Origin of the sequence: Photobacterium proteolyticum, from assembly GCF_001939735.1 — a bacterium.
Taxonomy (GTDB): domain Bacteria; phylum Pseudomonadota; class Gammaproteobacteria; order Enterobacterales; family Vibrionaceae; genus Photobacterium; species Photobacterium proteolyticum.
The window spans coordinates 1-54,552 of sequence record NZ_MJIL01000053.1 but is presented as its reverse complement, the minus strand read 5'-3'; the positions used below and the strand labels follow the sequence as shown (position 1 = coordinate 54,552).

The following is a 54,552-nucleotide window of genomic DNA, read 5'->3' as shown; positions in this document are numbered from 1 at the left end:
CCTGGCTGCGCCGTTTATTGCCATCGGCTATAAACCGTGCGGCAAGTACCATTTCGAGGCAAAGAAGCTCTATGCCGAGCACTTCGAGCACCCGAACCCGCTGGCGCCTAAAGTTTTTATCAGTGAGCTGATGGTAGGGCAGTTCTCGTCGTTGCTGCAGCAGACGGTACGCGACCTGGTTAACCAGGTACCGGAAGAAGCCATGCATGATCCGGCGTTTCTTTACGGCGGGCGGTTATGGGAGCTGGACTATGCGACCTATGAGCTGCTGTCGGCAGAAAGCGAATATGCCGGTTGGTTGGCGGCGCATGGTTTCGGTGCCAACCACTTTACTGTCAGCATCAATCAGCTGGAGCAGTTCACCGAGATACAGGAGGTGAACCACCTGCTACGTCACAACGGTTTTGTGATTAACGAGTCCGGTGGGGAAGTGAAGGGCAGTCCGGAGGTAATGTTGGAGCAGTCTTCAACAATGGCCGATCGGGTTCCTGTCAACTTTACCGATGGCGTACGCGAGGTGCCGGGTGGCTTCTATGAATTTGCCAAGCGCTATCCAACCGCTGATGGTGAATTGTACCGGGGGTTTGTCGAGGCATCGGCCGACAAGATATTCGAAAGTACCAATCAGTAATTACAGTAATTAAGCTAAGCACTAAATCCACGGCTGCCATAGGTAGCCGTGGATTTTTTATATCTTACCCAATATGTTATACCAATCTGGATAAGTAGTTGTTCAGATAGCTGCGCAGGAAAAATCACTTAGAACAAGGCATGAATTGCAGCTAACTAGTTACTCTAATTACAAAATTCATAACGCAGTTAAAAGTGATTTTAACCAGCAAGAATGATCAAATACTTATGTAGATTGGTATTAGTGCTGGCTGTCCAGCGGTGGTACCCATGGGGTCTCATTGCCCTGATGGCGGCTGGTGGAGTCAAACGTTGTCTGCTGTTCCAGATAGTGGCGTGGGCCACTGAAGCCTGTCAGCTCGACCGTCGTTGGCAGTGTCTGGATCACGGCAGGGTGGGTGTTGCCGGCATTCGGTGCAAAGCGTTCAATATCCATATAATTGCGTTCCGTATTTTTTCGATCGCTCTCTGGCACCAATTCCGTTACCGGGCCAGAGTGTTCACAATGCATATATGCACAATGTAGCACTGGTAGTGAGGATCGCAAGAGTAACAAGAGTGAGCGCCGTAGCAAATTATGTCTGAAGCTATTACATTTATGCTTGGTGGGCATGCACCAGACACAAAAAAAGCCGCATGATGCGGCTTTTTATCGTTTTGCTTTCCGGGTACCGGGTTTAGCGAGTACCGTATACTACAATCGTTTTACCGTGTGCAGAAATAAGGTTCTGCTCTTCCAGCATCTTCAGAATACGACCGACAGTTTCACGTGAACAACCGACAATCTGGCCGATTTCCTGACGCGTGATCTTGATCTGCATACCGTCTGGGTGAGTCATCGCATCAGGCTGCTTCGCAAGGTTCAGCAGTGTCTGGGCGATACGACCTGTAACATCCAAGAATGCAAGATCACCTACTTTCTGGCTGGTCACCTGCAGGCGGCTTGCCATCTGAGCAGATAGGCGCATCAGAATATCTGGGTTTACCTGAATTAGCTGGCGGAATTTCTTGAAAGAAATCTCGGCGACTTCACAAGGTGTCTTCGCACGAACCCAAGCTGTACGTTCCTGACCTTCTTCGAACAGGCCTAGTTCACCGATGAAGTCACCCTGGTTTAGGTAAGACAGGATCATTTCCTTGCCTTCTTCATCCTTGATCAATACGGCAACAGAACCTTTGACGATGTAGTAGAGCGTTTCTGCTTTCTCGCCCGCATGAATCAAAGTGCTCTTTGATGGGTACTTATGAATGTGGCAATGGGAAAGAAACCACTCTAGAGTTGGATCTGTTTGAGGTTTACCTGGAACCATATTACTAACTTCCTCTGCGTTTGTTGCCCAACAACGATATCCTTATTACTTGAAGCTGGGCCTAACAATAGAATTGTTCGCCGTCTAGGATATGCAGTCAACCGCTGGGCTGCAAGCTCACGTGAATAATTAGTTCAGAGTTTATCTTTTTTCGGCGCGTATTTCTTGATATTGATCTATCTGAAAAGGGCATTTTGTAGTCATAAGTGTGCACATGATCACACCGTTGTGAGTTAGTGCCAAATACCCCTATTTTAAGTAAGGAGAAAGCAATGCAATCACGCGTGAAATGGGTCGAAGAGATGACCTTTCTGGGCCAGTCAAATTCTGGTCACAGCGTCGTAATGGACGGTAATGGGGGCGAAAAAGCACCAAGTCCGATGGAAATGGTACTCATGGCTGCAGGAGGGTGTAGTTCGGTCGATGTGGTCGACGGATTAAAGTCTGCCGGGCAGAAAATCACGGCCTGTGAAGCGCAGATTTCTTCCGAGCGTCGTGAGCAGGCACCGCGTATTTTTACTTCGGCCAACATTCACTTCGTGGTTACAGGTTATGATTTGGACGAGGCTCTGGTCGGGAAAGTCGTTGCTGATTCGCTACAGAAATATTGCTCGGTTTGCCTGATGCTGGGTGAGGGCGTAGAAATGACCCACTCCTACGAAGTCGTGAAGGCATAAGCGTTACGAGAGGCGAGTATCGAGTAAGAGCGGAAAGTACACCTCTCGCACCTCGTTACTCGACTCTGGTTATTGGCCTTTGTTATTACCCGATTTTACCCGTTTCGATTAATTGCTGGATCAGCGGCCGCATGATCAGCTCCATCGCAAAGCTCATTTTTCCGCCCGGTACCACCAGGGTATTGTGGCGCGACATAAAGGATCCCTGGATCATTGACAGCAGATACGGGAAATCGACATTTTTGATCCCGCGAAAACGGATCACCACGAAGCTCTCATCCAGACTGGGAATCGCCTTGGCACTAAGCGGGTTGGAGGTATCAACAGTCGGTACCCGCTGAAAGTTGATATGCGTACGGGAAAACTGCGGGGTAATGTAGTTGAGGTAGTCGTCCATTGAGCGAACGATCGACTCCATGACGGCTTCGCGGGAGTGTCCGCGATCCCGTGTATCGCGGACGATCTTCTGGATCCACTCCAGGTTCACAATCGGAACCATGCCGATGAGCAGATCGACATGCTGGGCGACATTGACCTCACCGTCGACAACCCCGCCGTGCAGCCCTTCGTAGAACAGGACATCGGTATTTTCTGGCAGATCCTGCCACGGGGTGAAAGAGCCCGGCATCTGGTTGTAGGGAACGGCCTCGTCAAAGGTGTGCAGGTAGCGCCGGAACTGGCCGCTGCCGTCATCGCCGTATTGGCGGAAAAAGGTTTCTAACTGGGCGAAGTCATTGGCCTGGGGACCAAAGTAGCTGATATGGCGCCCTTGTTCTTTGGCCTTGCGAATTTCGACATCCATTTCCGGACGAGTAAAGCGGTGAAAGCTGTCCCCTTCTAGCCAGGCGGCGTTAATGCTCATCATATTGAACATTTTACGAAAAGCTTCAGAGGTGGTGGAGGTGCCAGCACCCGAAGACCCTGTTACTGCAATAATTGGATGTTTTGCAGACATGACAAACCCTGTCGTTAACATTAACGGAAAGAGTTATTAACAGGCTGGAGAGGGAAGGTCAAGCATAACTCGGGCTGCAAGGTGAAAAATGATACCGCGGCCCGGTATGGTTAACGGCTGTTGGTGCGGGTCAGGAGTGCAGATCTCGGCGCAGTTTGATGTCGACTGATTCGTGTAGCTCGGAAAAGACTATCACGGCATCACCTGAGGCTAGCTGCTGGCGAACGTGTTGTACTTTTTGCTCCATGCTCAGTTCACTTTCACCATAGTCGGTACCTTCGCGCAGAACGAAGTGCTCGATGAGGTTTGTCAGGGTCTCCGGATCGATCTCTTGCCAGGGAATAATCATAGCGGTGTTATCTGCATGTAAGACGGATAGCTGATTATATTGTTAATTTCATAAATTGTAGAGCGGTAATATGGCCCCGCAACCGAGCTCTTTGACAGATCTTAGTAACAGAGCCAGAGTACTCCTGCTTTTTCTTGCAACTCTTACCTACTCTTTGATTACTTGCTCAAACCATTCGGGAACGGTTTTCTCCAGCCAGAAGTTCGGATTACGCAGCGAACCGCTGACAAAACCGACGTGGCCACCGTATGGACTAAGATGGTAGTCGATATTCTCGGGCAGTGACTGGGTCGGAATAACGGCCGAGGTCATGAACGGATCATCGGCGGCATGGATGATCCGCAGCCGCGTCTGTATGCGCTGGAGCTTATTGATGCCGCTACAGCGCTGGTAGTAATCGGCGGCGTCTTTGAAGCCGTGCAGCGGTGCGGTCACCTGCTCGTCAAATTGCCACAGTGACCGAATTTCTCCTACCTTGCTGGCCGCTATCGGCATCTTTTCCGGCAGGGCAGCAATTTTACGGCTGAGGTTTTTTTTCATCGAGCCCAGCAGATATTGCTGGTAGACCCGGGAAAAGCCCTGCTGAATCCGCTCCGAGCAGGAAGCCAGGTTCAGGGGCGGAGAGATGACCTGTGCAGCCGCAAGCTCTGACTCATGATTGGTTTCTGCCAGATAGTTCACCAGCATATTGCCGCCAAGCGATACCCCGACGGCAAATAGCGGCGTGTCGGGAAACTGCTGGCGTAACCAACTGATAAAGAATGCTGCATCCGTGATTTCACCGGAGTGGTAGCCGCGAGCCTGGCGATTGATTTCACCGCTGCAGCCGCGAAAATGCATCATAACCCCGAGCCACCCCTGCTGGCCGGCGGCATGCAGCAACCCGTTGGCATAGGGGCTGTGAAAACTCCCTTCCAGGCCATGGAATAAAATCATGATGGGTTTACTGGCCGGGTGCTGTGCTGCCGGGCCTGTCCAGGCCAGGTCGAGAAAGTCGCCGTCAGGGGTTTCTATCCGCTGCTCTACCGGAGTAAATAGCGGCTTGCGGCGAATAAAGCGTGGCAGCAGTGTTTGTAAGTGGGCATTGCGTAACCCGCTAGCGGGTTCAAAGGGCATCATCGGCAACTCCTCTTCCCGGTTACAGGGGAAAGTCATTCATGGGATCTTTTTTTAACAGCTCTGCCAATATAAGCAAGCCCTGTTCCAGTTTGCTATGGGTGACGGGGGCGCTGATTGCAAGCCTGACAGCAGGCGGAATCGTCCCGCCCGGCGGGGTAAACATCTCGGCTGACTTTATGATCACGCCCTGTTGCTCGGCAGCCGAGACAAAGTCACTGAGCCGCCAGTAGTCAGGCAGTGTCAGCCAGACATGAAAACTGTCCTGGGTATGCTGAATGGCAAAATCCCCCAGATACTGCTCCACCAACTGCTGGCGCTGGTTGATATCGTGGTGGATATCCTGCAGCACCCGGTCGGCATCCCCTTTGTGGATGAGTTCGCAGGCCAGCCCGGTGAGCAGGGGGCTGATCATCAGGCTGTGGTTGTGTAGTGCGGTGTTGAGCCGCTGTTGCAGGTTGAGCGGCACCTGGATATATCCCAAACGCAGCCCCGGAGCGAGGCATTTTGACAGCCCGCCGATATGGATGACCTGTTCCGGATCAAGGTTAACCATCGGGGCCGGGCGCTGCTGCGGCAGCAGACCGTTGACATCGTCTTCAACCAACAACAGCTGGTACTGGCGGCAGATAGCGAGGATGTCACGGCGGCGTTGTTCGCTCATGGTGGCGGTTGTCGGGTTTTGCAGCGTCGGTGTGCAATAGAGCATTCTCGGCTGATGCTGGCGGCAGGCCGCTTCGAGACTGGCAGGAATGATCCCCTCGTGATCAAGGGCAACAGGCTTGACGTTGACTTGCTGCTGCCTGGCGAGGCTCAGAAAACCGGGATAGGTGACCTGTTCGACCAGCACGGTGTCTCCCTGGCGGCAGAATGCCGACAGGATCAGCTGGGCGGCATGCTGGCCCCCCGAGGTGAAGTGCATACGCTCGGGGTCGATATTCAGGCTTTTGGCTTGCAGCCAGCGGGCAACGACGTTGCGATGGGCGTCCAGCCCCTGCGGATCATGATACAGCATCATCTGGTTGAGTTGTTCGGGATGGCGGGACAGATTTTCCATGGCTTGCTTCAGCATCCCGGCACGGTCAATACACGGGGGAATATTGTGGCCGAGGTTGCAGGCCTCTTCTTCCTGGGCGGAGTAGCTATAGATCCAGCTCGGTGCATCCTGTTGGCAGACAAATGTACCGGCTCCTACCCGCGCCTCTACCAGCTCTCGTCGTTCTGCCTCGGCATAGGCACGGGTGACGGTGCCTACGGTAACCTTAAGTTGATCGGCGAGGGCGCGGTGGGTCGGTAGTTTGTGCCCCCCCGGTAGCTCTCCTGATGCGATTTGGTGCTCGATGGCATCGGCAATCTGGCGGTAGAGGGGCTCGGCCTTGTGATCCTCCGTCGAGGGTGTCAGTACAATATTCATGATTGTCATGGTGACAATAAACCTTTTGATCTCATTTAATCCCGCTGTTAGGGTTCATTTTGAGCGTTTGAGTCAGTTATTGCAACTTAAACCTCTAATTGTATCGGTACAATTTGTTGGGGAGGATTTCTGACAGTGTGGGAATGGCAATTTATTCTTTCTTTGGCAGCTTTTGCGGCGACGATGACCGGAACGCCTGGACCGAATAATTTAATGGTCACCGCCTCCGGGGCTAACTTTGGTTATTGGCGGACTTTGCCGCATATGATGGGGATAGGGCTGGGGCTGGTATCGATGATTGCTCTGGTAGCGGCAGGACTCGGGGTGGTGTTTACCCGCTTTCCGCTATTGCATGAACTACTGCGTTGGTGCGGCAGTGCGTACCTGCTGTATCTGGCTTGGAAGATTGCTACCGCAGGATCCGCGGTCCGAACGGAACAGCCAGACAGTCGGCCAATGACATTCTGGGCGGCGGCGATGTTCCAGTACGTCAATCCGAAAGCCTGGATGATGTCTGTGACGGCGATCAGCACCTTTACGGTAGCCGGAGAGCTCTATTGGCAATCAGCGACACTTGTTGCAGGGGTATTTTTTCTGGTCTGTTTTCCGAGTGTCTCAGTTTGGGCTGGCTTTGGGTCTATGATTGGACGTTGGCTGCACAGCAGCAGAGCTCGTCGGGTATTCAATGGTGTGATGGGCGCGCTGACGGCAGGTTGCGTGGTAATGATTTGGTAGAAGGTGATGTCCTGAATTGTATTGCCAGAGCAGTACTACTTGCCCTGAAGGTGAGATAGCAGTGAGGTGGCCCCAAGTTGCTGGCAGTAACGGGCCAGATTGTTGCTTGTCACTGTTCCTGCCGCAGGGGCCGGTAAAGGCAATAAAAGGTTAAGTTGCTCGAGCAGCTCATGCTGCTGGCTTTTCTCAAGCTCCAGCTCGAAATCCAGCAACAGCTGGTAGCCCGCAGGGGCTAGCTGGGGTTTTAGCCGCTGGCGCATGGTGCGATATTGTTGCAGTTGCTTGTCGCTGACGACAAGGCTGGCTATCAGGGCATGGATTTGCTGATCGGCCAGCTCAATATGCAGGGTATCCAGCCAATGCAGTAACAGGGCAAGGTTCACATTGCCCTGATAGGTGTTTTGCAGTGTCAGGCAGGCATGTTCGACGCCAGCCCGAGCATAATGATTCAGGCTGAACTGCCAAAAAACCTCTGCCGAGAATACAGCAGGATGAGGCATTATTAGCTGTTACCCTGGAACTGGGCTTCCATTGTTTCCAGCTCTTCCTGCAGCTCCATCCACTCCATCTCGATCTCTTCCAGTGACGACTTGGCATCCCCCTGGCGCTTGAGCTGCTCGTTCAGGCGAACTTTGTTCTCGGCATTGTAAATTGCCGGATCGGACAGTTCGGTTTCTGCCTGCTCGACTTCGGTAGCCAGCTTTTCCATTTGCTTGTCCAGCTTGTCAATTTTCTTGCGCAGTGGTGCCGTTTGTTTGCGGAACTCGGCCTCAAGACGTTTCTGCTCCTTGCGGGAAGCTGCACTGTTGTCTTTGGTGGTTTCTGGCTTTGCAGCCTGTTGTTCCCGACGTTCGTTGCGTTGCTGTTCGGTGAGCCACTTATGGTAATCATTCAGATCACCGTCGAACGGCATCACCTGACGGTCATGGACCAGATATAGATCATCGGTGGTGGCACGCAGCAGGTAGCGGTCGTGGCTGACGATGACCATGGCCCCTTCGTAAGACTGCAGGGCCAGTGTCAGTGCCTGACGCATATCCAAATCCAGGTGGTTGGTCGGTTCATCGAGCAGCAACAGGTTCGGCCGCTGCCATACAATGAGTGCCAGTACCAAGCGGGCTTTTTCGCCGCCCGAGAACGGGCCGACTTTATCGAGGGCTTTGTCACCGACAAAACCGAAGCTGCCGAGATAGTCACGAAGCTGCTGTTCGGTGGCCTGCGGGGCAATACGCGCCAAATGCTGAACCGGTGTGTCATCAAGTCGCAGGGTCTCTAGCTGGTGCTGGGCAAAGTAGCCGATCTTGACGCCTTGCGAATAGGTCAGGTCGCCAGCCTGGGCCGGTAGCTCGCCAGACAGTAGCTTGATTAGGGTCGATTTACCGGCACCGTTCCGCCCTAGCAGGCCGATGCGGCTGCCCGGAACAAGGTTGAGGCGGATTTTTTCCAGGATCAGGTTGTCACCGTAACCGGCCGCGACCTCATCCATCATCATGATCGGGTTGGGCAGGGCAGACGGCTCGCGAAACTCGAAGCTGAACGGGTTATCAAACTGGGCCGGGAGCACCTTCTCCATTCGCTCCAGTGCCTTGATACGGCTCTGTGCCTGACGGGCTTTGCTGGCCTTGTAGCGGAAGCGGTCGATATACGACTGCATGTGCGACATTTGCTTCTGTTGCTTCTGGTACATGGCTTGCTGTAAAACCAGTTTTTCTGCACGCTGGTTTTCAAACGACGAATAGTTACCGGTGTAGCTGTTCAGGGTCTGGTTTTCGATATGGATGATGCGGCCGACGACCGGATCAAGAAAGTCACGGTCATGGGAGATCAGTACCAGGGTGCCTCGATAGTTCTGGAGCCATTTTTCCAGCCACATTACGGCATCCAGATCCAGGTGGTTGGTTGGCTCATCGAGAAGCAGCAGATCGGAGCGGCAAAGCAGTGCCTGCGCAAGGTTCAGGCGCATCCGCCAGCCACCGGAGAACTGGGTCAGGTTCCATTGCATCTGTTCCTGGGAAAAACCCAGGCCATCAAGCAACTCGGCGGCTCGGGCATTGATACTGTAGCCGCCGATGGTATCAAGCTTGCCGTGTAACTCGGCGACTTTATTGCCGTTGTTGGTTTGCTCAGCCGCGGCTAAGTCTTGCTCTAGCTGACGGTATTCGCGGTCTCCGTCGATCACATACTCAATCGCACTACGCTCCAGTGCCGGGGTCTCCTGGGCAACCCAGGCCAGCTCCCAGTTGGCAGGGAATTGGCAGGTGCCGGCATCGACGCTCAATTCACCTTTTAGTAAGGCAAATAAGGTAGATTTACCACAGCCATTTTTTCCGACCAGGCCGACCTTGTCGCCGGGATGGATGGTGGCAGTGGCGTTCTCGAGAAGGGCTTTACCGCCTCGTAGTAGCTGAATGTCCGAAAAGGTAATCATCGACAGTGTCGGGGTAGCCCCGCTCCGCAAAATAAAGTGCACGAAATGAGCGGCAGTCTATACCAAACGGCCTCTGACTGCTAACTCGATGATAATCGCCGAGCTATATTGAGAAAGATGCGGTTATGAATTGAGATTCAGGTGATCCGCTGCCGGTACAATTATGTATGATGTGTATAGAAATCATGATAGACGTTGCGCCTGAGGGAATAATCCGCAGGTTATTGTAAGGGACACTATGACCAAACAAGGACGGCCAAAGATTTTGGTAGTTTATGCCCACCCGGATCCGCAGGAGTCGGTGGCTAACAATGAGATGCTCAAGGGAATAGAGGATCTCGAGCATGTGACGATACATGATCTGTATGCCGCTTACCCTGATTTTTTCATCGATATAAACCATGAACGGGCGCTGATCCGCCGCCATGACATTATTGTTTTTCAGCATCCCCTCTATATGTATTCCTGTCCGGCTTTGCTCAAGGAGTGGATGGATGTGATATTAAGCAAGGGATTTGCGCACGGCGATGGCATCGAGACCAAAGGCAAATACTGGCGCTCGGTGATCACCACCGGCGGAGCGGCAGAGGCCTATACCCCGGACGGCTATAATCGCTGTAGCATCGCGGAGATCCTAAAGCCTTTTGAGCTGTCTGCCGATTTATGTCAGATGACGTGGCTTGAGCCGCTGGTATTGCACTGGGCAAGACGGATCCCGGCGCAAGAGCTTGAGCAACACGTCCAGAGTTATCGTCACTGGCTCAGCGATCCGCTGGCTGACGGCAAGGAGGCTGACTATGGCCAGTGATGTACTTTCTGTCAGTGTTGTCTTCCTGGCGGCGGCCGTTGTGGCTGTACCGATCGCCCAGCGCCTGGGGCTGGGCTCGGTATTGGGCTATTTGCTGGCCGGTATCGCCATAGGTCCGTGGGGGCTGAGGCTGATCTCTGATGTCGATGCCATTTTGCATTTCTCCGAGTTCGGGGTCGTCCTGCTGTTGTTTCTGATCGGTCTCGAACTGAACCCCAAGAAACTGTGGCAGATGCGCAAGCCGATCCTCGGGCTGGGAGGCAGCCAGGTCGTGGTGACCAGCATAGTGATTGCCGCCATTGTAATGGCCTGCCGGCCGTTTCTTCCCGACATCAGCTGGCGAGATGCCGCAGTGGTCGGCATGGGGTTGGCGCTCTCATCCACGGCCATTGCACTACGGGTGATTGAGGAGCAGAACCTCGACGGCAGCGAAACCGGGCAGTCGGGGTTTGCGGTATTGCTATTTCAGGATATCGCGGTGATCCCGATGCTGGCTGTCCTGCCGGTGCTGGCAGGCGGCGGCGGGGGAAGCTGGCTTGACTTCGCCTGGATGATTGGTGGCATATTGGCGCTGCTGGTGGGCGGACACTTTCTGCTGCGTCCGCTGTTTCGCTGGGTGGTGCTAAGTGGTGTTCGCGAGCTGTTTAATGTAGCTGCCTTGCTATTGGTGATCGGCATTGCGCTTGGTATGCAGTCGCTGGGGCTGTCGATGGCGCTGGGAACATTTCTTGCGGGGGTACTGCTGGCCGAGAGCGAGTATCGCCATGAGCTGGAAATTGCTATCGAACCGTTCAAGGGGCTGTTGCTCGGGCTGTTCTTTATCTCGGTCGGCATGGCGGTCAATCTCGGACTGCTGCTGGAGTACCCGTTACAAATTCTGCTGGCCGTTATCGCCCTGATCTGCGTGAAGGGACTGCTGCTGTATGGACTGGCCCGCTTGTTTGGGATCCGTGCCAAGTCACGCAGCCAGATGGCTGCAATCCTTAGCCAGGGCGGTGAGTTTGCCTTCGTACTGTTCACGGCGGCACTGGGTGAGGGACTGCTCGGTAAAGAGCTGTCGGCTTTCCTGCTGGTGGTGGTGAGTATTTCGATGATGACCACCCCGCTGATCCTGTTGCTTCAGGACAAGTGGTTCATCCGGACATTCAAGGCCGAAGAAGAGTCGCTGGAAAGCGATGTGATTGACCGTGAGCCACGGGTGATCATTACCGGTTTTGGCCGCTTCGGCCAGGTCGTCGGGCGGTTGCTGTTTGCCAACAAGATCCGGGTAACGGTGCTTGAGCGGGATCCGAGCCAGATCCAGTTCCTGCGCAAGTTCGGCTACAAGGTGTATTACGGTGATGCCACTCAGCTTGACTTGTTGCGGGCGGCAGGGGCTGACAAGGCCGAGGCGATAATCATCTGTACCGACGAGCCCGATGAAGTGATGGAGGTCGTTACTCTGTGTCAGCAGTATTTCCCCAATCTCAAAGTGCTGGCACGGGCAAGAAGCCGGGTTGAGGCCCATCAGCTACTTAGCCATGGGGTTGAGTGTTTTTCCCGTGAAACTTTTGCCGGTGCCCTTGATTTAGGTCGCCAGGCCCTCATATCTCTGGGTATGCACCCGTACAAAGCTAAGCGGGCCGAGGCACATTTCCGTAAACTGGATACAACAGCGCTACGGGATTTGTTGCCGCAGCATTCCGAGGATGTGCATCTGGCATCGCGGGCCAAAGAGGCCCGGAAAGAGCTGGAAGAGATTTTCGATCGGGAAATGCGCGGTGAACGTGAGCGGCACAATGGTTGGGACTAGTCAGGCTGTTATGAATGTTTGTCATAACAGCCAGTTGTAAGGGAATGGGTAACATGGCAAAAAAACGATTTATTGCCGGAGCGGTGTGTCCTGAGTGCAAAAAACAAGACACCTTGCGCTGGTGGCAAGAGAATGACGTCGAGATGGTCGAGTGCGTGGAGTGCCATCATACCGACCGTCGGGTGCCGCAATCTGTAGCGGAAAGTGAACAGCTTTCCCCGCAGACCAAGCAGCAAGTAATTGGGATCTTTAAACCCGAATAGCGAGCAGATATTGGCATCAAGGTGCCTTTATCCGTTATTATGCGGGTGAGATTTATATTGAGTGCCGTTTCATCGTGATTGTGCGTCTGCAAGATAGTCACAATGAAACGGTACTATTTACCTATCGGAGTAAACATGAAAGTCACTAAAGACATCGTAGTAAGCCTAGCTTATCAAGTGAAAACTGAAGAAGGCGTGGTTGTTGACCAGTCAACAGCGGATGCACCACTGGATTACCTTCACGGCCACAATAACCTGATTGTTGGTCTTGAGAAGGCTCTGGAAGGTCGTGAAGCCGGTGACAAATTTGAAGTGACTGTTGCTCCTGAAGATGCATACGGTGAGCACGTGGCTGAAATGGTTCAGCGTGTACCTGCAGATGTTTTCCAGGGTGTTGACGAGATCACTGTTGGCATGCGCTTCCTGGCGGATACTGACCAGGGTCCAATTCCTGTAGAAGTAACAGAAGTTGATGGCGACCACGTTGTTGTTGACGGTAACCACATGCTAGCGGGCCAGACGCTGACATTTAACGCTGAAGTTGTTGCACTGCGTGCTGCAACAGAAGAAGAGATCGCTCACGGTCATATTCACCAGGGCGGTGGTTGCTGTGGTGGCGGTAGCTGCGGCGACGACCACGGTCACGACCACAAAGAAGAAGGCGGTTGCTGTGGTGGCGAAGAGAAGGGCGGCTGCGGCTGTTCTCACTAAGCCCTGCGCTTAATCAGTAATAGAAAACGGGAAGCTCAGGCTTCCCGTTTTTTTTGAATCATCAATAATGCGGTGGTGGCGTTTCTTCGGATTCGCTGGCCATGTTCGATGGCTCCATGCCTTTCACCTTGCCGACCATATATTTCAGCTGCACCTGCATTTCGTCGATCAAGAACTGCTGCTTGGTCAGTGCCTGGTTCAGATCTTCGATGGTCTGCTCCTGGAAAGCCTGTTTCATTTCCAGCTCGTCAATTTGAGCCTGTAGTTTGTCGATGTCACTCATAGGGCGAATATGTCCGCGGTTAATCTGTGGTCCAGGCCTGGGCAATGCCGGCGGATGTGCCGGATATAACCTGTCCGTCAGGGGTAATGGCCACATCATACACCACTGCCGCCGGTGGTCGAGTGTCTTGTTGCGGTGCGGCTTCCCAGCGGCCGAGGTTCCCGCCTGTCTTGCTGTCCCACAATTCTATGCGTCTCGCCGGGGTGCCTGTTGCGATCTGAGTGCCGTCATCCGAGAACCGGGCGCTGGACAAGTTTTGCTGACGCAGACGAACAGCCAGCTCGGTCTGCTTCACACCGCTGTTAAGATCCCAGATAAACACATCGTTGCCGCCGTCGGCGGTGAGCGCCAGCTTGCCGTCCCGTTGAAGGGCGACCCGGCTGATCCGTGAAGTATGCTCGAACTGATAGATGATTTGACCGTTGCGGGTATCCCAGAGGTAGGCGTAATAGTCATTGCCGCCCGACAGGGCAAACTGTCCGTTGGCCGACAGGGCAACAGAATTAACTTTTTCTCGATGGGCAAGGAACTCTAGCCGCCGTCCGCTGCCCAAGTCGATGTACAGTGCCTTGCCGTTAGAGAGTCCTAGCAGAATGTGCTGACCGTTGCTTGCTATATCGACATCACGGATGATCCCGTCCGATATGGACCAAAGCCCGTCTGAGCGTCCCCATGCCAAGTCCCACACCGCAAAGTTTTGTGCCGTGGCGGTAATAGCGTAGCGGTTGTTGTCGGAAATACGGCTGGTTAGAACGGTATTGTGATGTGGGTCTTGAGAACCAAAGTCGGCTAACTTTTTGTTTTGCTGTAAATCCCATAGCACGATACCTTGTTCCGTTGAGTGCAGAATGGCAAAGCGGCCGTCTCGGCTGAGGCTAAAGCTGGTGGCACCTTCGGGAGCAATAGACCAGCGCTTGACCTCTGAGCCCGAAAAAAAGCAGCCAGTCAGGGTAATCAGTGCCAAAATAATGCTAAAGGCTTGTATTTTTTTATGCATTAAGGTCTGGTTCCGGTTTGTTTTGCTAAGAGATAAAATGTGGCCAAGCGTATTAAGTCACTGATTAAAAATGATAGTTAGGCAGTGACTTAATACGGTTGGTATTAGTATATTGATATAGCGCGCTTTTCACAGCAATGGTGAAAAGCCGATTATAAAAATGAGGCATTCCCTCATCGATTGATGGAGAAATACATGAAACCTGTTCTAAAGATGTCTGTTTTGGCTGCTACGATCCTACTTGCTGTAGGCTGCCAAGATGAAAAAGCGGCTGAAGCAAAACCTGCAGAACCTGCAAAGGTAGAGCAGGTAGCATCTGAGGCAACGCCGGCAGCATTTGCTTCCGAGGATGAGAAAGCCGCCTATGCGATCGGCGCATCACTGGCGCAATATTTGTCGGCAAACCTGGATCAGCAAAAAGAGCTGGGTCTGGAGCTGGACCGCGAGCACGTACTGGCTGGTGTTAGCGATGTATTTGCAGGCAAGAGCCGCATGACACCGGAAGAAACGCAACAGGCGCTTCAGGACCTGGACAAGCGTGTGTCTGAAATCGTGGCAGCAAAAGCGCAGGCAGAATCCGAGAAGAATATTAAGGCCGGTGAAGAGTACCGTTCCGAGTTTGAAAAGCTGGAAGGCGTGATGAAGACAGACTCTGGTCTTCTTTATCAGGTAGAAACACAGGGCGAGGGTGACAAGCCGGCAGCTACCGATACTGTTAAGGTTCACTATAAGGGTACCCTGACTGACGGTACCGAGTTCGACAGCTCTTACAAACGCAACCAGCCGGCGACATTCCCTCTGAACCAGGTGATCCCTGGCTGGACTGAAGGCGTGCAGCTGATGCAGGTTGGCTCTAAGTTCAAGTTTGTTATTCCGCCAGAGCTGGCATATGGTTCTCAGGCTAACCCGAGTATTCCTGCAAACTCAACCTTGGTGTTTGAAGTTGAACTGCTTGATATCGTCAAGGCTGAAAAACCAGCAGCAGTAACACAGTAAGCGATTGTTCGTTAAGGTTAAATATACCAAAATCGAATAATAAGTAGACAAAACCCGGCTTCTGCCGGGTTTTTTGCTTTATACTGCTAGTTGAATATCCAGATAAAAGTTCAGGCTACTTTCAAAATTCTGATAAACTTGCAAGCAAGATTTGAAATTTTATCCGTTCTATTTATTTTCACGATCTTTGAAGACGGTGAAACTAAATAAAATGGTTTGAGCAAGGAAGATATGACAGTGGTATCTACAGATAACTTTGGCTCTGAAGTCATGATCGAGAGTGATTTGATTGAGCCGCGTGCGTTTAGTGAACATGATTATATCATCTTACGCTCTTACGAGGCCGTGGTGGATGGCCTGGCAGCGCTGATCGGACCGTTTTGTGAGATTGTTTTGCACTCACTGGCCGATCTCAATACATCGGCGATCAAAATTGCTAATGGTGAAAATACTGGGCGTAAGGTCGGATCGCCGATAACTGATCTGGCGTTGCGGATGTTGCGAGATATCGAAGGTTCGGAACGTAACTTCTCCCGAGCTTATTTTACCCGTGCCAAGGGCGGCGATCTGATGAAGTCGATCACCATTGCGATACGCAATGGCGAGGACCGGGTCATTGGTCTGCTTTGTATCAACGTCAATCTGGATGCGCCTTTCTCGCAGATCCTGCAATCCTTTATGCCGACTGATGAAGCCAAGCAGGCTGCATCGAGCGTTAACTTTGCCAGCGACGTCGACGAGCTGGTTGATCAGACGGTCGAGCGAACGATTGAAGAGATCAATGCCGACAAGAATGTGTCTAACAACGCCAAGAACCGCCAGATTGTCATGGAGCTATACGACAAAGGTATTTTCGATATCAAAGATGCGATTAACCGCGTGGCGGAGCGACTGAATATTTCCAAGCACACGGTATACCTGTATATCCGCCAGCGTAAGACTGAGGATGGCGAAAAATGAGCCTGAATTATGTGCTGGTGGTTGACGGGCCGGCATATGGCACCCAGGCTGCCCGCTCGGCTTTTCTGTTTGCCGAGGCACTGATTGAACAGGGGCATCGGCTGTCGCGGGTATTTTTCTATCAGGACGGTGTCCATAACGGTTCATCCCTGTCGGCACCGGCATCGGATGAGTTTGACCTGGTCGCAGGCTGGCAGCAGTTGGCATTAAGCAATCAAATCGAACTCCAGACTTGCGTGGCTGCGGCATTACGCCGCGGGATTATCAGCGAGCAGGAGGCACAGCAAAATAGCTTGCCGGGGCATAATCTGGCCGCGGGGTTTGAGCAGGCCGGGCTAGGCGGGCTTGCCGAGGCGATGCTAACGGCCGATCGGGTTATTCAGTTTTAAGTCTTACCTTTTAAAGAGAACCTATGAAATCGCTAGGCTTTGTATTTCAGAGTGCCCCCCATGGGAGCAGCAGCGGCCGTGAAGGGCTGGATGCCGTCTTGGCGACATCGGCATACTGTGAAAATATCAGTGTGTTCTTTATCGGCGACGGTGTCTTCCAACTGCTGGCCAACCAGCAGCCAGGACAAATATTGTGTCGTGACTATATTGCGACCTTTAAGATGCTGGATCTCTATGATGTCGAGAATATCTACGTTTGTCGTCAGTCGCTGTATGAGCGTTGTATCGAAGACAGTGAGCTGGTTATAGAGGTCGATGTAGTCGATTTGGCAGATATTACGACTAAACTTCATCAGTGTCGGCGAATTCTAAGTTTCTGAGGCCATTATGCTCCACACCATCTCAACATCTCCCTTCCAGACTCAAGATCTGCAACGTTGCCTTCAATATTTGCGCCCAGATGATGAAATTCTGCTATTACAAGACGCTGTTAGTGCCGGAATTGAAAAAAATAGCTGGTGCGAGGCAATAAAAAAGTCGGGTGTAAAAATTTATTTACTGGAAGCCGATCTCGCGGCAAGAGGCTTGACCGATAAAGTTGATAACAGCATTAATGTTATTGATTTTAAAGGGTTTGTTTCGATTACCGAACAGCATGAAAGTCAGCTTAAATGGGGCTGAAGCCAACTAAGAAGTTACATGATATTTGGCTTTTTCCAACTGTTTAAGAAATGATCATCTGATTGATCGCTGTATATATCTTGACACCTATTAGTGCGATGCCTAAAATTTCGCGTCCTCCTGTTGTTGGGAGGCGGATTTTTCACATTTACGAAAGTAATATTTCAGGAGCTATTTAATGGCAACTATTAACCAGCTGGTACGCAAGCCACGTGCAAAGCAAGTTGTTAAAAGCAACGTGCCTGCGCTAGAAGCGTGTCCACAAAAGCGTGGTGTATGTACTCGTGTATACACTACTACTCCTAAGAAACCAAACTCAGCACTACGTAAAGTGTGCCGTGTTCGTCTAACAAACGGTTTCGAAGTAACATCATACATCGGCGGTGAAGGTCACAACCTTCAGGAGCACTCAGTTGTTCTTATCCGCGGTGGTCGTGTTAAAGACCTTCCGGGTGTTCGTTACCACACTGTTCGTGGTGCACTTGACTGTGCAGGCGTTAATGACCGTAAACAAGGTCGTTCTAAGTACGGTGTGAAGCGTCCTAAGTCTTAATGGATTCCGTTAAGTAAGGCCAAACACTAAAATTATTTAATTTTGAAGAAACTGAAAAGTTTTGGATAACCTGAAGAAGACAACGGAGAATATCCATGCCACGTCGTCGCGTAATCGGTCAGCGTAAGATCCTTCCAGATCCAAAGTTCAAATCTGAGCTGCTGGCAAAATTCGTTAACATCCTAATGGTTGACGGTAAAAAATCTACTGCTGAGAAAATTGTTTACACTGCACTTGATGCAATGGCTGAGAAGTCAGGTGAAGAACACCTAGCAGTATTCGAAAAAGCTCTTGAAAATGTACGCCCTGCGGTAGAGGTTAAATCTCGCCGTGTTGGTGGTTCAACTTACCAGGTGCCTGTAGAAGTACGTCCAGTACGTCGTAACGCACTAGCTATGCGTTGGTTGGTTGAAGCTGCGCGTAAGCGTGGTGAAAAATCTATGGCTCAGCGTCTTGCTGCAGAAATGCTAGACGCGGCTGACAACAAAGGTTCTGCTGTTAAGAAACGTGAAGACGTTCACCGTATGGCAGACGCGAACAAAGCGTTCGCACATTACCGCTGGTAATACCGACTTGGCGCAGCAAGCCTGGCTTGCTGCGCCTAAACCATACTCTAAGGTTAACCTTAGTAAGAGGATACAGCCGTGGCTCGTAAAACGCCTATCGAGCGCTACCGTAATATCGGTATTTGTGCTCACGTTGACGCCGGTAAAACAACAACTACCGAGCGTATTCTGTTTTATACAGGCCTGTCTCACAAGATTGGTGAGGTTCACGACGGCGCTGCTACCATGGACTGGATGGAGCAGGAGCAGGAGCGTGGTATCACTATCACTTCTGCTGCTACTACTACGTTCTGGCGTGGTATGGAAGCTCAGTTTCCTGAGCACCGCGTTAACATCATTGACACCCCGGGACACGTTGACTTCACCATTGAAGTAGAACGTTCTCTGCGTGTACTTGATGGTGCAGTTGTAGTTTTCTGTGGTTCTTCGGGTGTTGAACCTCAGTCTGAGACCGTATGGCGTCAGGCTGACAAGTACGAAGTACCGCGTATGGTTTTCGTTAACAAGATGGACCGTGCTGGTGCAGACTTCCTTCGCGTAGTTGACCAGATCAAGAACCGTCTTGGTGCGAATCCAGTGCCAATCCAGCTTAATATTGGTGCTGAAGAAGAATTTAAAGGTGTAGTTGACCTGATCAAGATGAAGACCATCAACTGGTCGGAAGAAGATCAAGGCACAACATTCACCTATGAAGACATTCCAGCAGAGATGCAAGACCTTGCTGATGAATGGCGCATGAACTTAGTTGAATCAGCTGCCGAGGCATCTGAAGAGCTAATGGATAAGTACCTTGAAGAAGGTGAGCTGTCTGAAGAAGATATCAAGGCAGGTCTACGTCAGCGTACACTAAACAACGAAATTGTTCTGGCAACTTGTGGTTCTGCATTCAAGAACAAAGGTGTTCAGGCAGTACTGGATGCGGTTATCGAATTCCTGCCGTCTCCTACGGAAGTAAAAGCTATCCGTGGTGAAGATGAGTTGGGTAACGAAATCGAGCGTCACTCAAGCGATGACGAACCATTCTCAGCGCTTGCGTTCAAGATCGCAACAGACCCGTTCGTTGGTAACCTGACATTCATGCGCGTTTACTCGGGTGTTGTGAACTCTGGTGATTCAGTCTACAACTCTGTTAAAGAGAAGCGTGAACGTTTCGGTCGTATCGTACAGATGCACGCGAACAAACGTGAAGAGATCAAGGAAATCCGCGCCGGTGATATCGCCGCGGCGATTGGTCTCAAAAACGTAACTACTGGTGACACACTGTGCGATCAGGATCATAAAGTGATTCTGGAGCGCATGGAATTCCCGGAACCAGTAATTCAGATCGCGGTAGAGCCGCGTTCTCAAGCTGACCAGGAAAAAATGGGTATCGCGCTGGGTAAACTAGCTGCAGAAGACCCGTCTTTCCGCGTAGAAACTGACGATGAGTCTGGCCAGACACTAATTTCTGGCATGGGTGAGCTTCACCTGGACATCATCGTTGATCGTATGAAGCGTGAATTCAGCGTTGAGTGTAACGTGGGTAAACCTCAGGTTGCATACCGTGAAACCATTCGTGGTAGCACGGAAGTTGAAGGCAAGTTCGTACGTCAGTCTGGTGGCCGCGGTCAGTTTGGTCACGTATGGCTTAAGATCGAACCGTCGGAGCCTGGTGAAGGCTTCGTCTTCGTGGACGAAATTGTGGGTGGTGTTGTACCGAAAGAATTTATCGGTGCGGTATCGAAGGGTGTCGAAGAGCAGATGAACAATGGTGTACTGGCCGGTTATCCGGTACTGGACGTCAAAGCGACTCTGTATGACGGCTCTTACCATGATGTTGACTCGAGTGAAATGGCGTTTAAGATCGCAGGTTCAATGGCATTCAGGAAAGGTGCGCTAGAAGCAAACCCGGTAATTCTTGAGCCGCTGATGAAAGTTGAAGTAACTACTCCGGAAGACTGGATGGGTGATGTTGTCGGTGACCTTAACCGTCGTCGCGGCATGATCGAAGGTATGGAAGAAGGGCCAGCAGGCCTGAAGATTGTCCGTGCCCAGGTACCGCTTTCAGAGATGTTCGGTTACGCAACAGATCTTCGCTCTGCTACTCAGGGTCGTGCTTCTTATTCTATGGAATTCAGTGACTACGCTGAAGTGCCGAAGAATGTTGCAGACCGAATTATTGCAGAACGCTCTTAATTTGATTATTGCGTCAATCGTCGTTGACGCATAAAATACAAACTTCAGACGCGCCCCCTGACCTAGTAGGGGGCGTATCTTAACTAGGAAGGAACACGATCGTGTCTAAAGAAAAATTTGAACGTACGAAACCGCACGTTAACGTTGGTACTATCGGCCACGTTGACCACGGTAAAACTACTCTAACTGCTGCTATCTGTACTACTCTTTCAAAAGTATACGGTGGTGAGGCTAAAGACTTCGCATCTATCGATAACGCTCCAGAAGAGCGCGAGCGTGGTATCACAATCTCTACTTCTCACGTAGAGTACGATACTCCAACTCGTCACTACGCACACGTAGACTGCCCAGGACACGCCGATTACGTTAAAAACATGATCACTGGTGCTGCGCAGATGGACGGTGGTATCCTAGTTGTTGCTGCAACTGACGGCCCTATGCCTCAGACTCGTGAGCACATCCTACTAGGCCGTCAGGTTGGTATCCCATACATCATCGTGTTCATGAACAAGTGTGACATGGTTGATGACGAAGAACTACTAGAGCTAGTAGAAATGGAAGTTCGTGAACTTCTATCTGAGTACGACTTCCCAGGTGACGACTGCCCAGTAATCATGGGTTCTGCTCTTGGCGCACTAAACGGCGAGAAAGAGTGGGAAGACAAGATCGTTGAGCTAGCTGAAGCACTAGACAACTACATCCCAGAGCCAGAGCGTGCGATCGATCGTCCGTTCATCCTACCTATCGAAGATGTATTCTCAATCCAGGGCCGTGGTACTGTTGTAACTGGTCGTGTTGAGCAGGGTATCATCACTGTAGGTGACGAAGTAGAAATCATCGGTATCAAAGAGACCACTACAACTACTTGTACTGGTGTTGAGATGTTCCGTAAGCTTCTTGACGAAGGCCGTGCTGGTGAGAACGTTGGTGTTCTACTACGTGGTACTAAGCGTGACGAAGTTGAGCGTGGTCAGGTTCTTGCTAAGCCAGGTTCTATCACTCCGCACACTACTTTCGAGTCAGAAGTATACGTTCTGTCTAAAGACGAAGGTGGCCGTCACACGCCATTCTTCAAAGGCTACCGTCCACAGTTCTACTTCCGTACAACTGACGTAACTGGTACTATCGAGCTACCAGAAGGCGTTGAAATGGTAATGCCTGGTGACAACATCAAGATGGTTGTTACTCTAATTGCTCCTATCGCGATGGACGAAGGTCTACGCTTTGCGATCCGTGAAGGCGGTCGTACAGTAGGTGCTGGTGTTGTTGCTAAGATCGTTGCTTAATTTGCAATAGTCTAACGACACTAAAAAAAGGGAGCTTCGGCTCCCTTTTTTGTATCTGCAATTTCTCTTTGCGGTATTAACCACTGTTTAGCTGTGTATTTATAGTTAGGCATTTGTGTGTATATATTTTTATCAAAATATTCTTCTATTGCTAATAACAGATCTATCTAAAAACTCCGCAGTTATAAGTAGTAATGGAAACTATTCTCGTTTATATTGCTTCAATCAAGTTTAAAGATGGAAGTGAAATGTACGTTTGCCTCTGCCACGGAATCTCCGACAAGAAAATAATGAAGCTGACACAGCAACACGGTATCACCGATGTTCGTGGTATTCGCCAGATCACCCCTCTGGGCTCGATGTGCGGTAAATGTATCCGGACCGCCAAGGAAGTGATTGAAGAAACTGTTGAAGCCACAAGACTACAAGAAGCCAGCTAATCGGCCCCGATTCTATCTTCTGCAGAGTGTTCATGGTGGGGAAGGGCGAGCAGTTACCGAACGTATAACGAACCAGTAATAGATACTTCCTCTTGATACCATTTCAGCTGGCTGATATTTTCCCGCATCCCGCATCCCGCATCCCGCACTATCTGATTATTTTTGCAACAGGGGTTGCGCTTGAAAATGTGATCTGTATAATGCTCGCCACTGCCTGAGACAATAAGATCTCGTAACTGCAGTTGTGAACCAATAAGCATCGAGGAAGAAGCCGCCAAGCGGTTTGACAATGTACACTCTGACTTATGTTCGCAGTCATTAAATTGACTGACAATGTATCCAAACGGGATACTACGTTCACATAAATCAATCGGCATTCCCTCGATCTATCGAGTGTGAGTGGCGATATTGTTTGTGTAATTTTTATTTGGAGCTCTGTCTCATGCAGAACCAACGTATTCGTATCCGCCTAAAGGCGTTCGATCACCGTCTGATCGATCAGTCTACTGCGGAAATCGTTGAAACAGCTAAGCGTACTGGCGCGCAGGTTAAGGGTCCAATCCCTCTACCTACTCGCAAAGAGCGTTTCACTGTTCTTATTTCTCCTCACGTTAATAAGGACGCACGTGACCAGTACGAAATCCGTACTCACAAGCGCCTTATCGACATCGTTGAGCCAACAGACAAAACTGTTGACGCTCTTATGCGTCTAGACCTAGCTGCTGGCGTTGATGTTCAGATCAGCCTAGGTTAAGGGGAGATAAGAGAATGATTGGTCTAATCGGTCGTAAAGTGGGCATGACCCGCGTATTTACCGAAGATGGCGTTTCTATCCCAGTAACTGTGGTTGAAGTTGAAGCTAACCGCGTTTCTCAGGTTAAATCTGTAGAAACTGACGGCTACAACGCAATCCAGGTAACTACTGGTACTAAGAAAGCTAACCGTGTTTCTAAGCCAGAAGCTGGCCACTTTGCGAAAGCAGGTGTTGAAGCTGGTCGCGGTCTTTGGGAATTCCGTCTAGAAAACAATGAAGAGTTTGCTGTTGGCGCTGAGCTAAACGTTGAACTTTTCAATGACATCAAAAAAGTAGACGTTACTGGTACATCTAAGGGTAAAGGCTTCCAGGGTGGCGTTAAGCGCTGGAATTTCCGCACTCAAGATATGACCCATGGTAACTCCTTGTCTCACCGTGCTCCGGGTTCAATTGGCCAATGTCAAACTCCAGGTCGCGTATTTAAAGGCAAGAAAATGGCTGGTCACATGGGTGCTGAGCGTGTAACGACTCAGAACCTAGAGATCGTACGTGTTGACGCTGAGCGCAATCTGCTTCTTATCAAAGGTGCAGTACCAGGTGCTACAGGTGGCAACGTGATCGTAAAACCAGCTGTTAAAGCGTAACGTCAAGGAGTTAGTAATGGAATTGGTAGTCAAAGGCGCTGATGCGCTAACTGTCTCCGAAACTACTTTTGGGCGTGATTTCAATGAAGCGCTTGTACACCAGGTAGTTGTTGCTTACGCAGCAGGTGCTCGTCAAGGTACACGTGCTCAGAAAACTCGTTCTGACGTTTCTGGTGGTGGTGCTAAACCATGGCGCCAGAAAGGTACAGGCCGCGCTCGTGCAGGTACAATCCGTAGCCCACTATGGCGTACAGGTGGTGTAACTTTCGCTGCTCGTCCACAGGACCACAGCCAGAAAGTTAACAAGAAAATGTACCGTGGTGCTATGAAGAGCATTCTTTCTGAGCTAGTTCGTCAAGAGCGTCTAATCGTTGTTGATAACTTCTCTGTAGAAGCACCTAAAACTAAAGAGCTAGTAGCTAAGCTGAAAGAGCTTGAGCTTACTGATGCTCTAATCGTAACTGGCGATCTAGATGAGAATCTATTCCTGGCTGCACGTAACCTCTACAAAGTAGACGTACGTGACGCTGCGGCAATTGACCCAGTTAGCCTGATTGCTTTCGATAAAGTTGTGATGACTGCTGAAGCAGTTAAGCAAGTTGAGGAGATGCTAGCATGATCACTGAAGAGCGTATTCTAAAAGTTCTACGTGCTCCGCACATCTCTGAAAAAGCGACAATGGCTGCAGAAAACGGTAACACTATCGTATTCAAAGTAGCTATGACAGCAACTAAGAAAGAGATCAAAGCAGCAGTTGAAAAACTGTTCGAGGTTGAAGTTAAGTCTGTAAATACTCTTGTAGCCAAGGGTAAGACCAAGCGTCAAGGTATGCGTGAAGGCCGTCGTAGCGACTGGAAAAAAGCGTATGTTATCTTGAAAGAAGGTCAAGACATCGACTTCGCTGGTAGTGCAGAGTAAGGCTAGGAGCAAAGAAGAATGGCTATTGTAAAATGTAAGCCGACTTCCCCAGGTCGTCGCCACGTAGTTAAAGTGGTTAACTCTGACCTGCATAAGGGTAAGCCGTACGCACCTCTACTAGAGAAAAAATCTAAGTCAGGTGGTCGTAACAATAACGGTCGTATCACAGTACGTCACATCGGTGGTGGTAACAAACAACACTACCGTATGATTGACTTCAAGCGTACTAAAGATGGTATCCCAGCGAAAGTTGAGCGTCTTGAATACGATCCAAACCGTAGCGCAAACATTGCTCTAGTTCTGTACGCAGACGGTGAGCGCCGCTACATCATCGCACCTAAAGGTCTTCAGGCGGGTGATACCATCCAGTCTGGCGCAGATGCTGCTATCAAAGTTGGTAACACTCTACCAATGCGCAACATCCCAGTAGGTTCAACAGTACACTGTGTTGAGCTTAAGCCTGGTAAAGGTGCTCAGCTGGCTCGTTCAGCTGGTGCATACGCTCAGATCGTTGCACGTGCAGGCACTTATGTGACTCTACGTCTACGTTCTGGTGAAATGCGTAAAGTGCTTTCTGAAGGTCGTGCGACCCTTGGTGAAGTTGGTAACGCAGAACACATGCTACGTGAGCTAGGTAAAGCTGGTGCTTCACGCTGGCGCGGTGTTCGTCCAACTGTCCGTGGTGTTGTAATGAACCCAGTTGATCACCCACACGGTGGTGGTGAAGGTCGTACATCAGGCGGTCGTCACCCAGTTACACCTTGGGGTGTTCCTACTAAGGGTTACAAGACTCGTAAGAACAAGCGTACCGACAAGTACATCGTACGTCGTCGTAATAAGTAATATATATCAGAGGATAAGCCATGCCACGTTCTCTCAAGAAAGGTCCTTTTATTGACCTGCACTTGCTGAAGAAGGTAGAGAAAGCGGTGGAAAGCGGTGACAAAAAGCCTGTTAAGACTTGGTCCCGTCGCTCAATGATCATCCCTCAGATGATCGGTTTGACCATCGCTGTCCATAATGGTCGTCAGCACGTTCCTGTTTTCGTTTCTGAAGAAATGATCGGTCACAAGCTAGGCGAATTTGCACCAACACGCACTTACCGTGGCCACGCTGCGGATAAGAAAGCTAAGAAGCGCTAAGAGGAGTATAGGTAATGGAAGCTATCGCTAAACATCGCTTTGCTCGCATCTCACCGCAGAAAGCTCGTTTGGTTGCTGATCAACTGCGCGGTAAGCCAGTTGCTCAAGCTCTAGAAATTCTTCAGTTCAGCAACAAGAAAGCTGCTGATCTAATCAAGAAAGTTCTAGAGTCAGCTATCGCTAACGCAGAACACAACGAAGGCGCAGATATTGATGATCTATCAGTAGCTAAAATCTTCGTTGACGAAGGTCCTACCATGAAGCGTATTATGCCTCGTGCTAAAGGCCGTGCCGATCGCATCTTGAAGCGTTCTAGCCACATCACTGTTGTTGTAGCAGACCGCTAAGAGACTAGGAGAGAAAGCAATGGGTCAAAAAGTACATCCTAATGGTATTCGTCTTGGCATCGTTAAGCCATGGAATACCACTTGGTTTGCTAACAGCCAAGAGTTCGCTGACAACCTAGACGGCGACTTCAAGGTACGTCAGTTCCTTACTAAAGAACTGAAAAAAGCGTCTCTATCACGCATCGTTATCGAGCGTCCTGCTAAGAGCATCCGTGTGACTATTCACACTGCTCGTCCAGGCGTTGTTATCGGTAAGAAAGGTGAAGACGTAGAGAAACTACGCGCTCGCGTTGCTAAGATCGCTGGTGTTCCAGCTCAGATCAACATCGCTGAAGTTCGTAAGCCAGAGCTAGACGGTCAACTAGTTGCAGACAGCATTTCGTCTCAGCTAGAGCGTCGTGTTATGTTCCGTCGCGCTATGAAGCGTGCAGTTCAGAACGCTATGCGTCTTGGCGCTAAAGGTATCAAGGTTGAAGTAAGCGGTCGTCTAGGCGGCGCTGAAATCGCACGTTCTGAGTGGTACCGTGAAGGTCGTGTACCTCTACACACTCTTCGTGCTGACATTGATTACGCAACTTCTTCGGCTCACACCCAATACGGTGTAATCGGCGTTAAAGTTTGGATCTTCAAAGGTGAAGTTCTAGGCGGTATGCCAATTGAAGAGCCTAAGGCTGACAAGCCTAAGAAGCAGCGCAAAAGCCGTAAATAAGGAGTTTATTGATGCTGCAACCTAAACGCACTAAATTCCGCAAGACTTTTAAAGGTCGTAACCGCGGTCTAGCGAACGGTACTGATGTAAGCTTCGGTTCATTTGGTCTTAAAGCAGTTGGCCGTGGCCGTATCACTGCTCGCCAGATCGAAGCAGCTCGTCGTGCTATGACTCGTCATATCAAACGTCAGGGCCAAATCTGGATCCGTATCTTCCCAGACAAACCTATCACATCTAAGCCTCTTGAAGTTCGTCAAGGTAAAGGTAAAGGTAACGTAGAGTACTGGGTTGCACAGATTCAACCAGGTAAGGTTCTATATGAGATGGATGGTGTTCCTGAAGAACTAGCTCGTGAAGCATTCAAACTTGCTGCACGTAAGCTACCTATCAAGACTACATTCGTAAATAAGGCGGTGATGTGATGAACGCACAAGATCTGCGCGCTAAAAGCGTTGAAGAACTGAATGCTGAGCTTGTGAACCTGCTACGTGAACAGTTCAACCTGCGCATGCAGGCTGCGACTGGTCAACTACAGCAGACTCACACTCTAAAAGCTGTACGTCGCGATATCGCACGTGTTAAAACCGTTCTGACTGAGAAGGCTGGCGCATAATGAGCGAACAAATTCGTACTCAGCTTGGTCGTGTTGTTAGCGACAAAGGCGACAAGTCTATTGTTGTTGCAATCGAGCGTAAAGTGAAGCACCCGATCTACGGTAAGTACATCACTCGCACGACTAAACTTCACGCACATGACGAAAACAACGAGTGTGGCCTAGGCGACACTGTTGAGATTCGTGAGTGCCGTCCAATGTCTAAGACTAAGTCTTGGACACTGGTACGTGTAGTTGAAAAAGCTCGCGTATAAGCGAACTTAGCAACTAATTAATACAGCGGCCCCGAAAAAAATTTGGGGCCGTTTATTTTTTGTCTACCCATCGGTCGAAAATGGTGTTATTATTCGCCGCCTTTGAAGAAAAGGCCTATCGACCCGAGATGGGTCCAGATGTTTAAAATAAGCGGAGCACTAACATGATCCAAATGCAAAGTACGCTTGACGCAGCCGATAACTCCGGCGCTCGTCGCGTAATGTGTATTAAGGTTCTGGGTGGTTCTCACCGCCGTTACGCACACATCGGTGATATCATCAAGATTACTGTGAAAGAAGCAATTCCTCGCGGTAAAGTTAAGAAAGGTGATGTCCTGAAGGCGGTGGTTGTTCGCACCCGTAAAGGCGTTCGTCGTCCAGACGGCTCTGTCATTCGCTTCGACCGTAATGCTTGTGTATTGTTGAACGACACTACAGAGCAACCGATCGGTACTCGTATCTTTGGCCCAGTGACGCGTGAACTTCGTAATGCGAAATTCATGAAAATCGTATCACTAGCGCCAGAAGTACTGTAAGGAGTAACAAAATGGCAGCTAAAATCCGTCGCAACGACGAAGTTATCGTTCTTACCGGTAAAGATAAAGGTAAGAAAGGTAAAGTAACTAAGGTCCTAGCAACCGGTAAAGTTATCGTTGAAGGTATCAACATGGTTAAGAAACACCAGAAGCCGGTTCCGGCAATGGGTGTTCAGGGTGGCATCGTAGAGCAAGAAGCTGCGATCGACGCCTCAAATGTTGCAATCGTAAACGGTGAAGGTAAAGCGGACCGTGTAGGCTTCCGATTCGAAGACGACAAAAAAGTTCGTTTCTTCAAATCGACTGGCGAAACTATCAAGTAATTCTGGAGTAGTACACTATGGCGAAACTGCATGATTACTACAAAGAGACTCTAGTTAAAGAACTTGCTGAAAAGTTCGAATACCAGAGTATCATGCAAGTCCCAAGGATCGAAAAAATCACACTTAACATGGGTGTGGGCGAAGCGATCAACGACAAGAAGCTTCTAGAGAATGCTGCTGCTGACATGACTGCTATTGCAGGTCAGAAGCCGCTAATCACTGTAGCTCGTAAGTCTGTTGCTGGCTTTAAGATCCGTGAGGGCTACCCTATTGGCTGTAAAGTAACCCTACGTGGCGAACGCATGTGGGATTTCTTCGAGCGTCTAATTTCAATTGCTGTACCTCGTATTCGCGATTTCCGTGGTCTAAACCCGAAATCATTCGATGGTCGTGGTAACTACAGCATGGGCGTTCGTGAGCAGATCATCTTCCCAGAAATCGATTACGATAAAGTAGATCGTGTACGTGGTCTTGATATCACTATCACTACATCTGCGAAATCTGACGAAGAAGCTCACGCTCTACTATCTGCTTTTAACTTCCCATTCCGTAAGTAAAAGTAAGGGTTACAAATGGCTAAAGAATCAATGAAGGCACGCGAAGCTAAACGTGCCAAGCTTGTAGTAAAGTTCGCTGAAAAGCGTGCAGCACTAAAAGCTCTAATTAGTGACGTGAATGCGTCTGAAGAAGATCGCTGGAATGCAGTGCTTAAACTTCAGTCACTACCACGTGATTCTGCGAAGTCTCGTCAGCGTAATCGCTGTAACCAGACTGGACGTCCACACGGCTACCTACGTAAGTTCGGTCTATGCCGTATCAAGGTTCGTGAAGCTTGCATGAAAGGCGAGATTCCGGGTCTACGTAAGGCTAGCTGGTAATTAGTTGCCAAATTAGAATCACGGAGTATTGACTTATGAGCATGCAAGATCCGATTTCGGATATGCTGACCCGTCTTCGTAACGGTCAGGCAGCGAAAAAAGTTGCTGTTAAAATGCCATCTTCTAAGATGAAAGTTGCTATCGCAGCTCTTCTAAAAGAAGAAGGTTTCGTGGCTGACTACACTGTTATCGGTGAAGTTAAGCCTGAGCTAGAAGTTACTCTTAAGTACTTCGAAGCGAACCCAGTTATCGAGCAAATCCAACGTGTATCACGTCCTGGTCTGCGCATCTACAAGAAAAAAGATGCTCTACCATCAGTGATGGGTGGCCTTGGTATTGCTGTTGTATCCACTTCCAAGGGTCTTATGACCGACCGCGCTGCTCGCAAAGCGGGTCTTGGCGGTGAGATTATCTGCTACGTAGCATAATAGGAGTAGGAAATGTCTCGTGTTGCAAAAGCACCTGTAGTTATTCCTGCCGGCGTAGAAGTTAAACTTAACGGTCAGGAAATCACTGTTAAAGGTGGTAAAGGCGAACTAGTTCGCGTTATCAACGAAGCAGTTGTATTGTCCCAGGAAGAAAACACCATCACTTTCGGTCCTCGTGAAGGATTCGAAAAAGCTTGGGCACAGGCAGGTACTGCTCGTGCACTAGTTAACAACATGGTTGTTGGTGTTACTGAAGGCTTTACTAAGAAGCTTACTCTGAAAGGTGTTGGTTACCGTGCGAACGTTGCTGGTTCGACTGTTAACCTAACCCTAGGCTTCTCGCACCCAGTTGCGCATGAACTACCAGCCGGTATTAAAGCAGAGTGTCCATCTCAAACTGAAATCGTACTAACTGGTACTGATAAGCAGGTGATTGGTCAAGTTGCGGCTGATATTCGCGCTTACCGTAGCCCTGAACCTTATAAAGGTAAAGGTGTTCGTTACGCCGACGAAGTCGTGCGTACTAAAGAAGCTAAGAAGAAGTAAGGTAACACTATGGATAAGAAAGCATCTCGTATCCGTCGTGCGACCCGAGCACGTCGTAAGATTGCTGAACTGGGCGCAACTCGCCTAGTTGTACACCGTACTCCACGTCACGTGTACGCTCAGGTAATCGCACCAAATGGCTCTGAGGTTATCGCTGCCGCTTCTACCGTAGAAAAAGCGATTCGCGAGCAGGTTAAGAGTACTGGTAACAAAGACGCTGCTGCAGCTGTAGGTAAAGCTATTGCTGAGCGCGCGATTGAAAAAGGCATCTCTAACGTTGCATTCGATCGTTCTGGTTTCCAATACCACGGCCGTGTAGCTGCACTAGCAGAAGCTGCTCGTGAAGCTGGTCTGAAATTCTAAGGTAGGCGGAAGATGGCTAACGAAAAAACTCAATCAGATTTGAATGAAAAGCTGATCGCTGTTAACCGTGTATCTAAGACGGTTAAAGGTGGACGCATTTTCAGCTTTACTGCACTAACTGTAGTTGGTGACGGTAACGGTCGCATCGGTTTTGGTTACGGTAAGGCACGTGAAGTACCTGCTGCAATCCAGAAAGCGATGGAAAAAGCACGCCGTAACATGGTTACAGTAGCGCTTAACGACGGTACGCTACACCACGCTGTTAAAGGTCGCCACACTGGTTCTAAAGTGTACATGCAGCCTGCATCAGAAGGTACTGGTATCATCGCCGGCGGTGCAATGCGTGCAGTGCTAGAGGTTGCGGGTGTTCGCAACGTACTAGCTAAAGCATACGGCTCAACAAACCCAATCAACATCGTTCGCGCGACAATTGATGGTTTGAGCGGCATGAACTCTCCAGAGATGATCGCTGCTAAGCGTGGTCTTTCTGTTAAAGAAATTCTGGAGTAATCGACATGGCTAAGACTATTAAAGTAACACAGACAAAGAGCTCTATCGGTCGTTTGCCGAAGCATAAAGCTACTTTGCGTGGCTTGGGCCTTCGTCGCATCAACCACACTGTTGAACTTGAAGATACTGCTTGCGTACGCGGCATGATCAACAAAGTTTACTACATGGTTAAAGTTGAGGAGTAATCAGAATGCGTTTGAATACTCTATCACCGGCTGCGGGTTCTAAGCCTTCTGCGAAGCGCGTAGGCCGTGGTATCGGTTCAGGTCTGGGTAAAACTTGTGGCCGTGGTCACAAAGGTCAGAAATCACGTTCAGGTGGTTCTGTACGTCCAGGCTTCGAAGGCGGTCAGATGCCTTTGAAACAGCGTCTACCAAAATTCGGTTTTACTTCTCGCAAGAGCTTGGTAACTGCTGAAGTTCGTCTAGCTGAGCTAGCGAAAGTTGAAGGTGACGTAGTAAGCCTAGAAACTCTAAAGGCTGCGAATGTTATCACTAAGAACATCGAGTTCGCGAAAGTTGTACTTTCTGGTGAAATCGCTCGTGCCGTTACAGTTAAAGGTCTACGCGTGACTAAAGGCGCTAAAGCTGCTATCGAAGCTGCAGGCGGTAAAATCGAGGAATAATTAACTCGAGGATGAGGTACAGATGGCTAAACAACCAGGACAAGATTTTCGTAGTGCACAAGGTGGCCTAGCAGAGCTTAAGACTCGCCTGCTATTCGTATTAGGTGCTATCTTAATTTTCCGAGCAGGCTCTTTTGTGCCTATTCCTGGTATTGACGCTGCTGTACTTGCCGATCTGTTCGAACAGCAAAAGGGCACCGTCATTGAACTGTTTAACATGTTCTCTGGTGGTGCACTTGAGCGTGCTTCCATCCTGGCGCTGGGCATCATGCCGTATATTTCGGCATCGATTATTGTCCAGCTGCTTACGGTAGTTCACCCGGCTCTGGCCGAGTTGAAGAAGGAAGGGGAGTCTGGCCGTCGTAAGATTAGCCAGTACACCCGTTACGGCACGCTTGTTTTGGCAACCTTCCAAGCAATTGGTATTGCAACGGGGTTACCAAGTATGATCCCAGGCCTGGTACATAATCCGGGTCTAGGATTTTACTTTGTCGCGGTAGTGAGTTTGGTTACCGGTACCATGTTCCTGATGTGGTTGGGTGAGCAGGTTACCGAGCGCGGCATTGGTAACGGTATTTCGGTAATTATCTTTACCGGTATCGTTGCAGGTTTGCCACCAGCTATTGGACAGACAGTGGAGCAAGCGCGTCAAGGTGAATTGCACGTACTTCTTTTACTGTTAATTGCAGTACTTTCTTTCGCTGTGATTTATTTCGTAGTGTTCATGGAGCGTGGTCAGCGTCGTATCGTCGTTAACTATGCCAAGCGTCAGCAAGGCCGTCGGGTTTTTGCTGCCCAGAGCACTCACCTGCCGTTGAAAATCAACATGGCAGGGGTTATTCCAGCGATTTTCGCATCAAGTATTATTCTGTTCCCGGGCACGCTGGCTCAGTGGTTCGGTCAGAATGAGAACCTAGGCTGGTTAAGTGATATTTCACTGGCGCTAAGCCCAGGTCAGCCACTTTATGTGATGCTTTATGCTGCTGCGATTATTTTCTTCTGTTTCTTCTATACCGCGTTGGTGTTTAACCCTCGCGAGACAGCTGACAACCTGAAGAAGTCTGGTGCGTTCGTACCTGGTATTCGCCCGGGTGAACAGACCGCGAAATATATAGATAAAGTAATGACCCGTCTGACATTGGCAGGCGCGCTCTATATTACCTTTATCTGTCTGATCCCCGAGTTTATGATGATTGCATGGAATGTCCGCTTCTATTTCGGCGGTACATCACTACTAATCGTAGTTGTAGTTATTATGGACTTCATGGCTCAAGTTCAGACACATTTGATGTCTCAACAATATGAGTCTGTTTTGAAAAAGGCTAATCTTAAAGGCAACGGCCGTTAAGACTGGTTATCCATTTACGGAGTTTAGCAATGAAAGTTCGTGCTTCCGTTAAGAAAATCTGCCGTAACTGTAAAGTTATCAAGCGCAACGGTGTTGTGCGTGTAATTTGCAGTGAGCCAAAGCACAAACAGCGCCAAGGCTAATTAGCAGAAATATTTCTTGCAAATTGAAGGTAGGTTGGCTAAATTAGCCAACCAATCTTTTGTGTGTGCAAAAGAATTGTTCCACCGCTGCGTATCCTAAACGGGCTCTGCAGCGGTTATTCTTGAAAAGTACTAGGAGTGAATAGTGGCCCGTATTGCAGGCATTAACATTCCTGATCAGAAACATTCTGTAATCGCTCTAACAGCGATCTACGGCATCGGTAAAACTCGCTCACAGGCTATCCTAGCTGAAGCGGGTATTGCTGAAGATGTTAAGATCAGTGAACTGACTGAAGAGCAGATCGATCTACTGCGTGATGGTGTAGCTAAGTACACTGTAGAAGGTGATCTACGTCGTGAAGTATCCATGAACATCAAGCGTCTAATGGACCTTGGCTGTTACCGTGGTCTTCGTCATCGTCGCAGTCTACCACTACGTGGACAGCGTACTAAAACCAACGCACGTACCCGTAAGGGTCCGCGCAAGCCGATCAAAAAGTAATCGGATAAGGTAGAGTACAATGGCAAAACAACCAACTCGCGCTCGTAAGCGCGTACGCAAGCAAGTAGCTGATGGCGTTGCGCACATCCATGCTTCTTTCAACAACACAATCGTAACCATTACTGACCGTCAGGGTAACGCTCTTTCTTGGGCTACTGCAGGTGGTTCTGGTTTCCGTGGTTCTCGTAAATCTACTCCGTTCGCTGCACAGGTTGCTGCTGAGCGTTGTGGTGAAATGGCCAAAGAATATGGCGTTAAGAACCTGGAAGTTATGGTTAAGGGCCCAGGTCCTGGTCGTGAGTCAACTATCCGCGCTCTAAACGCTGCGGGTTTCCGTATCACTAACATTGTTGATGCGACTCCGATCCCTCATAACGGTTGTCGTCCACCTAAGAAACGTCGCGTATAACGTTTCTAGGAAAACTGGAGAAAGAACATGGCAAGATATTTGGGTCCTAAGCTGAAGCTTAGCCGTCGCGAAGGCACTGACTTATTCCTTAAGTCTGGTGTACGCGCGATTGATACCAAGTGTAAAATTGATAACGCGCCGGGCATGCACGGTGCGCGTCGCGGTCGTCTATCTGACTACGGCGTTCAGCTTCGTGAGAAGCAGAAAGTTCGTCGTACATATGGCGTACTAGAAAAACAATTCCGTAACTACTACAAAGAAGCTGCTCGCATCAAGGGCAACACAGGTGAAAACCTGCTTCAGCTTCTTGAAGGTCGTCTAGATAACGTAGTTTACCGCATGGGTTTTGGTGCTACTCGCGCTGAAGCACGTCAGCTGGTAAGCCACAAAGCGATCCTAGTAAACGGTCAAGTCGTAAACGTTCCTTCTTTCAAGGTAGCGGCTAACGACGTTGTTAGCATTCGTGAGAAAGCTAAGAACCAAGCACGCATTAAGGCAGCTCTTGAAGTTGCTACTCAGCGTGAACTACCGACTTGGGTCGAAGTAGACAACAGCAAGATGGAAGGTACGTTCAAGCGTCTTCCAGAACGTTCTGATTTGTCTGCCGACATCAACGAACACCTGATCGTCGAGCTTTACTCTAAGTAAGGCTATAGTTAAGAGAGGACACAATGCAGGGTTCTGTAACAGAATTTCTTAAGCCGCGTCTTGTTGATATTGAACAAGTTAATACGACGCACGCAAAAGTAACTCTTGAGCCACTAGAGCGTGGTTTCGGCCACACGCTAGGTAACGCTCTACGTCGTATTCTACTGTCTTCAATGCCGGGTTGTGCCGTTACTGAAGTTGAGATCGACGGTGTGTTACACGAGTACAGCACCAAAGAAGGAGTACAGGAAGATGTTCTTGAGATCCTTCTAAACCTTAAAGGTCTAGCCGTTAAGGTTGAGGGTAAAGACGAAGTTATCCTTACTCTGAACAAATCTGGTGCAGGCCCTGTTGTTGCAGGTGACATCACCCACGACGGTGATGTTGAGATTGCGAACCCAGAACACGTAATCTGCCACCTAACTGATGACAATGCTGATATCAGCATGCGCATCAAGGTAGAACGTGGTCGTGGCTATGTACCAGCGTCTGCTCGTATTCACACTGAAGAAGATGAGCGCCCAATTGGTCGTCTGCTAGTTGATGCAACTTTCAGCCCAGTTGACCGTATCGCATACGCAGTAGAGGCAGCACGTGTTGAACAACGTACTGACCTAGACAAGCTTGTTATCGATATGGAGACTAACGGTACGCTTGATCCTGAGGAAGCTATCCGTCGCGCAGCAACAATTCTTGCTGAGCAACTGGATGCATTCGTAGATCTACGTGATGTACGAGTTCCTGAAGAGAAAGAAGAGAAGCCGGAGTTCGATCCGATCCTACTGCGTCCTGTAGACGATCTTGAACTAACTGTTCGCTCTGCTAACTGTCTGAAAGCAGAAGCGATCCACTACATCGGTGATCTTGTTCAGCGCACTGAGGTTGAGCTACTTAAAACGCCAAACCTTGGTAAGAAGTCTTTGACTGAAATCAAAGACGTGCTGGCTTCACGTGGTCTGTCTCTGGGTATGCGCCTGGAAAACTGGCCGCCGGCATCAATCGCTGAAGATTAATAGTTACTGATATCTAGTTAGAAGGATTAGGTCATGCGCCATCGTAAGAGTGGTCGTCAACTCAACCGCAACAGCAGCCATCGCAAAGCGATGTTCAGCAACATGGCTGGCTCTCTGGTACGTCACGAGCTTATCAAGACTACCCTGCCTAAGGCAAAAGAGCTGCGTCGCGTAATTGAGCCATTGATTACCCTAGCAAAGACTGACAGTGTTGCTAACCGTCGTCTTGCATTCGCACGTACTCGTGATAACGAAGTTGTTGCGAAACTATTTAACGAATTAGGTCCACGTTTTGCTCAACGTCCGGGCGGTTACACTCGCATCATGAAGTGCGGTTTCCGTTCAGGCGATAAAGCCCCTATGGCTTACATCGAGCTAGTAGATCGTCCTGAAGCTCAGGAAGAAGCTGCTGCTGAATAAGCACTAGCACGTTAAATAAAAAAGAGGCCGAGTCTTTGACTCGGCTTTTTTTTTGCATGACTTTCGGGATAGCAGCGAGGGTTATGTATGGTTTATTTGTTTGTAGACAGTTCCGGCTTTGGTGGCGTTGAAAGTCACATTCAGCAGTTGGCGCGACTTATTCGCCGCCAAGGTTTTGATGTTGAAGTTGTTTTTTTTCGTCGTTACTCTGCCCATCCCCTGTATGCGCTACTTGCCGAGTCGCAGATCCCATTTCGTTTTATCTCGGACTCTACCTGTTCTGCCTTTTTCAGGCGATTAAGTGCAGGGGATGTTGTGCATGCCCATGGCTATAAAGCCGCGCTTATTGCAAGGCTGTATCGAGCCTTATCTTCATATCAGTTGGTTGTCAGCTTTCATGCTGGCGAGGCCCTGTCGGGCAAGCTGGCTTTGTATGAAGGATTAAATCGTGCGACAAGTTTCCTTTCGCGCAATATTGCCGTGAGTCAGCGGATCCAGTCACGTATTCCGTTTCACTGCGAATTGCTCCGCAATTTCATTTTTGACCTGCCACCAATGACTCAGCGACAACGACATACCCAGTTGCAGGTTGGCTTTGTCGGCCGCTTGAGCTTTGAGAAAGGTATTGATCGCTTTGTTCACTTGAGCAGGCAACTGCCAGCTTGTCAGTTTCATGTCTTTGGCGACGGTGAGCTTAGATCAATAGTGGAGGGGGCGGGGGAGATTAACTGGCACGGTGCAGTGAAATCCATGGATAGCTACTGGAGGCAGCTCGACTTGCTGGTTATTAGCTCGCGTGCTGAAGGCTTGCCTATGGCGGCACTTGAGGCGATGGCTCATGGGGTGCCGGTTGTTGCGACAAACGTGGGGGAGCTAGCGTCCTTGTTGCCATCAAGAAGTCTGGTTGTCGAACCACAATGGGAGCAGCTAACGGTATTGATCGATGATCTTGATCTGACCGGGGATGTTGGGTGGCTACAACTTTCCCAGTATTCACAGCACCGTATCGCAACCCATTTTGCTGCTGAAACTCGCTGGCCACAGTTGGCCGAAATATACCAACTAGGTTAATTTGTTCGCTCTTGTCCATCACAGAGTATGGTTAGCACGCTGCAGTCATCGGCAGGATTTTGAGGAGTGCTTTGCCACAGGTAAGCATGCCGTTGTAGAGTATTAATCGCCTGAAAGTTATTGAGCTGCTCTTGGCACCATTTTCCCTCGAACAATCCATCGCTATAGAAATGCAGGCTATCGTTCGCTGATAGTTGTACTTTTGTACCGACTACGTCAATGGTTTCGAAGAGCCCTAACAGCCCCATACCGCCCTCGATTTCCTGAGCTGTACTACCCAACAGCACAGGATTTGGCATGCCGGCATTATAAATTGTCACGGTACTGTCTTTGTTGATATGGATAACCAGCAGACATATCAGGCTGGTTGCCTCGTTGGCGTGATAGAGGTAGCGGTTGAGTGACGTAAATAGTTGTTTGGGTGAGGTATTATTGTGATACAACAACCCGCCGATAAAGCCGAAACATACCGAGCCATTGATTTTTGCGGCAAGTCCGTGACCCATCTGATCGCCTAGCACGAGTAACTGTGAGCTGTCTTCTAACTGGCGTTGCATGACAAAGTCACCACCGACTTGCGGTTGTTGGTCGATGAGTAATTGCAAAGGGGAAGGGATCGCCTGAACATCGCTATGGTTGTTGTTGGCTGTGATTTGTTGTTTCAGCTTGGCCTCGAAGCTGGCTGATAAATTTCGGTGTCGTTCGATAACCCTGCCCAGAACGCTGAGCAAGTGTGGCTTGGTGATGGGTTTTGTCAGGAAGTCATCAATGCCCGACTGTGCGGCAGCACTGCGTGTGTTGTCTTTTGTATCGCCGGAGAGAAAAACGAAAGGCAGCATTTGATGACGTTCGAATGCGGCCACCTTATTTCGAAAGTCAAAGCCGTTGATATTTGGCATGTGAAGATCAGCCAGTACCAGATCGCAGTGGTTCTTGGCCAGCCAGACCAGTGCTTCGCTTGCCTGGCTAAACAGCGCCAGCTGATAATCCGGCTCAAGGAAGCTGGCCAATAGAGCTAACTGGCTGCTGCTATCATCCACAATCAGAATTTGTTTACGTGTAGTTTGCCTTGGTAGCCGGAAACGGATCCGGTTATGGGTGGGGGTGATCTGATAGTCAAAATCCGGAAATGTTGCGCGGATCAATGCCAGCCCCATTCCGTTTTCCACTTCACAACTTGGCAATTCAGCGCTCTGTAGTTGCTCTTCGAGCTCTAGCCATGCAGAACCGTTGTCTTCAATGGCGAGGTAGTGATGGTGACCTGAGCGTTCATAGCTGATCGAAATGCGGTTTGCTGGCTCGGCTTGGTGATCAAGCAGGTTAGTGCAATACTCACTGCACACCAGCTTGAGGTTTTGAGTCCGCTCGGGGCCGAGAGCCATAACATAGGCTTTGTCTGCCAGTACTTTTCGTATCGACTTTAGATTGTCATAGCTAAGCGTGAACTGACGTTGAAACAGAAGTTGGCTCATTTAGTGATATTTCCCTGGCTTATTGATACTTACCGAGTAACAGAGGGTTATGCTGCAGGTAGTGGATCAGTCTGCGCTTGATTGTTTCGGGTATCCAGCGTGCTTTACCGTGAAGTACCCGGATGATTTCCTGTGACAGGGAAGGGTTGCTCTTGTCGTTAATCAATGTTCCGAGCAGACGGACGCCTCCCTGTTCCAGTTTTGTCATACTGGTCAAGAGCTCACTCTCTGTCGTTTGCGCAGCCGCCAGACAGAGAATCGATGCATCGCTGATATGGCTGATGGCTGTTATCGGTAAGTTTTGCCAGTTGGCAGTGCTGATGGTGCCGATATCGCAGATGATATAGTGATAGTTTTTCTTCCAGCGCTCCAGTGCGGCGGCGAGCATTTGCGGTTGGCGAAGATCAAGAATGGTCCGGTGAACGCTGGGCTGGGGCAAAAGATCAAGCTGTTGATCAAGATGGATTATCACATCTGACTCGCCGGTACCGTCGCTTTGCCATGGGCCGGAAGGGTAACCCTGCCCGGATCCCGACAGATCAAGGTCGATCAACAGTACGCTGTGCTGGTCTTCGGCGCATCGTCTGGCCAGCCACATTGATTGGGTTGATGTGCCGCAGCCCGGACTTGCTCCAGCCAGGGTGATCACCCGCGCGTCAAGTTGATGAATTTTGTGAAAGAGTTGATCGTACTCTGCACTTAACCAGGGCTTCATAGTGCGGCTCCCAAGGCAATAAGGGTGAATAGTCCTAATACATCCCGCAGCCCCTGTCGCCATTGCTCCCCGATAGAGTCACTTTCATTGGGCACATAAACGGTATCGCCGGGACGAAGCAGGGGGAGAGGGTAACGGGCCGGATCGATGACATAGTCACGCAGGTTAAAGGTTTGGGCCTGATCGCCACAGCATGACGTATTCACAATCATGATCCGTTCGATATAGGCTTCATCTGACGGGCCACCGGCTTCGGCCAGCAGATCAAGAATGTTCATCTGGTTGTTGAAGGTATAACGTCCGGGCTTGTTGACCGAACCCATCAGGCGTACCACCCGTTCAGCCGGTTTATCGAGCCAGTTTCCCTGCTCCTTGGGTACATAGATAACATCGCCGGGAACGACAACGGGTAGCAGGCTTTCGTCACCCGTTTCAAAATAAAGGGAAAGATTTAGCTTGGTCACCTGGGCCTGGCTTTTATCGCGGTGGCTGATCCGGATCTGCCGCAGGTCGGCATCGCCGTTTGGTCCGTCGGCAGCGGAAAGGATGTCGAGAAATCCCAGCTCCCGATTGAAGGCATAGCGTCCCGGTGCGCCGACCTGACCAAAGACATAGATGGAGTCATCGGCTGACTGGCGGATCCAGCTGGCTTTATTATCGGTCGGGTCATGGGGAAGCTCGTCGATGACGATGGTATCACCGGCATCTAGCAGTGGTAAGGCGGCGAAATTGCCCCCTTCATTGATGAAATTCTCCAGGTCAAAGTAGATGACATTTTCGGGAGTGTTCTGTTGTTCCTTGATGAGCCTGATGTTGCTGATATTTGCCTGCTGCTTGGGCCCGCCAGCCATAGCAAGGATATCGAGAAACGTCATAGTATCGTTCCATTTGAAGCGTCCGGGGGCGTTGACGGCGCCGATCACCTTGACTGCACGTTCGTCGGCAGCCTTCTCCAACTGTGGGATATAAATGACATCGCCAGGGGCTACATCGGGAATGAGCGATTCATTGCCGGTTTCGAAGTAATTCGAGAGGTTAAAGCGGGTTACCTCGGTACCCTTGCCGCTGCGGTGGCTGATCAGGACTTCCTGGATATCCGCTTCGCCGGTTGGTCCGTCTGCTGCCGAAAGAATATCGAGAAATCCCTGTTCGTTATTGAAGGCGTAACGACCCGGGGCGCCGACCTGGCCAAAAATATAGATGGAGTCTCTGGCTGACTGGCGTAGCCAGCTGGATTTATTGTCGGTTGGATCATGGGGGAGTTCATCCACAATCACGGTATCACCTGCCCTCAACTGCGGGAGTTTACCTTTCGGCTGGCCGGCCTTGGTAAATTCGACAAAGTCAAAAAAGGTCACTCTGGGTTCGTTTTTTGCGGCGGATTCGCGGATGATCCGGATATTGCTCAGGTTAGCCTGTTGTTTTGGTCCGCCGGCATGGGCCAGCAGATCCATGAAGCTCATGGAGTTACTCCACTCAAAACGGCCCGGGTTGTAGATGGCCCCGATGATTTTGATAGCACGGTCATTGGTGACTTTCAGCCACGACTTTTCGTTGAAGTCGATTTTCTCGGGCACGAAGATAACATCGCCGGGCTCGATCGGGGGGAGCGTACTTTGGCTAGGGTCTTGAGTATATTCGACCAGGTTGATGCTGAGTGGGGCGTTCACATTGCTGAGCAACTTGATGTGCGTCGTATCGGCAAACCGGGTGGGGCCGCCAGCATTGGCCAGTACATCAATAAAGCCTGTTCCGGGAGAGCTCTCGTAGGCGCCGGGGGCTTTGACCTCACCCATGACGTAGACAGTCCGTGATGTCGTATTGATATCTTCAACTTCAATTGGTGCAAAAATCGTGGTGCCGGGTTTGATTGGCGGCAGGTTGCTGGCATCACCGGTATCAAGATAGGCCTTGAGATCAAACTGGTATGGGATATTGTCGGTAATGACCCGTATCTTGGTGACATCGGCGTAACGGGTGACACCATCAGCCCGCATGAGCGCATCGACGACTGTCATATCCGGCTTGAAGCTAAATGTACCGGGGTTACGCAGTTCACCAAAAATCGTGATCCCTTGTTCTTCGTCGGCATCCCCGCCTTCCCTTAGGGAAGCAGCATCAAAGTTCACCTCGATGTTACCCAATAAAGGAGAGGCCGGAACAAAGATAGTATCGCCGCTCTTGATGGCTGGTAGCTGACCGGGATCACCAGAATCAAGGTATTGCTTATAGTTGAAGACTTGTGTCTTGCTGTTTCGGATTAACTTGAACTGGTCCAGCTGGGCCCCGGGCCTTGCTCCGCCAGCTTCGGCGACGGCCATTTGTATATTGCTACCGGGTTTGAGCGAGACCATACCCGGCTGCTCGACATAGCCGAGAACCTGTATACGGATCAGATGCTCCATGATGCTCAGTTCAAGTTCGTCTAAATTTCGGTAGATGGTACTGAGCCGTTTACGGATCCTTTGCTCTGCTTCGTCGATGCTGAGACCGGCAACGGTGATAAGGCCTGCTTCGGGTAGCCTGAGCTGCCCTTGGTCATCAATGGTAAAAGGATCGTCAAATGCACTCTCGCCGGGGAGCTGCAGGTACACCCGGTCACCGGGGGTCAGGGTTGTCCCCCAGGCCGGAGCAATAATGAGCAGCAGTACCAACAGCAAGGCTCGACTCATAGCGACTCCCTGACTGCATGCCAGTCTTGCAGTGAGTAGACCCGATGAATGGAACGGGTGTGGTGTTCGACAAGGACTTTGGCATCTACTTTGCGGTTGCTGAGCCGTTGGGTCCGAGAGCGGGGATCTTCGACAGATAGCTCTTCGCCTGCGCTAAAGGTCGTTATCTGATTGGCGTCGACACCCTGTTCTATTAGGTATCTGCGTACGGCATCGGCTCGTTTCATGCCTAATTGGTTGTTACTTTCCCGGGTGCCGATGGTGTCGGTATGACCGGTTAGCTGGAGGTGCCAGTGGTTCTGGCGTTTTAGAATTGATGCTGCACGCCTGAGTGCCTGCTGGTAGTCGGGCAGTAGCTTGGCTCGATTAAAGGCAAACTGGTTGTCGATACGCATTAGCAGCAGGAATCTATCTCTGAGCTCTATTTCTGAATAGCGGGGATCCAGGCACAGGGTGTGGTATTCCAGCCAGTCCATCTGACGCTGGATCTTGCCAAATTGCGTCTGGTATTCCAGTAGCGTGATATCGGCATCATCGCTAAATCCGGCTTTGGCTTCCTGGCGAGCCTTGCTGTATAAGTTTTCCAGCTGCTGGTACTGGCCGGGAAGGCAGAGCTTGGCTCCCCGAGTAGCCAGCAGTTGCAGCTCGAAGTCATGATGCTCGAGCTCAAGCCATTGATCCTTATCCGGCGGTGTGTACGGGTTTTCACCCGATGTGGGCCAGGTTGTACAGCCGCTGATCGCTAAGATCATCAGCAGGATCGGCAGTTTATCCATATCGTCACAACTCCGCTGAGGTGATCATCGGGATCACCTTGTCTATCCGTAACATTTGCATCAGCTGGCGTGGCTGGCCATTGACATTAAGCAGGCGTAATTTTTTATCTCTGCTTTTCAATCGTTTGTATAAGAAAACAATGGCACCTATTCCGCAGGAGTCAATAAATTGTACCTGTGTCAGGTCAAGTATCAGCTCACTTTCCTCGGTTTGGCTGAGTGACTCAAACTCTGGCTCCATTTGTCTGGCAATATGGGCATCAAACTCATCGTGAATTGGCAGGGTAACGACAGAACCTGTTATAGCTTGCATACTAACCTCTTGTCTGAAATTGACTTTTGCTTACGGGTAAGTAATACAAGTGATATGCCAACTATTGTCCGCGTTTGGATACCATGATGTAGAGTGTTTTAAAAATGATGTAGAAATCCATTCTAAGCCATTGAAGCGGTGAGCCTAATGCTACGGCGTACGCGTGATCCCAGGCTATTTTGTTTTTTACATCATCCAGACAGCTGTCATAGCCCTGGTTGACTTGTGCCAGACCGGTAATGCCGGGACGAAGGCCAGCGGTCCGCTCGAGATAAAAAGGCAATGCATTTTGCAAATCGCCACACATTTCGGGACGCTCTGGTCGTGGGCCGATTAACGACATATCTCCCCTTAACACATTGATAAACTGAGGTAGTTCGTCAAGCCTGGTCGCCCTGAGAAAGCGCCCAACACGTGTGATGCGCGGATCATTCTGGGTAGCCCAGACAGCACCAGACTGATTCTCAGCATTCTGGCTCATGGTTCGGAACTTGATGACGTTAAAGAGCTCTGCCTTGTCCTCGGTGATCCGACCGACCCTGAGCTGATGGTAGAAGGCAGGTCCTGGCGAGTCGAGTTTGATAAGAATTGCCAGCAATGGCCATAGGGGAAGGGTAAGCAACATGCCTACCAGGCTGAGGATAATATCACTGCTGCGTTTGAGGGCCTGGGTTGATTGTGTCTGATAGTTTGCGATAGGAGGCAGGTGGCGCCACCCTTGTCGAAACTGGCCGCCGAGATACCGGAGCATACCGAGCAGGGAGGAGAAGTAGCCGCCAATAAAGTAATGCAGCTTGTCGGTTAGACGGCTGTGGATACCCAACAAAGGCAGCAGTGCCAGTAGATAGGCAACACTCTGTAAAGCGACTAATCCCTGGGCAACCCCGACTCCTTGCCATGCCATGATGATGCTAAGAGCAAAATAGAACAGCAGAATAAAAGGCATAACGGTACGAAGTCCCTTGCCCGATGCAAATAGCCAGTTGGTCTTGTAGTGACGGAACTGGAACAGGAACCGGCAGCGTATTAGCTGCTGAAGGTTGCCGGCTCCAATACGCTGGCGGCGTTTGTGGTTATGTTGTTCGTCGGTGGGGGTGAGCTCGACGCTGTTGATGCTTTGGTTAAACACGACATTGTAGCCTTGTTTGATCACTGTCATCGGCAACATGAAGTCATCGTTGATGGTATCTTCCGGCAGTGGGGTAAATAGCTTGGCGCGCATGATATAAAAAGCGCCATTTCCTCCCATCACATTACCAAGGTGGGATTCGGCATGGCGGATGTTGTTCTGCCATTGCCAGTATTGCTCTTCGCCCAGTGTGGCCTCGGCCAGTAGGTAGCAGCACGTAATTGCCCCGGTTTGCGGGTTGCGGAAGTTTGCCGCGGCTTGTTTCAAGGCATCGATGGAGATCAGGGCAGAGACATCGCTGAGGGCAATAAGCTCGGAGGTATCTTTCGCTTGCGCCATTAGCTGATTTATCCGAGCCAGCTTACCGCGGTTGGTTTCATCCTCTATGACGTGAAGCGCAATGCCCGCGGCGCTAAACTTATTTTTCCAGCAATCAATGATCCTGGCGGTTTGATCGGTACAGCCATCGCAGCAAATCCAGACGGAGAGCTGCTCAGCCGGATAGTCCAGCATCAGCAGGTTAGCCAGCTTGGCTTCAATGCATTGCTCCTCGTTGTGCGCCGGCATGACCAGAGCAATAGAAGGAAAGTATTGGTCATGCTCTTCGACCTGCTCCTCATTTGCTGAGTTGGAACGTGTTTCATGTTCACTGGCACTGCGATTTCGGCCAAGCCAGATCATCATACTGGTGTAGATCATATGGTGATAAACAATAAGCAGGCTAAGAAAGATGAGTAACATCCATTCGAGTGTCATTGTTATTCCCCCCCTAGTTTGAATGAGCTAATGCTTCGTAAGTGGCCGTCATTATCCGGACGTCAGCCTGATTACGAATGTATTGGGCATTACTTTCACGATAGGTTTCAGCTGCGCCTAACCCTTTTGTTAGTGCTCTGGCCAGATCTTGTGGCTCATCGGGGTTGATAAGCAGGCCGCTGTGCGGGCAAAGTAGGTCCGGAATCCCCCCGACAGCTGTTGCGACGACGCTTTTGCCGCAGGCCTGGGCTTCAAGCAATGCCAGAGGCAGCCCTTCCTGGCGGGAGGGCATACAGAAAATATCAATCGCCCGGTAATAATTTCGCATGTTGGCGCAATGCCCAAGCCAGTGAACTCGGTGGGAAACTCCAAGCTGTTCGGCTTTTTTAACTAGCGAGGATTGCTCAGGTCCACTGCCTGCGATGGCTAGTCGATGGTTGTCCGGAAGGAAAGTGAGTGCCTCGAGCATGGTATCGATTCCCTTCTCCGGCACTAACCGGCCGGCACAACCAATAATGATCTGATTGGCGGGAAGTTGGAGAACCTGCCTGGCGAGTAGCTGGTTACCGGGCGTAAAGTGTTCGGTGTCTATGCCGTTGACGATGACCTGGCTGGTGGTGATCCCATATTGTTTCAGTTGTTCGGCAACCCGGGGGGCATCGGCGATTAAATGAATATTGGCCCCTTTTAATAGCCAGCGGGTGATGAGTCGCTGTTTGGTGTCGTGCAAGTGCCAGCTGTCATGCTCGGTCTGGATGTGATTAAGGGATAGGCCAATAGTGGCGAGACGGGTATAGAGTAATGGGCCAAGATGGTGGGAGTGTACGGTGGTCACCTTGAGCTGCTTGATGAGCTGTCGCAATGAAATCACCGTATTGAGATCCCTGCCCTTGGGTTTGCCGAGAAAGAAAAGGCGAGATGCGAACGGTTGCAATTCAGGCCAGGCTGCAATGGCCGAGTGCTTCTCTCCTTCTAGCGAGACAACGTAGACATCATGACTGGGAGAGGAAAAGCGCAGTAGATTGAGAACGAGTCTCTCGATACCGCCTGGACACAGGTGCTGGACAATTTGTAGTGTGACATGCTTCATGATGAACTCCCTGGAAAGTTGGGGATCCTGGCGAGTACCGGTACTCGGGTTAGCCGATTGATTTGGGTTGTCTGGTATAACCGGGTATCTAGTAGCTGTACGGCACAGGCAAGGGACAGGCCGAGTCCGAGTCCAGCGACAATGCCGAGAAGAAAATTAAGCCACCATGGCCAGTTCAGCGGGCGGTGGGGTTGGATTGGGCGATCGATGATCTGCAGTTTGTCGGGTTCCTCAAAACGGCCGAGGTGGCCTGTAACCTTGGCCATTTCATAACGCTCCAGAAGCTGGTTATAGATCCTGGATTTGACGTCATAGTTACGCTGCAGGATCTTTAGCTGCTTTTCCAATGTAGCGAACTCGGCCCTTTTGCTCTGTATCTGGGTAGCCTGTGCCTGAAGCAGCTTCAGCTCACCATCCAATGTCTGGATCTGGCTTTCCGCCTGCTGAAGTTTTTCGAACTGGCTGAGCAGTATTGGTTGGTTATTGTTATCGCGGCTTTGGGTATGGTTTGCCACGCGCTGCCAGAGTTGACTGACTTCCTGGGCGCTGAGGGATTGCTGCTCGTCAACCAGTCGGGAACGTTCTTGCTTCAGGCGACCAAGCTTGCGCAGTACCGCTTTGACCGCTGAGTGGCGGTCGGTATAGCTTGCTCGCAGCATTGCCAGCTCGGCCTCGGCTTTGACGATTTCCTCTTCCAGCATCCCGACAACCGGATTGGTGCTGGCCAGGCGCTGGAAGAAATTATCACGCTGGGTCTTGGCGTGCAGCAGGGCTAGTTCTGTTTCCTGAATGAGTGAATTAAGGCGGGCATCGTTTTGTACCTTCATTCCCTGTAGCTGGGGAAGGTTATCGGCATGCTCGGCTTTGAACAAAGCCAGTTCGCTTTCGGCCAGCTCGAGATCTTGCTGGGTCGATTCAAGCTGCTTGTGGAGAAAGACTTCAGAACCGTCGACGGAGGCCCGTCCCGGAGCGCGGAGCTTGTCGAGAAAAATATCGGAGACTTTGTTCAAAATCACCGGCATTTCACTCGGGGTTGGCCAGTTTAGCCCAAGCTGAACCAAATCATTGCCGACTAGGGTAACACTCAGGCTCTGACTTAGGTTGCTGATGACGACTTCTCTTTGCGTTTTGTCTGTGACGGGGGCCAGCTCAAGCTCGGTAGTAACCCGTTCCAATACCGAGTGGCTGTGCAGCAAAACCCGTAATGCCTTTATACGCTGTTTCAGGTTCATTGAAATGGAGAGGTCTTCGAGAAACGGATTGAGCATTGCCGCTTCCTGAACCAGGATTGTGGTTTGGGCATAGTAGCGCTTGGCCTTGAGGAAACTGCCTGCTGTCATCAGTAACGGCATGATAAGTACCGGCAGCAGGATCAGATACCTGTGAACCCACATGGCATGGATTAGCGGATAGAGCTTGGCAAATAACTTGTGCCGCATGGCTATTGTCTCATCAAGATCAGCGTATCAGCTGTCTGTTTGGGGGCGTATTTCAGCAATAACGGGATTTCTCGATCGTCGGAAATCTGGCTGACAGCCTGAATACGTTTTTGTCCCTGGACGAGCGCTTTGAAAGGATCCTCCATTGCCGCCGGTGCAACCAAAGCCGTCAACTGGTGATAGGGGTGGTTGTCGAGAAAGTTGGTTATCTTTCTGCTCTGCTCAGCGGTCAGGGAGGTTTGTTCCGGGCTGAAATAGAGGGTGAGCTCCTGAGGGGTATGAACCGTACTGGCACACCCCCATAAAATGAGGCTGCTGCATAGACAAAGGATCCTTTTCATCTGACTACCTTCTCTGTTAACGGGTATATAGAAGTAGTAGCAAAAAAGGTGCCCAGAGTTAGAAAAATTATGACGGGGAGTCTGTTTTTTCGGACATTAGTTTTGAATTTATCAATTCGATAACGGCATTGGCGCGGTTCTCCCAGCTTTCATGGGCGATTCGTACAGAGGCCTGCTCGGCATAAGCTTGTCGTTCACTGTGGCTCAACTGGCAATAGCTATCAATTGCTTGTAGCCACTCATTCGGGCTGGTGGCAGTTGTTACCAATGGCTGATAGGGGTGAACAGCAGGAAAATTAGCGCTGATCACCGGGCAGCCAGCCGCCAGGTATTCCCTTAGCTTTAGTGGGTTACAGGCTCGGATCTGATCGTTATCGATGAAGGGTAAAATTGCTGCAGTCCAGTGCTGAAGATAACCCGCCAGCTGGTGGTGGGGCTTAGCAGGCAGGAAGTGGATATTTGGAATATGGCTGAGTGCGGTGATATCCGTATTTACCGGCCCAACCAGGTAGAAGTTGATACCGGGCCGGGCGGTGGCCAGGTGGACTAATAGTTTTTGATCGAGCCAGTTATTGATGCTGCCATAGAAGCCGATATTGGGTTGGTTCGTGCTGATATCGGCAGGACAAGACGCAGGTTTTGCAAATTGCGATGAGGCGACGCCATGAGGAAGCAACCAGGTTTTACTAGCTGGAAATTTGTTTTGTAAGGCCGGACTGCAGGCCAGAATAATGTCGGCTCGGTGAATGAGCCGCTTTTCCATTTCAGTGACGTAATGGTGATCAACATCGGCAAGGGATGAAAAGTCATCACCGCAGTAATAGATCACAAGATCACTGTCGCAGATATCCAGGTAATCCACAGCGGTGGGTAGCGCCGCCCAGATGATGCGGCGTTTTTGTTTGCGGTAAAGCTGCATATTCAGCAATGCATTATTGATTTTTTTGATGAGAGGCGCTTGTGCAACAGGCCACACCAGAGGCTTGATGATTGTGGCCGGGGCATGGCCGGGAATACACTTTTTAGTGCTACCTGTTTTAACCTGTGAGCGATGGCCAAGCGTTGCGTACAATTTTTCTCTTACCCTGTTAATGTCTCGCCAGTTCAGTTTGGGTTGGCGTAGCCCGATGGAATTAATCCAAGTCACCTCATAGCGACCCATTAGCTCAGTCAAGATATGTTGGCTACTTGAAGGATGCCGTCCCCAGTCTTCGCCGAATACAATAAATTCCATTTTAATACTCCAAGTTTTTGATCACTTTCGCCGGATTGCCTCCTGCCAGCACGCCAGGTGGGATATTTTTGGTCACTACGCTGCCTGCAGCGATGACGCTACCTTCACCAATGGTGACACCGGCCATAACCATGACACCGGTGCCAAGCCATACATCACGGCATAGATGAATATTGCCGATTTGCTGGTCGGTATCTGGTTGGCCGATAGCGCGGGCGTGAGGTTCCATGGGGTGGCCGGGGAAACCGGCTAAAAAGACCTTTCCGGCAAGGCGGACGTTGTCATCAAGCTGAATTTTGGTACCGACGGCCAGGGTGTTCTGCCAGCCTATATCGACATTATTACCGATGATCAATTGCGGTAATTGTGCCCCCCATACTCTGCCGCAATATGTTGATACCCCAGAGAGACGACATTGTTCCCCGAGACTGATATTGAGCTGGCCGAGTATTTGTGGCATGCCGCAATCGAGCTGAAGGCTTTTAGGGCGATGAGCAAGCTGGGAAATAAAGAGCGGGGTAAAATAGCATTTTTGCAATATGCAATGAATCATGTTCTTTGTTGCAAGGTGCAGATGATAGAGCAGTGAATGCAGCAGGGGAATGCAGGGCAGGTAGCTTCCCCTGACTCTCTGTAGCAGTTGTTTGATAGAGATTATTTGGGCTGGGCTGAGGTATTGTTTAATTAAGGCTCGCATGTTTATCCTCCGGTATCAGTGTTAGCCGATCAAGCGCCAGAATCAGGCCAATGAGAATATAAAGGGGCCAGTTTGTGCCTTGGGTTAAAAAGGTCCCACTGACACAGAATGACACCATGCCAAGCCATAGCCCCTGGGCCAGCGGCTTCATTTCATGGTTGTTCAATCTTTTCAGTAGCCGGTAGCTCACTTTGAGGGCTCCGATAAGCATAAGCAGAAACAGTACCAACCCGGCAAACCCGGTTTCTGCGATGATTTGCATCCAGGTACTGTGGACTGCGTGGTTTTTTCCGTCCCAGTGTGGCGAGTAGAAATAATAGTTATATAAGAAGTTATCGAGTCCGACGCCGGTGAACGGGTTGGCGACAGCCATGTTGAAGGCTGCCTGCCAGGCGTATATACGGCCCATCGCGGATTCGTCAATACCGTCTTCAGCCGCTCCGCCGGAGGAGCGATCACTGATCCCGGCCAGTGCGATCAGTGCGAGTAGGCCGATACTGCTGAAGATGACCGGTGCGATAACGGAGCGGCTTTTCAATAATGCTAGTGCAAATATCCCGCTTGCGATTCCTAACAGCCCGCCCCGGCTTTGGGTTGCCAATATACTCATCAATAGGACAATTAGCGTGATGATGGTAAGGCCTCGTTGCCATTTGTTGCCATGAAAGCTATAGGCAAGGGCAAATGAAACGGGAAACAAAAGCACCAGGGCCAGGTCATTAGGGTCGCCCAGAACAGAGCCAATGTCTCGTCCAATCGTGACCCGGGTGCCTTCGACAAGCCCAATACCATTGGCTTTGTTGTACAGAGCCAGCCCGCCGATGCAAAGTCCGCTCAGTATCAGAAAGAATGGAATTTTCTGTAGCTGTGTAAGTCGGGTTGGTAGCCAGCTAATCGCAAATACCATGATAAAAATCTTGATGAAGTTGCCATTGAAATTGGCAAACGCCTCGGCGCGATTTGTTGCAGCGATGCAGGAAACGAGTACCCAGGCGGTGAATATCACCAGTTGGGTATGCAGGCTTTGCCAAGTGATGGTTTCTCGTTTGAGCCATAATTGCCAACCGAGTCCGGCCAGGCTGGCAAGGGCCAGTAATTGCGGGATACGAAGAGGCTCCAGAATAGGGAAAGCTTCATGGATCCGAAAGTAGGAAAAGATGATGAAGCCCACGCAGACGATGAAGGCCTGACTAATAATGAAAGGCAAAGCAAATAAGACGCCAATCAGCAACACCAGGTTGCCTTGCTGAAACCAGACAATATAGATCATCATGGTGCTACACAATGCGAGAAGTAGTTGCTTGCGTCGGCTCATACGCGTCTAGGCTCTGGCAAGGTGAGAATATCGTGTGAGCGCCGCACCATGCTCAAAGTGCCTCAATGTTTTTCGACAACAGGGTTGCCTGATGTGAGATGGTGAAGAGGGTCATTACTCGGTTGAAAGCGTAGGCACGCTGTAAATTCAGGTCGCTATCGCTACGCTTTAGGTGAGACTCCATGACAATGGCAAGAGCATGAGAGTCACCTGCCGGGAATAGCTGCCCGCTTTCACTATCTAGGATCTCAATATGAATGGGGAGATCACTTGCTATTATGGGGAGCCCCAAAGCCATCGCTTCCTTGATAGTGAAAGCGGGCGTATCAGCATTACGATATGTGCTTGCCGTAGAGAGCATGATAAGCGCCTTATAATTGCTGGCATGCTGGTGGTACCAATTCGGCGTCATATTTTTAATACATGAGATCTGATGATTGAGAGCTAAATTGCCGAGCTGTTTCTTAAAAGGCGAGAGCAGAGAGGGCTTTCCAACGATATCGATACTGATCTCAGAGGAGAACTGCTCTAGTGCCACAATTAGAGTCCTCAGCTCTTTTGCATCAGCGGTTTGACAGACTAAGAGAAAATCCTTGTGAGGCCGCCAGGCCCGTACTAGAGAGCTGTAGTTGTCCTCGTGCACACCGAATGGAATATGATAGATGGGTTGCTCAGTTGCAAGTTGCAGTTCGTTCTGCATTTGTTTCGTTATTGCACAGATAAAATCAGCCGCTTGCAGGCTGTAGCTCAGGCTCTTGGCGTCGCTGCCCACCACTGAAATGGGAATCTTGAGTATTTTTGCCGCAACAATCGCTGTTGCGGCATGATGACTGGATAAGTGAGTATGCAGGTGTTCGCAGCCATCTCGCTCTGCTAAATAGGCGAGCTGTAGTCCCTTCCGTAGTAAAGGCAGATACCCCATGGCTTGTTGCTTTAAAATAAAGGAGTGGCAGCGATAGGCTTTCCATATCTTGAACAGTGAATAGATAGGAGCGTCTGAAAGCGAGATGCAATTAAACCCTAGGTAAGCATCAATGGGGTGGAATAGCATCTTGTCATCGAAAGCATAGGGTTTGACTTGATGGCCAAGACTCATCATGGCTCGGATTTCAATACCGATAAAGGACTCTGACAATGCCGGAGAGTCGGGAATAACGTAGCCAATCTTTTTCATTCTGCCCCCAGTCTATACGCAGCAGCTTGTCGTTCTATTCTTGAGTATCAATATTGATGCCAAGATTGATACTCAAGTTGATTGGCTTGGGCCTTGCATAGAGTCAGCAGAATAGAGGATTGCAATGCTGCGGGGGATGGATTTGAAGAAGGCAATTAAGCTCAGTGTCGTAATCGTGAATAATAATAGTCTTTCTACCTTGCCAAGAGCGATTGATAGTATTCGGGGGCAGGGCTGCAATGTAGAAATTATTATTGTTGATGACGGTTCGGTCGATGGTTCTCGTGAGTGGTTAGCGTTGCAAACGGATATAAAAGCGATATTTACTCATCGGGTTGGCGTGTCGAAGGCCAGAAATATAGCCATTCAGCATTGTAGCTGTGACATGATAGCGTTTCTTGAGCCTAGTGATTATTGGCTGCCTGGAAAGTTAACCCGTCAGTTAAATCTGCATGCACTCTACCCGGCACTGAGATTAAGCTTTACTGATTACATGCATATATCTAAGTCAGGAAAAGAAATTATTACCTGTTTTAACTTTTGGCCTAGGTTTAAAAGAATTATCGGCCAGCGCTATCCTCTTATTGTCTTCAAGAATTTCACCCCACTGATATTTACTGAGAATATGATTGGTACAAGTACGGTTGTGGTTAAAAAGTCGGCTTTGGTTGAAGCCGGTGGGTTTGATCCGACGTTATCGTTCGCTTCAGACTGGGAGTTGTGGCTTAAAGTTGCTCAGCAAGGAGAGGTAGGTGTGTTGAACCTACCGCTTTGCCACTATACCCATGAAGTAGATGACTACGCGAACCAGGAGTCGAAAGAGCGACTAGGTGCGATGAAGTATATTTTAAAAAAGCATGCCAGTACTGTTAAAGCTCGCCCTTTTACTTTGATTAGGGGTTACCTCCGCTTGATCACGTGTAGAGCGGAATATAATCGGGAGAGACATGCCTATGTTTTATCGATACTTCATGAACTATTTGCGTTTTGCTTTCAACCTCAGTGGTGTCGTGTAAGAGCGGTTGGGGGGGATATATTGAGAATATTGTCTCTAAAACAAGCAAAGACACATTAATTGGCGATATGTTGCTCGAACGTGTATTTTTTTTATATTTAGGCTTGCTAACTTTAAACAAGTCTCTATAATGCGCCTCACCGACACGGAGAGCGGCTTCTTAAAGTAAGAAAGCAGGCAACGAGTTGGTGTGGTGAGAGCCTTAAAAAATAAAGTTTCAAAAAGTGTTTGACACTTTACGCTGAATCTTTAGAATGGCGCACCTCCTCAGAGCGAAAGTGAATGAGGAATTGTTCTTTAACAATTTGACCATGCAATCTGTGTGGGCACTCGTGAAATGATTAGTCAAACCTTTTGTCTTCACTTNCGTTCTTTAACAATTTGACCATGCAATCTGTGTGGGCACTCGTGAAATGATTAGTCAAACCTTTTGTCTTCACTTTTTAAAAGTGAAAGCAAATTTGGCATCAATGAAACTGAGTGACCAATACGAAATAGCTTCGGCTATATCGGCACAGTCAATTCTTAGTTAGAAATAACTAATAACAGTATTCATTGAGCTATCAAAAACTTTAAATTGAAGAGTTTGATCATGGCTCAGATTGAACGCTGGCGGCAGGCCTAACACATGCAAGTCGAGCGGCAGCGACATAAACAATCCTTCGGGTGCGTTTGTGGGCGGCGAGCGGCGGACGGGTGAGTAATGCCTGGGAAACTGCCCTAGTGTGGGGGATAACCATTGGAAACGATGGCTAA

At 49.9% G+C, this 54,552-nt stretch carries 70 protein-coding genes and 1 rRNA gene (1 of these 71 only partly in view); 48 read left to right on the top strand and 23 right to left on the bottom strand.

Features of this window, described 5'->3' with window-relative positions:
• Positions 1-631, top strand: the 3' portion of a protein-coding gene (locus BIT28_RS07170; RefSeq protein ID WP_075762946.1) for a DUF1338 domain-containing protein. The gene continues 164 nt to the left of window position 1, outside the view; only the last 631 of its 795 coding nucleotides appear in the window; its start codon lies beyond the left edge, outside the window; its stop codon occupies positions 629-631.
• A gap of 240 nt (positions 632-871) precedes the next feature.
• Here the strand turns inward: BIT28_RS07170 and BIT28_RS07165 are convergent, their stop codons facing one another.
• Positions 872-1,066 (bottom strand): hypothetical protein, encoded by a 195-nt coding sequence (locus BIT28_RS07165; protein ID WP_075762945.1) that lies wholly within the window; start codon positions 1,064-1,066, stop codon positions 872-874.
• A 241-nt stretch (positions 1,067-1,307) separates the two neighbouring features.
• On the bottom strand, positions 1,308-1,940 hold the full coding sequence (crp, locus tag BIT28_RS07160; RefSeq protein WP_036801200.1) for a cAMP-activated global transcriptional regulator CRP: 633 nt from the start codon (positions 1,938-1,940) through the stop codon (positions 1,308-1,310).
• 272 nt (positions 1,941-2,212) lie between these two features.
• Between crp and BIT28_RS07155 the strand changes: the two genes are divergently transcribed.
• Entirely contained in the window at positions 2,213-2,617 is a 405-nt protein-coding gene (locus tag BIT28_RS07155; RefSeq protein ID WP_075762944.1) for an OsmC family protein, read from the top strand.
• Between the two features lie 85 nt (positions 2,618-2,702).
• On the opposite strand, the gene BIT28_RS07150 is transcribed toward BIT28_RS07155, so the two are convergent.
• The 4 genes from BIT28_RS07150 to BIT28_RS07135 form a co-directional block, all read right to left on the bottom strand.
• Positions 2,703-3,572 carry a phosphoribulokinase gene (locus tag BIT28_RS07150; RefSeq protein WP_075762943.1) on the bottom strand — a complete coding sequence of 290 codons (870 nt, stop codon included), beginning with the start codon at positions 3,570-3,572 and terminating at the stop codon, positions 2,703-2,705.
• Between the two features lie 130 nt (positions 3,573-3,702).
• Positions 3,703-3,921, bottom strand: a complete 219-nt coding sequence (locus BIT28_RS07145; RefSeq protein WP_075762942.1) for a YheU family protein — start codon at positions 3,919-3,921, stop codon at positions 3,703-3,705.
• Between the two features lie 147 nt (positions 3,922-4,068).
• Positions 4,069-5,040, bottom strand: a complete 972-nt coding sequence (locus BIT28_RS07140) for a hydrolase (RefSeq protein WP_075762941.1) — start codon at positions 5,038-5,040, stop codon at positions 4,069-4,071.
• Positions 5,041-5,059: 19 nt separating this feature from the next.
• A complete protein-coding gene (locus BIT28_RS07135) occupies positions 5,060-6,460 on the bottom strand; it encodes an aminotransferase-like domain-containing protein (RefSeq protein WP_075762940.1) in 1,401 nt (466 codons plus the stop codon).
• 126 nt (positions 6,461-6,586) lie between these two features.
• On the opposite strand from BIT28_RS07135, the gene BIT28_RS07130 reads away from it, so the two are divergent.
• Positions 6,587-7,186: a LysE family translocator gene (locus BIT28_RS07130; RefSeq protein WP_075762939.1), complete on the top strand. Its 600-nt coding sequence runs from the start codon at positions 6,587-6,589 to the stop codon at positions 7,184-7,186.
• A 35-nt stretch (positions 7,187-7,221) separates the two neighbouring features.
• Here the strand turns inward: BIT28_RS07130 and BIT28_RS07125 are convergent, their stop codons facing one another.
• Complete coding sequence (locus BIT28_RS07125) at positions 7,222-7,686, bottom strand: TIGR02444 family protein (protein ID WP_075762938.1); 465 nt, start codon at positions 7,684-7,686, stop codon at positions 7,222-7,224.
• A gap of 2 nt (positions 7,687-7,688) precedes the next feature.
• Positions 7,689-9,614 (bottom strand): ABC transporter ATP-binding protein, encoded by a 1,926-nt coding sequence (locus tag BIT28_RS07120; RefSeq protein ID WP_075762937.1) that lies wholly within the window; start codon positions 9,612-9,614, stop codon positions 7,689-7,691.
• 238 nt (positions 9,615-9,852) lie between these two features.
• Between BIT28_RS07120 and kefG the strand changes: the two genes are divergently transcribed.
• The 4 genes from kefG to slyD all read left to right on the top strand — a co-directional run bounded on the left by kefG (position 9,853) and on the right by slyD (position 13,188).
• Positions 9,853-10,422, top strand: coding sequence for a glutathione-regulated potassium-efflux system ancillary protein KefG (gene kefG / locus BIT28_RS07115; protein WP_075762936.1), 570 nt, complete (start codon positions 9,853-9,855; stop codon positions 10,420-10,422).
• Positions 10,412-12,214, top strand: coding sequence for a glutathione-regulated potassium-efflux system protein KefB (gene kefB, locus BIT28_RS07110; RefSeq protein WP_075762935.1), 1,803 nt, complete (start codon positions 10,412-10,414; stop codon positions 12,212-12,214). Before kefG ends, kefB begins: the two co-directional genes overlap by 11 nt.
• A gap of 53 nt (positions 12,215-12,267) precedes the next feature.
• The gene (locus BIT28_RS07105) at positions 12,268-12,477 is read left to right on the top strand and encodes a YheV family putative zinc ribbon protein (RefSeq protein WP_075763042.1); all 210 of its coding nucleotides are present in this window, start codon (positions 12,268-12,270) and stop codon (positions 12,475-12,477) included.
• Between the two features lie 135 nt (positions 12,478-12,612).
• Positions 12,613-13,188, top strand: a complete 576-nt coding sequence (gene slyD, locus BIT28_RS07100; RefSeq protein WP_075762934.1) for a peptidylprolyl isomerase — start codon at positions 12,613-12,615, stop codon at positions 13,186-13,188.
• Between the two features lie 61 nt (positions 13,189-13,249).
• Here the strand turns inward: slyD and BIT28_RS07095 are convergent, their stop codons facing one another.
• Positions 13,250-13,471, bottom strand: a complete 222-nt coding sequence (locus BIT28_RS07095) for a SlyX family protein (RefSeq protein WP_075762933.1) — start codon at positions 13,469-13,471, stop codon at positions 13,250-13,252.
• A 19-nt stretch (positions 13,472-13,490) separates the two neighbouring features.
• Positions 13,491-14,468, bottom strand: a complete 978-nt coding sequence (locus BIT28_RS07090; protein ID WP_075762932.1) for a WD40 repeat domain-containing protein — start codon at positions 14,466-14,468, stop codon at positions 13,491-13,493.
• A 195-nt stretch (positions 14,469-14,663) separates the two neighbouring features.
• On the opposite strand from BIT28_RS07090, the gene fkpA reads away from it, so the two are divergent.
• The 39 genes from fkpA to BIT28_RS06895 all read left to right on the top strand — a co-directional run bounded on the left by fkpA (position 14,664) and on the right by BIT28_RS06895 (position 37,658).
• Entirely contained in the window at positions 14,664-15,464 is an 801-nt protein-coding gene (gene fkpA, locus BIT28_RS07085; RefSeq protein WP_075762931.1) for an FKBP-type peptidyl-prolyl cis-trans isomerase, read from the top strand.
• A gap of 237 nt (positions 15,465-15,701) precedes the next feature.
• A complete protein-coding gene (locus BIT28_RS07080) occupies positions 15,702-16,424 on the top strand; it encodes a helix-turn-helix transcriptional regulator (protein WP_075763041.1) in 723 nt (240 codons plus the stop codon).
• Complete coding sequence (gene tusD, locus BIT28_RS07075; RefSeq protein ID WP_075762930.1) at positions 16,421-16,813, top strand: sulfurtransferase complex subunit TusD; 393 nt, start codon at positions 16,421-16,423, stop codon at positions 16,811-16,813. The genes BIT28_RS07080 and tusD overlap by 4 nt, the downstream gene beginning before the upstream one ends.
• Positions 16,814-16,836: 23 nt before the next feature.
• Positions 16,837-17,193, top strand: a complete 357-nt coding sequence (gene tusC, locus BIT28_RS07070; protein ID WP_075762929.1) for a sulfurtransferase complex subunit TusC — start codon at positions 16,837-16,839, stop codon at positions 17,191-17,193.
• A 7-nt stretch (positions 17,194-17,200) separates the two neighbouring features.
• Complete coding sequence (tusB, locus tag BIT28_RS07065) at positions 17,201-17,494, top strand: sulfurtransferase complex subunit TusB (RefSeq protein ID WP_075762928.1); 294 nt, start codon at positions 17,201-17,203, stop codon at positions 17,492-17,494.
• 178 nt (positions 17,495-17,672) lie between these two features.
• A complete protein-coding gene (gene rpsL, locus BIT28_RS07060) occupies positions 17,673-18,047 on the top strand; it encodes a 30S ribosomal protein S12 (protein WP_004399892.1) in 375 nt (124 codons plus the stop codon).
• 95 nt (positions 18,048-18,142) lie between these two features.
• Positions 18,143-18,613, top strand: a complete 471-nt coding sequence (gene rpsG, locus BIT28_RS07055) for a 30S ribosomal protein S7 (protein ID WP_047877869.1) — start codon at positions 18,143-18,145, stop codon at positions 18,611-18,613.
• 78 nt (positions 18,614-18,691) lie between these two features.
• Positions 18,692-20,788, top strand: a complete 2,097-nt coding sequence (fusA, locus tag BIT28_RS07050; protein WP_075762927.1) for an elongation factor G — start codon at positions 18,692-18,694, stop codon at positions 20,786-20,788.
• A 101-nt stretch (positions 20,789-20,889) separates the two neighbouring features.
• The gene (tuf, locus tag BIT28_RS07045; RefSeq protein WP_075762926.1) at positions 20,890-22,074 is read left to right on the top strand and encodes an elongation factor Tu; all 1,185 of its coding nucleotides are present in this window, start codon (positions 20,890-20,892) and stop codon (positions 22,072-22,074) included.
• Positions 22,075-22,322: 248 nt separating this feature from the next.
• Positions 22,323-22,514: a (2Fe-2S)-binding protein gene (locus BIT28_RS07040; RefSeq protein WP_075763040.1), complete on the top strand. Its 192-nt coding sequence runs from the start codon at positions 22,323-22,325 to the stop codon at positions 22,512-22,514.
• Between the two features lie 442 nt (positions 22,515-22,956).
• Positions 22,957-23,268, top strand: coding sequence for a 30S ribosomal protein S10 (rpsJ, locus tag BIT28_RS07035; RefSeq protein ID WP_002541412.1), 312 nt, complete (start codon positions 22,957-22,959; stop codon positions 23,266-23,268).
• A gap of 14 nt (positions 23,269-23,282) precedes the next feature.
• Entirely contained in the window at positions 23,283-23,912 is a 630-nt protein-coding gene (rplC, locus tag BIT28_RS07030; RefSeq protein WP_075762925.1) for a 50S ribosomal protein L3, read from the top strand.
• Positions 23,913-23,928: 16 nt separating this feature from the next.
• Positions 23,929-24,531 (top strand): 50S ribosomal protein L4, encoded by a 603-nt coding sequence (rplD, locus tag BIT28_RS07025; protein WP_075762924.1) that lies wholly within the window; start codon positions 23,929-23,931, stop codon positions 24,529-24,531.
• Complete coding sequence (gene rplW, locus BIT28_RS07020) at positions 24,528-24,830, top strand: 50S ribosomal protein L23 (protein ID WP_075762923.1); 303 nt, start codon at positions 24,528-24,530, stop codon at positions 24,828-24,830. Before rplD ends, rplW begins: the two co-directional genes overlap by 4 nt.
• Positions 24,831-24,848: 18 nt before the next feature.
• On the top strand, positions 24,849-25,673 hold the full coding sequence (rplB, locus tag BIT28_RS07015) for a 50S ribosomal protein L2 (RefSeq protein WP_075762922.1): 825 nt from the start codon (positions 24,849-24,851) through the stop codon (positions 25,671-25,673).
• Between the two features lie 20 nt (positions 25,674-25,693).
• Positions 25,694-25,972, top strand: coding sequence for a 30S ribosomal protein S19 (gene rpsS, locus BIT28_RS07010; protein WP_007469141.1), 279 nt, complete (start codon positions 25,694-25,696; stop codon positions 25,970-25,972).
• Positions 25,973-25,986: 14 nt separating this feature from the next.
• On the top strand, positions 25,987-26,319 hold the full coding sequence (rplV, locus tag BIT28_RS07005; protein WP_007469139.1) for a 50S ribosomal protein L22: 333 nt from the start codon (positions 25,987-25,989) through the stop codon (positions 26,317-26,319).
• A gap of 19 nt (positions 26,320-26,338) precedes the next feature.
• Complete coding sequence (rpsC, locus tag BIT28_RS07000; protein ID WP_075762921.1) at positions 26,339-27,028, top strand: 30S ribosomal protein S3; 690 nt, start codon at positions 26,339-26,341, stop codon at positions 27,026-27,028.
• An 11-nt stretch (positions 27,029-27,039) separates the two neighbouring features.
• Complete coding sequence (gene rplP, locus BIT28_RS06995) at positions 27,040-27,450, top strand: 50S ribosomal protein L16 (RefSeq protein ID WP_075762920.1); 411 nt, start codon at positions 27,040-27,042, stop codon at positions 27,448-27,450.
• Entirely contained in the window at positions 27,450-27,641 is a 192-nt protein-coding gene (gene rpmC, locus BIT28_RS06990) for a 50S ribosomal protein L29 (RefSeq protein ID WP_007469134.1), read from the top strand. Before rplP ends, rpmC begins: the two co-directional genes overlap by 1 nt.
• Positions 27,641-27,895, top strand: coding sequence for a 30S ribosomal protein S17 (gene rpsQ, locus BIT28_RS06985; RefSeq protein ID WP_075762919.1), 255 nt, complete (start codon positions 27,641-27,643; stop codon positions 27,893-27,895). The genes rpmC and rpsQ overlap by 1 nt, the downstream gene beginning before the upstream one ends.
• Before the next feature lie 164 nt (positions 27,896-28,059).
• Positions 28,060-28,431, top strand: coding sequence for a 50S ribosomal protein L14 (rplN, locus tag BIT28_RS06980; protein ID WP_075762918.1), 372 nt, complete (start codon positions 28,060-28,062; stop codon positions 28,429-28,431).
• An 11-nt stretch (positions 28,432-28,442) separates the two neighbouring features.
• On the top strand, positions 28,443-28,754 hold the full coding sequence (gene rplX / locus BIT28_RS06975; protein ID WP_075762917.1) for a 50S ribosomal protein L24: 312 nt from the start codon (positions 28,443-28,445) through the stop codon (positions 28,752-28,754).
• Between the two features lie 17 nt (positions 28,755-28,771).
• Entirely contained in the window at positions 28,772-29,311 is a 540-nt protein-coding gene (gene rplE, locus BIT28_RS06970; RefSeq protein ID WP_075762916.1) for a 50S ribosomal protein L5, read from the top strand.
• A gap of 15 nt (positions 29,312-29,326) precedes the next feature.
• On the top strand, positions 29,327-29,632 hold the full coding sequence (rpsN, locus tag BIT28_RS06965) for a 30S ribosomal protein S14 (protein ID WP_075762915.1): 306 nt from the start codon (positions 29,327-29,329) through the stop codon (positions 29,630-29,632).
• A gap of 35 nt (positions 29,633-29,667) precedes the next feature.
• The gene (gene rpsH, locus BIT28_RS06960) at positions 29,668-30,060 is read left to right on the top strand and encodes a 30S ribosomal protein S8 (protein ID WP_075762914.1); all 393 of its coding nucleotides are present in this window, start codon (positions 29,668-29,670) and stop codon (positions 30,058-30,060) included.
• Between the two features lie 12 nt (positions 30,061-30,072).
• On the top strand, positions 30,073-30,606 hold the full coding sequence (gene rplF, locus BIT28_RS06955; RefSeq protein WP_075762913.1) for a 50S ribosomal protein L6: 534 nt from the start codon (positions 30,073-30,075) through the stop codon (positions 30,604-30,606).
• 9 nt (positions 30,607-30,615) lie between these two features.
• Entirely contained in the window at positions 30,616-30,969 is a 354-nt protein-coding gene (gene rplR, locus BIT28_RS06950) for a 50S ribosomal protein L18 (protein WP_068330631.1), read from the top strand.
• A gap of 12 nt (positions 30,970-30,981) precedes the next feature.
• The gene (rpsE, locus tag BIT28_RS06945; RefSeq protein ID WP_075762912.1) at positions 30,982-31,479 is read left to right on the top strand and encodes a 30S ribosomal protein S5; all 498 of its coding nucleotides are present in this window, start codon (positions 30,982-30,984) and stop codon (positions 31,477-31,479) included.
• 5 nt (positions 31,480-31,484) lie between these two features.
• Positions 31,485-31,664 carry a 50S ribosomal protein L30 gene (gene rpmD, locus BIT28_RS06940; protein WP_005302823.1) on the top strand — a complete coding sequence of 60 codons (180 nt, stop codon included), beginning with the start codon at positions 31,485-31,487 and terminating at the stop codon, positions 31,662-31,664.
• Between the two features lie 5 nt (positions 31,665-31,669).
• On the top strand, positions 31,670-32,104 hold the full coding sequence (gene rplO / locus BIT28_RS06935; RefSeq protein ID WP_075762911.1) for a 50S ribosomal protein L15: 435 nt from the start codon (positions 31,670-31,672) through the stop codon (positions 32,102-32,104).
• Positions 32,105-32,126: 22 nt separating this feature from the next.
• Complete coding sequence (gene secY, locus BIT28_RS06930; RefSeq protein WP_075762910.1) at positions 32,127-33,452, top strand: preprotein translocase subunit SecY; 1,326 nt, start codon at positions 32,127-32,129, stop codon at positions 33,450-33,452.
• Positions 33,453-33,481: 29 nt separating this feature from the next.
• A complete protein-coding gene (rpmJ, locus tag BIT28_RS06925) occupies positions 33,482-33,595 on the top strand; it encodes a 50S ribosomal protein L36 (protein ID WP_000868186.1) in 114 nt (37 codons plus the stop codon).
• Positions 33,596-33,740: 145 nt separating this feature from the next.
• The gene (gene rpsM / locus BIT28_RS06920; RefSeq protein ID WP_075762909.1) at positions 33,741-34,097 is read left to right on the top strand and encodes a 30S ribosomal protein S13; all 357 of its coding nucleotides are present in this window, start codon (positions 33,741-33,743) and stop codon (positions 34,095-34,097) included.
• Positions 34,098-34,116: 19 nt separating this feature from the next.
• Positions 34,117-34,506 (top strand): 30S ribosomal protein S11, encoded by a 390-nt coding sequence (gene rpsK / locus BIT28_RS06915; RefSeq protein ID WP_005370963.1) that lies wholly within the window; start codon positions 34,117-34,119, stop codon positions 34,504-34,506.
• 27 nt (positions 34,507-34,533) lie between these two features.
• Positions 34,534-35,154: a 30S ribosomal protein S4 gene (rpsD, locus tag BIT28_RS06910; RefSeq protein ID WP_075762908.1), complete on the top strand. Its 621-nt coding sequence runs from the start codon at positions 34,534-34,536 to the stop codon at positions 35,152-35,154.
• Positions 35,155-35,177: 23 nt separating this feature from the next.
• Entirely contained in the window at positions 35,178-36,167 is a 990-nt protein-coding gene (locus tag BIT28_RS06905; RefSeq protein WP_075762907.1) for a DNA-directed RNA polymerase subunit alpha, read from the top strand.
• A gap of 33 nt (positions 36,168-36,200) precedes the next feature.
• Positions 36,201-36,587 (top strand): 50S ribosomal protein L17, encoded by a 387-nt coding sequence (rplQ, locus tag BIT28_RS06900; RefSeq protein WP_075762906.1) that lies wholly within the window; start codon positions 36,201-36,203, stop codon positions 36,585-36,587.
• Between the two features lie 87 nt (positions 36,588-36,674).
• Positions 36,675-37,658, top strand: a complete 984-nt coding sequence (locus BIT28_RS06895; protein ID WP_075762905.1) for a glycosyltransferase family 4 protein — start codon at positions 36,675-36,677, stop codon at positions 37,656-37,658.
• On the opposite strand, the gene BIT28_RS06890 is transcribed toward BIT28_RS06895, so the two are convergent.
• The 13 genes from BIT28_RS06890 to BIT28_RS06830 all read right to left on the bottom strand — a co-directional run bounded on the left by BIT28_RS06890 (position 37,655) and on the right by BIT28_RS06830 (position 52,781).
• Positions 37,655-39,130, bottom strand: a complete 1,476-nt coding sequence (locus tag BIT28_RS06890) for a fused response regulator/phosphatase (RefSeq protein WP_075762904.1) — start codon at positions 39,128-39,130, stop codon at positions 37,655-37,657. The genes BIT28_RS06895 and BIT28_RS06890 overlap by 4 nt on opposite strands.
• Before the next feature lie 19 nt (positions 39,131-39,149).
• Complete coding sequence (locus BIT28_RS06885; protein ID WP_075762903.1) at positions 39,150-39,845, bottom strand: P-loop NTPase family protein; 696 nt, start codon at positions 39,843-39,845, stop codon at positions 39,150-39,152.
• Positions 39,842-42,517: an SLBB domain-containing protein gene (locus BIT28_RS06880; protein ID WP_075762902.1), complete on the bottom strand. Its 2,676-nt coding sequence runs from the start codon at positions 42,515-42,517 to the stop codon at positions 39,842-39,844. Before BIT28_RS06880 ends, BIT28_RS06885 begins: the two co-directional genes overlap by 4 nt.
• A complete protein-coding gene (locus tag BIT28_RS06875; protein ID WP_075762901.1) occupies positions 42,514-43,293 on the bottom strand; it encodes an OmpA family protein in 780 nt (259 codons plus the stop codon). Before BIT28_RS06875 ends, BIT28_RS06880 begins: the two co-directional genes overlap by 4 nt.
• A 4-nt stretch (positions 43,294-43,297) precedes the next feature.
• On the bottom strand, positions 43,298-43,606 hold the full coding sequence (locus tag BIT28_RS06870; RefSeq protein ID WP_075762900.1) for an STAS domain-containing protein: 309 nt from the start codon (positions 43,604-43,606) through the stop codon (positions 43,298-43,300).
• A 61-nt stretch (positions 43,607-43,667) separates the two neighbouring features.
• A complete protein-coding gene (locus BIT28_RS06865) occupies positions 43,668-45,491 on the bottom strand; it encodes a sugar transferase (RefSeq protein ID WP_075762899.1) in 1,824 nt (607 codons plus the stop codon).
• A 13-nt stretch (positions 45,492-45,504) separates the two neighbouring features.
• Complete coding sequence (locus BIT28_RS06860; RefSeq protein ID WP_075762898.1) at positions 45,505-46,581, bottom strand: glycosyltransferase; 1,077 nt, start codon at positions 46,579-46,581, stop codon at positions 45,505-45,507.
• Positions 46,578-48,020 (bottom strand): Wzz/FepE/Etk N-terminal domain-containing protein, encoded by a 1,443-nt coding sequence (locus BIT28_RS06855; RefSeq protein ID WP_075762897.1) that lies wholly within the window; start codon positions 48,018-48,020, stop codon positions 46,578-46,580. Before BIT28_RS06855 ends, BIT28_RS06860 begins: the two co-directional genes overlap by 4 nt.
• Before the next feature lie 2 nt (positions 48,021-48,022).
• A complete protein-coding gene (locus tag BIT28_RS06850; RefSeq protein WP_075762896.1) occupies positions 48,023-48,361 on the bottom strand; it encodes a hypothetical protein in 339 nt (112 codons plus the stop codon).
• 67 nt (positions 48,362-48,428) lie between these two features.
• A complete protein-coding gene (locus BIT28_RS06845; protein ID WP_075762895.1) occupies positions 48,429-49,595 on the bottom strand; it encodes a glycosyltransferase family protein in 1,167 nt (388 codons plus the stop codon).
• A 1-nt stretch (position 49,596) separates the two neighbouring features.
• Positions 49,597-50,292, bottom strand: a complete 696-nt coding sequence (locus BIT28_RS06840; RefSeq protein ID WP_075762894.1) for an acyltransferase — start codon at positions 50,290-50,292, stop codon at positions 49,597-49,599.
• Positions 50,276-51,607, bottom strand: coding sequence for an O-antigen ligase family protein (locus BIT28_RS06835; RefSeq protein WP_075762893.1), 1,332 nt, complete (start codon positions 51,605-51,607; stop codon positions 50,276-50,278). The genes BIT28_RS06840 and BIT28_RS06835 overlap by 17 nt, the downstream gene beginning before the upstream one ends.
• 52 nt (positions 51,608-51,659) lie before the next feature.
• The gene (locus BIT28_RS06830) at positions 51,660-52,781 is read right to left on the bottom strand and encodes a glycosyltransferase (protein WP_075762892.1); all 1,122 of its coding nucleotides are present in this window, start codon (positions 52,779-52,781) and stop codon (positions 51,660-51,662) included.
• Between the two features lie 142 nt (positions 52,782-52,923).
• Between BIT28_RS06830 and BIT28_RS06825 the strand changes: the two genes are divergently transcribed.
• Positions 52,924-53,856, top strand: a complete 933-nt coding sequence (locus BIT28_RS06825) for a glycosyltransferase (protein WP_175577498.1) — start codon at positions 52,924-52,926, stop codon at positions 53,854-53,856.
• A 514-nt stretch (positions 53,857-54,370) separates the two neighbouring features.
• A 16S ribosomal RNA gene (locus BIT28_RS06820) occupies positions 54,371-54,552 on the top strand; the annotation flags it as partial.

Coding starts and splice junctions, on each gene's coding strand:
- rpmC (WP_007469134.1), top strand. CDS start 27,450: ATGAACGCACAAGATCTGCGCGCTAAAAGCGTTGAAGAACTGAATGCT.
- BIT28_RS06830 (WP_075762892.1), bottom strand. CDS start 52,781: ATGAAAAAGATTGGCTACGTTATTCCCGACTCTCCGGCATTGTCAGAG.
- BIT28_RS07125 (WP_075762938.1), bottom strand. CDS start 7,686: ATGCCTCATCCTGCTGTATTCTCGGCAGAGGTTTTTTGGCAGTTCAGC.
- rpsE (WP_075762912.1), top strand. CDS start 30,982: ATGGCTAACGAAAAAACTCAATCAGATTTGAATGAAAAGCTGATCGCT.
- BIT28_RS07105 (WP_075763042.1), top strand. CDS start 12,268: ATGGCAAAAAAACGATTTATTGCCGGAGCGGTGTGTCCTGAGTGCAAA.
- rplQ (WP_075762906.1), top strand. CDS start 36,201: ATGCGCCATCGTAAGAGTGGTCGTCAACTCAACCGCAACAGCAGCCAT.
- crp (WP_036801200.1), bottom strand. CDS start 1,940: ATGGTTCCAGGTAAACCTCAAACAGATCCAACTCTAGAGTGGTTTCTT.
- rplF (WP_075762913.1), top strand. CDS start 30,073: ATGTCTCGTGTTGCAAAAGCACCTGTAGTTATTCCTGCCGGCGTAGAA.
- rpsL (WP_004399892.1), top strand. CDS start 17,673: ATGGCAACTATTAACCAGCTGGTACGCAAGCCACGTGCAAAGCAAGTT.
- fkpA (WP_075762931.1), top strand. CDS start 14,664: ATGAAACCTGTTCTAAAGATGTCTGTTTTGGCTGCTACGATCCTACTT.
- rpsD (WP_075762908.1), top strand. CDS start 34,534: ATGGCAAGATATTTGGGTCCTAAGCTGAAGCTTAGCCGTCGCGAAGGC.
- slyD (WP_075762934.1), top strand. CDS start 12,613: ATGAAAGTCACTAAAGACATCGTAGTAAGCCTAGCTTATCAAGTGAAA.
- tusB (WP_075762928.1), top strand. CDS start 17,201: ATGCTCCACACCATCTCAACATCTCCCTTCCAGACTCAAGATCTGCAA.
- rplB (WP_075762922.1), top strand. CDS start 24,849: ATGGCTATTGTAAAATGTAAGCCGACTTCCCCAGGTCGTCGCCACGTA.
- rpsK (WP_005370963.1), top strand. CDS start 34,117: ATGGCAAAACAACCAACTCGCGCTCGTAAGCGCGTACGCAAGCAAGTA.
- BIT28_RS06845 (WP_075762895.1), bottom strand. CDS start 49,595: ATGGAATTTATTGTATTCGGCGAAGACTGGGGACGGCATCCTTCAAGT.
- BIT28_RS06865 (WP_075762899.1), bottom strand. CDS start 45,491: ATGACACTCGAATGGATGTTACTCATCTTTCTTAGCCTGCTTATTGTT.
- secY (WP_075762910.1), top strand. CDS start 32,127: ATGGCTAAACAACCAGGACAAGATTTTCGTAGTGCACAAGGTGGCCTA.
- tusD (WP_075762930.1), top strand. CDS start 16,421: ATGAGCCTGAATTATGTGCTGGTGGTTGACGGGCCGGCATATGGCACC.
- BIT28_RS07040 (WP_075763040.1), top strand. CDS start 22,323: ATGTACGTTTGCCTCTGCCACGGAATCTCCGACAAGAAAATAATGAAG.
- rpsQ (WP_075762919.1), top strand. CDS start 27,641: ATGAGCGAACAAATTCGTACTCAGCTTGGTCGTGTTGTTAGCGACAAA.
- rplE (WP_075762916.1), top strand. CDS start 28,772: ATGGCGAAACTGCATGATTACTACAAAGAGACTCTAGTTAAAGAACTT.
- BIT28_RS07145 (WP_075762942.1), bottom strand. CDS start 3,921: ATGATTATTCCCTGGCAAGAGATCGATCCGGAGACCCTGACAAACCTC.
- rplN (WP_075762918.1), top strand. CDS start 28,060: ATGATCCAAATGCAAAGTACGCTTGACGCAGCCGATAACTCCGGCGCT.
- rplR (WP_068330631.1), top strand. CDS start 30,616: ATGGATAAGAAAGCATCTCGTATCCGTCGTGCGACCCGAGCACGTCGT.
- rplP (WP_075762920.1), top strand. CDS start 27,040: ATGCTGCAACCTAAACGCACTAAATTCCGCAAGACTTTTAAAGGTCGT.
- tusC (WP_075762929.1), top strand. CDS start 16,837: ATGAAATCGCTAGGCTTTGTATTTCAGAGTGCCCCCCATGGGAGCAGC.
- BIT28_RS07095 (WP_075762933.1), bottom strand. CDS start 13,471: ATGAGTGACATCGACAAACTACAGGCTCAAATTGACGAGCTGGAAATG.
- BIT28_RS06835 (WP_075762893.1), bottom strand. CDS start 51,607: ATGAGCCGACGCAAGCAACTACTTCTCGCATTGTGTAGCACCATGATG.
- rpsJ (WP_002541412.1), top strand. CDS start 22,957: ATGCAGAACCAACGTATTCGTATCCGCCTAAAGGCGTTCGATCACCGT.
- BIT28_RS06875 (WP_075762901.1), bottom strand. CDS start 43,293: ATGGATAAACTGCCGATCCTGCTGATGATCTTAGCGATCAGCGGCTGT.
- BIT28_RS07120 (WP_075762937.1), bottom strand. CDS start 9,614: ATGATTACCTTTTCGGACATTCAGCTACTACGAGGCGGTAAAGCCCTT.
- rpmJ (WP_000868186.1), top strand. CDS start 33,482: ATGAAAGTTCGTGCTTCCGTTAAGAAAATCTGCCGTAACTGTAAAGTT.
- rplC (WP_075762925.1), top strand. CDS start 23,283: ATGATTGGTCTAATCGGTCGTAAAGTGGGCATGACCCGCGTATTTACC.
- BIT28_RS06905 (WP_075762907.1), top strand. CDS start 35,178: ATGCAGGGTTCTGTAACAGAATTTCTTAAGCCGCGTCTTGTTGATATT.
- rplO (WP_075762911.1), top strand. CDS start 31,670: ATGCGTTTGAATACTCTATCACCGGCTGCGGGTTCTAAGCCTTCTGCG.
- BIT28_RS06880 (WP_075762902.1), bottom strand. CDS start 42,517: ATGAGTCGAGCCTTGCTGTTGGTACTGCTGCTCATTATTGCTCCGGCC.
- rpsC (WP_075762921.1), top strand. CDS start 26,339: ATGGGTCAAAAAGTACATCCTAATGGTATTCGTCTTGGCATCGTTAAG.
- rpsH (WP_075762914.1), top strand. CDS start 29,668: ATGAGCATGCAAGATCCGATTTCGGATATGCTGACCCGTCTTCGTAAC.
- BIT28_RS06850 (WP_075762896.1), bottom strand. CDS start 48,361: ATGAAAAGGATCCTTTGTCTATGCAGCAGCCTCATTTTATGGGGGTGT.
- rplD (WP_075762924.1), top strand. CDS start 23,929: ATGGAATTGGTAGTCAAAGGCGCTGATGCGCTAACTGTCTCCGAAACT.
- rpsG (WP_047877869.1), top strand. CDS start 18,143: ATGCCACGTCGTCGCGTAATCGGTCAGCGTAAGATCCTTCCAGATCCA.
- BIT28_RS06860 (WP_075762898.1), bottom strand. CDS start 46,581: ATGAAGCATGTCACACTACAAATTGTCCAGCACCTGTGTCCAGGCGGT.
- BIT28_RS06890 (WP_075762904.1), bottom strand. CDS start 39,130: ATGAGCCAACTTCTGTTTCAACGTCAGTTCACGCTTAGCTATGACAAT.
- BIT28_RS06840 (WP_075762894.1), bottom strand. CDS start 50,292: ATGCGAGCCTTAATTAAACAATACCTCAGCCCAGCCCAAATAATCTCT.
- kefG (WP_075762936.1), top strand. CDS start 9,853: ATGACCAAACAAGGACGGCCAAAGATTTTGGTAGTTTATGCCCACCCG.
- BIT28_RS07155 (WP_075762944.1), top strand. CDS start 2,213: ATGCAATCACGCGTGAAATGGGTCGAAGAGATGACCTTTCTGGGCCAG.
- BIT28_RS06870 (WP_075762900.1), bottom strand. CDS start 43,606: ATGCAAGCTATAACAGGTTCTGTCGTTACCCTGCCAATTCACGATGAG.
- rplW (WP_075762923.1), top strand. CDS start 24,528: ATGATCACTGAAGAGCGTATTCTAAAAGTTCTACGTGCTCCGCACATC.
- rplV (WP_007469139.1), top strand. CDS start 25,987: ATGGAAGCTATCGCTAAACATCGCTTTGCTCGCATCTCACCGCAGAAA.
- rplX (WP_075762917.1), top strand. CDS start 28,443: ATGGCAGCTAAAATCCGTCGCAACGACGAAGTTATCGTTCTTACCGGT.
- BIT28_RS07140 (WP_075762941.1), bottom strand. CDS start 5,040: ATGATGCCCTTTGAACCCGCTAGCGGGTTACGCAATGCCCACTTACAA.
- kefB (WP_075762935.1), top strand. CDS start 10,412: ATGGCCAGTGATGTACTTTCTGTCAGTGTTGTCTTCCTGGCGGCGGCC.
- BIT28_RS07165 (WP_075762945.1), bottom strand. CDS start 1,066: ATGGATATTGAACGCTTTGCACCGAATGCCGGCAACACCCACCCTGCC.
- BIT28_RS07090 (WP_075762932.1), bottom strand. CDS start 14,468: ATGCATAAAAAAATACAAGCCTTTAGCATTATTTTGGCACTGATTACC.
- BIT28_RS06895 (WP_075762905.1), top strand. CDS start 36,675: ATGGTTTATTTGTTTGTAGACAGTTCCGGCTTTGGTGGCGTTGAAAGT.
- BIT28_RS07135 (WP_075762940.1), bottom strand. CDS start 6,460: ATGACAATCATGAATATTGTACTGACACCCTCGACGGAGGATCACAAG.
- BIT28_RS07150 (WP_075762943.1), bottom strand. CDS start 3,572: ATGTCTGCAAAACATCCAATTATTGCAGTAACAGGGTCTTCGGGTGCT.
- rpsN (WP_075762915.1), top strand. CDS start 29,327: ATGGCTAAAGAATCAATGAAGGCACGCGAAGCTAAACGTGCCAAGCTT.
- BIT28_RS06855 (WP_075762897.1), bottom strand. CDS start 48,020: ATGCGGCACAAGTTATTTGCCAAGCTCTATCCGCTAATCCATGCCATG.
- rpsS (WP_007469141.1), top strand. CDS start 25,694: ATGCCACGTTCTCTCAAGAAAGGTCCTTTTATTGACCTGCACTTGCTG.
- BIT28_RS06885 (WP_075762903.1), bottom strand. CDS start 39,845: ATGAAGCCCTGGTTAAGTGCAGAGTACGATCAACTCTTTCACAAAATT.
- rpmD (WP_005302823.1), top strand. CDS start 31,485: ATGGCTAAGACTATTAAAGTAACACAGACAAAGAGCTCTATCGGTCGT.